37 protein-coding genes are annotated in these 44,252 nt (G+C 68.0%); 16 read left to right on the forward strand and 21 right to left on the reverse strand.

The features are described 5' to 3' along the window. Positions 1–480 precede the first annotated feature (480 nt). The 6 genes from PSEWESI4_RS07665 to PSEWESI4_RS07690 all read right to left on the reverse strand — a co-directional run bounded on the left by PSEWESI4_RS07665 (position 481) and on the right by PSEWESI4_RS07690 (position 8,207). On the reverse strand, positions 481–2,877 hold the full coding sequence (locus PSEWESI4_RS07665) for a TonB-dependent siderophore receptor (protein WP_235978896.1): 2,397 nt from the start codon (positions 2,875–2,877) through the stop codon (positions 481–483). A 146-nt stretch (positions 2,878–3,023) separates the two neighbouring features. Beyond that, positions 3,024–3,959 (reverse strand): FecR family protein, encoded by a 936-nt coding sequence (locus tag PSEWESI4_RS07670; protein WP_187670599.1) that lies wholly within the window; start codon positions 3,957–3,959, stop codon positions 3,024–3,026. Next, positions 3,956–4,465 carry an RNA polymerase sigma factor gene (locus PSEWESI4_RS07675; RefSeq protein ID WP_187670600.1) on the reverse strand — a complete coding sequence of 170 codons (510 nt, stop codon included), beginning with the start codon at positions 4,463–4,465 and terminating at the stop codon, positions 3,956–3,958. The genes PSEWESI4_RS07670 and PSEWESI4_RS07675 overlap by 4 nt, the downstream gene beginning before the upstream one ends. A 152-nt stretch (positions 4,466–4,617) precedes the next feature. Beyond that, complete coding sequence (gene cueR, locus PSEWESI4_RS07680; protein WP_187670601.1) at positions 4,618–5,046, reverse strand: Cu(I)-responsive transcriptional regulator; 429 nt, start codon at positions 5,044–5,046, stop codon at positions 4,618–4,620. A gap of 265 nt (positions 5,047–5,311) precedes the next feature. Beyond that, a complete protein-coding gene (locus tag PSEWESI4_RS07685) occupies positions 5,312–7,690 on the reverse strand; it encodes a heavy metal translocating P-type ATPase (RefSeq protein ID WP_187670602.1) in 2,379 nt (792 codons plus the stop codon). A gap of 130 nt (positions 7,691–7,820) precedes the next feature. Next, entirely contained in the window at positions 7,821–8,207 is a 387-nt protein-coding gene (locus PSEWESI4_RS07690; protein ID WP_187670603.1) for a hypothetical protein, read from the reverse strand. A gap of 130 nt (positions 8,208–8,337) precedes the next feature. Between PSEWESI4_RS07690 and PSEWESI4_RS07695 the strand changes: the two genes are divergently transcribed. Beyond that, entirely contained in the window at positions 8,338–8,535 is a 198-nt protein-coding gene (locus tag PSEWESI4_RS07695) for a heavy-metal-associated domain-containing protein (protein WP_187670604.1), read from the forward strand. A 197-nt stretch (positions 8,536–8,732) separates the two neighbouring features. Here PSEWESI4_RS07695 and PSEWESI4_RS07700 read toward each other — a convergent pair whose 3' ends face one another. Next, positions 8,733–10,088: a 3-oxoacyl-ACP reductase gene (locus PSEWESI4_RS07700; protein ID WP_187670605.1), complete on the reverse strand. Its 1,356-nt coding sequence runs from the start codon at positions 10,086–10,088 to the stop codon at positions 8,733–8,735. A gap of 175 nt (positions 10,089–10,263) precedes the next feature. On the opposite strand from PSEWESI4_RS07700, the gene PSEWESI4_RS07705 reads away from it, so the two are divergent. Next, entirely contained in the window at positions 10,264–11,541 is a 1,278-nt protein-coding gene (locus PSEWESI4_RS07705) for an acetyl-CoA C-acetyltransferase (protein WP_187670606.1), read from the forward strand. 147 nt (positions 11,542–11,688) lie between these two features. Here the strand turns inward: PSEWESI4_RS07705 and PSEWESI4_RS07710 are convergent, their stop codons facing one another. The 7 genes from PSEWESI4_RS07710 to PSEWESI4_RS07740 form a co-directional block, all read right to left on the reverse strand. Further along, positions 11,689–12,849, reverse strand: coding sequence for an iron-containing alcohol dehydrogenase (locus tag PSEWESI4_RS07710; RefSeq protein WP_187670607.1), 1,161 nt, complete (start codon positions 12,847–12,849; stop codon positions 11,689–11,691). Positions 12,850–13,004: 155 nt separating this feature from the next. Next, entirely contained in the window at positions 13,005–14,408 is a 1,404-nt protein-coding gene (locus PSEWESI4_RS07715) for an aldehyde dehydrogenase family protein (protein ID WP_187670608.1), read from the reverse strand. A gap of 245 nt (positions 14,409–14,653) precedes the next feature. Beyond that, positions 14,654–16,021 (reverse strand): glutamine synthetase family protein, encoded by a 1,368-nt coding sequence (locus PSEWESI4_RS07720; RefSeq protein WP_187670609.1) that lies wholly within the window; start codon positions 16,019–16,021, stop codon positions 14,654–14,656. 368 nt (positions 16,022–16,389) lie between these two features. Next, the gene (gene exaC / locus PSEWESI4_RS07725; protein WP_187670610.1) at positions 16,390–17,910 is read right to left on the reverse strand and encodes an acetaldehyde dehydrogenase ExaC; all 1,521 of its coding nucleotides are present in this window, start codon (positions 17,908–17,910) and stop codon (positions 16,390–16,392) included. 261 nt (positions 17,911–18,171) lie between these two features. Continuing rightward, the gene (gene phnX, locus PSEWESI4_RS07730; protein WP_187670611.1) at positions 18,172–18,999 is read right to left on the reverse strand and encodes a phosphonoacetaldehyde hydrolase; all 828 of its coding nucleotides are present in this window, start codon (positions 18,997–18,999) and stop codon (positions 18,172–18,174) included. A 20-nt stretch (positions 19,000–19,019) separates the two neighbouring features. Continuing rightward, on the reverse strand, positions 19,020–20,348 hold the full coding sequence (locus PSEWESI4_RS07735; protein WP_408004284.1) for an MFS transporter: 1,329 nt from the start codon (positions 20,346–20,348) through the stop codon (positions 19,020–19,022). 232 nt (positions 20,349–20,580) lie between these two features. Next, positions 20,581–21,744, reverse strand: coding sequence for a 2-aminoethylphosphonate--pyruvate transaminase (locus tag PSEWESI4_RS07740; protein WP_187670612.1), 1,164 nt, complete (start codon positions 21,742–21,744; stop codon positions 20,581–20,583). A gap of 134 nt (positions 21,745–21,878) precedes the next feature. On the opposite strand from PSEWESI4_RS07740, the gene PSEWESI4_RS07745 reads away from it, so the two are divergent. From PSEWESI4_RS07745 to PSEWESI4_RS07775, 7 genes are all read left to right on the forward strand, one after another. Then, positions 21,879–22,745 carry a LysR substrate-binding domain-containing protein gene (locus tag PSEWESI4_RS07745; RefSeq protein ID WP_187670613.1) on the forward strand — a complete coding sequence of 289 codons (867 nt, stop codon included), beginning with the start codon at positions 21,879–21,881 and terminating at the stop codon, positions 22,743–22,745. Between the two features lie 292 nt (positions 22,746–23,037). Next, positions 23,038–24,387: a UDP-N-acetylmuramate:L-alanyl-gamma-D-glutamyl-meso-diaminopimelate ligase gene (gene mpl / locus PSEWESI4_RS07750; protein ID WP_187670614.1), complete on the forward strand. Its 1,350-nt coding sequence runs from the start codon at positions 23,038–23,040 to the stop codon at positions 24,385–24,387. 258 nt (positions 24,388–24,645) lie between these two features. Continuing rightward, the gene (ubiX, locus tag PSEWESI4_RS07755) at positions 24,646–25,278 is read left to right on the forward strand and encodes a flavin prenyltransferase UbiX (RefSeq protein ID WP_187670615.1); all 633 of its coding nucleotides are present in this window, start codon (positions 24,646–24,648) and stop codon (positions 25,276–25,278) included. A 70-nt stretch (positions 25,279–25,348) separates the two neighbouring features. Continuing rightward, positions 25,349–25,627 (forward strand): YceK/YidQ family lipoprotein, encoded by a 279-nt coding sequence (locus PSEWESI4_RS07760; RefSeq protein ID WP_187670638.1) that lies wholly within the window; start codon positions 25,349–25,351, stop codon positions 25,625–25,627. A gap of 223 nt (positions 25,628–25,850) precedes the next feature. Beyond that, positions 25,851–26,360, forward strand: a complete 510-nt coding sequence (locus PSEWESI4_RS07765) for a TRAP transporter small permease subunit (protein ID WP_187670616.1) — start codon at positions 25,851–25,853, stop codon at positions 26,358–26,360. Further along, positions 26,357–27,685, forward strand: coding sequence for a TRAP transporter large permease (locus tag PSEWESI4_RS07770; protein ID WP_187670617.1), 1,329 nt, complete (start codon positions 26,357–26,359; stop codon positions 27,683–27,685). The genes PSEWESI4_RS07765 and PSEWESI4_RS07770 overlap by 4 nt, the downstream gene beginning before the upstream one ends. A gap of 154 nt (positions 27,686–27,839) precedes the next feature. Beyond that, entirely contained in the window at positions 27,840–28,892 is a 1,053-nt protein-coding gene (locus PSEWESI4_RS07775; RefSeq protein ID WP_187670618.1) for a TRAP transporter substrate-binding protein, read from the forward strand. 666 nt (positions 28,893–29,558) lie between these two features. Here PSEWESI4_RS07775 and PSEWESI4_RS07780 read toward each other — a convergent pair. The 4 genes from PSEWESI4_RS07780 to PSEWESI4_RS07795 form a co-directional block, all read right to left on the reverse strand. Next, positions 29,559–29,867 carry a DUF5629 family protein gene (locus PSEWESI4_RS07780; protein ID WP_187670619.1) on the reverse strand — a complete coding sequence of 103 codons (309 nt, stop codon included), beginning with the start codon at positions 29,865–29,867 and terminating at the stop codon, positions 29,559–29,561. Positions 29,868–29,902: 35 nt separating this feature from the next. After that, complete coding sequence (locus tag PSEWESI4_RS07785) at positions 29,903–30,544, reverse strand: oxidoreductase (protein ID WP_187670620.1); 642 nt, start codon at positions 30,542–30,544, stop codon at positions 29,903–29,905. Positions 30,545–30,721: 177 nt separating this feature from the next. Next, positions 30,722–32,425 carry a C13 family peptidase gene (locus PSEWESI4_RS07790; RefSeq protein ID WP_187670621.1) on the reverse strand — a complete coding sequence of 568 codons (1,704 nt, stop codon included), beginning with the start codon at positions 32,423–32,425 and terminating at the stop codon, positions 30,722–30,724. A 92-nt stretch (positions 32,426–32,517) separates the two neighbouring features. Next, positions 32,518–32,973 carry a MaoC family dehydratase gene (locus tag PSEWESI4_RS07795; RefSeq protein WP_187670622.1) on the reverse strand — a complete coding sequence of 152 codons (456 nt, stop codon included), beginning with the start codon at positions 32,971–32,973 and terminating at the stop codon, positions 32,518–32,520. Between the two features lie 184 nt (positions 32,974–33,157). On the opposite strand from PSEWESI4_RS07795, the gene PSEWESI4_RS07800 reads away from it, so the two are divergent. Genes PSEWESI4_RS07800 through PSEWESI4_RS07810 form a run of 3 tightly spaced genes read left to right on the forward strand, consistent with a single transcriptional unit; the run spans position 33,158 to position 34,873 of the window. Continuing rightward, complete coding sequence (locus tag PSEWESI4_RS07800; RefSeq protein WP_187670623.1) at positions 33,158–33,520, forward strand: CidA/LrgA family protein; 363 nt, start codon at positions 33,158–33,160, stop codon at positions 33,518–33,520. After that, positions 33,517–34,233, forward strand: coding sequence for an LrgB family protein (locus PSEWESI4_RS07805; RefSeq protein ID WP_187670624.1), 717 nt, complete (start codon positions 33,517–33,519; stop codon positions 34,231–34,233). Before PSEWESI4_RS07800 ends, PSEWESI4_RS07805 begins: the two co-directional genes overlap by 4 nt. A 49-nt stretch (positions 34,234–34,282) precedes the next feature. Then, entirely contained in the window at positions 34,283–34,873 is a 591-nt protein-coding gene (locus PSEWESI4_RS07810; RefSeq protein WP_187670625.1) for an LON peptidase substrate-binding domain-containing protein, read from the forward strand. A gap of 7 nt (positions 34,874–34,880) precedes the next feature. Here PSEWESI4_RS07810 and PSEWESI4_RS07815 read toward each other — a convergent pair whose 3' ends face one another. After that, positions 34,881–35,513 (reverse strand): TetR family transcriptional regulator, encoded by a 633-nt coding sequence (locus tag PSEWESI4_RS07815; protein ID WP_187670626.1) that lies wholly within the window; start codon positions 35,511–35,513, stop codon positions 34,881–34,883. 149 nt (positions 35,514–35,662) lie between these two features. Here PSEWESI4_RS07815 and PSEWESI4_RS07820 point away from each other — a divergent pair, with 149 nt between their 5' ends. The 3 genes from PSEWESI4_RS07820 to PSEWESI4_RS07830 all read left to right on the forward strand — a co-directional run bounded on the left by PSEWESI4_RS07820 (position 35,663) and on the right by PSEWESI4_RS07830 (position 41,341). Then, the gene (locus PSEWESI4_RS07820; protein ID WP_187670627.1) at positions 35,663–36,850 is read left to right on the forward strand and encodes an efflux RND transporter periplasmic adaptor subunit; all 1,188 of its coding nucleotides are present in this window, start codon (positions 35,663–35,665) and stop codon (positions 36,848–36,850) included. A gap of 12 nt (positions 36,851–36,862) precedes the next feature. Next, a complete protein-coding gene (locus PSEWESI4_RS07825; protein WP_328821812.1) occupies positions 36,863–40,009 on the forward strand; it encodes an efflux RND transporter permease subunit in 3,147 nt (1,048 codons plus the stop codon). A 147-nt stretch (positions 40,010–40,156) separates the two neighbouring features. Beyond that, positions 40,157–41,341, forward strand: coding sequence for a multidrug effflux MFS transporter (locus PSEWESI4_RS07830; protein ID WP_187670628.1), 1,185 nt, complete (start codon positions 40,157–40,159; stop codon positions 41,339–41,341). On the opposite strand, the gene PSEWESI4_RS07835 is transcribed toward PSEWESI4_RS07830, so the two are convergent. Next, positions 41,326–41,499 carry a hypothetical protein gene (locus tag PSEWESI4_RS07835; protein ID WP_235978897.1) on the reverse strand — a complete coding sequence of 58 codons (174 nt, stop codon included), beginning with the start codon at positions 41,497–41,499 and terminating at the stop codon, positions 41,326–41,328. The genes PSEWESI4_RS07830 and PSEWESI4_RS07835 overlap by 16 nt on opposite strands. Positions 41,500–41,945: 446 nt before the next feature. Beyond that, positions 41,946–42,959: a zinc-binding alcohol dehydrogenase family protein gene (locus tag PSEWESI4_RS07840; protein ID WP_187670629.1), complete on the reverse strand. Its 1,014-nt coding sequence runs from the start codon at positions 42,957–42,959 to the stop codon at positions 41,946–41,948. 194 nt (positions 42,960–43,153) lie between these two features. On the opposite strand from PSEWESI4_RS07840, the gene PSEWESI4_RS07845 reads away from it, so the two are divergent. Then, positions 43,154–44,065 carry a LysR family transcriptional regulator gene (locus PSEWESI4_RS07845; RefSeq protein WP_187670630.1) on the forward strand — a complete coding sequence of 304 codons (912 nt, stop codon included), beginning with the start codon at positions 43,154–43,156 and terminating at the stop codon, positions 44,063–44,065. Positions 44,066–44,252 lie beyond the last annotated feature (187 nt).

The raw sequence follows: 44,252 nt of genomic DNA on the forward strand, positions 1-44,252 counted from the left end.
GCGGCCCATGGCCGCGATATGCTGCCGGCGGCGGCGTGGTTCGATGCGGGGTGCGACGGGCGATGCCCGTGGATCGCGCGCATGGCGCGCTCCTACGGGGTGGGCCCTTGTGTTGCTGGGGGCTGTGCGGTGCACCGGCCTGTCCGTAGGAGCGGCCCATGGCCGCGATATGCTGCCGGCGGCGGCGTGGCTCGATGTAGGTTGCGACGGGCGATGCCCGTGGATCGCGCGCATGGCGCGCTCCTACGGGGTGGGCCCTTGTGTTGCTGGGGGCTGTGCGGTGCATCGGCCTGCCCGTAGGAGCAGCCCATGGCCTCGATATGCTGCCGGCGGCGGCGTGGTTCGATGCGGGTTGCCACGGGCGATGCCCGTGGATCGCGAGCATGGCGCGCTCCCACGGGTTGGGCCCTTGTGTTGCTGGGGACTGTGCGGTGCACCGGCCCGTCCGTAGGAGCGGCCCATGGCCGCGATATGCCGGGCTCAGAAGTCGTACTTCAACCCGAGTGTGGCGTTGCGCGGTGCTCCCTGGTAGCTGGACGAGGTGCTGGTGTAGTACTCCTCGTCGAGCAGGTTGTTGAGGTTGAGGGTGGCGCTGAGCTGGTGGGTGATCGGGTAGCGGGCCATCAGGTCGACCACCGCGTAGTCGTCCTGGGTGAAGCGCACGCGGTTCGGGCCCATGTCGTTGCTGTAGATCTCGCTCTGCCAGTTGACCCCGCCGCCGACGGTCAGGCCGTTGCCGATGCCGCGCAGCTCGTAGGTGGTGAACAGCTTGAAGGTGTTCTGCGGGATGTCGGTGTTGAGCTTGTTGCCGTCGGCGTCCTGCACCAGGTTGCGGCTGAAGCTGGCCATCGCCTGCCAGCCGGGCGCCAGTTCGCCGGACAGTTCCAGTTCGAAGCCACGGGTCTTGGTGCCGGATTCGGCGCGGTAGGCCTGGCTGCCGTCGGGGGCGAACTCGCCCGGGATGGACACCGCCAGATTGTCCTGCTCGATCTGGTAGAGGGCCAGGCCGAGGTTCAACTGGTCGTCGAAGAAGGCCGCCTTGCCGCCCACTTCGTAGCCCTTGCCTTCCAGCGGGTCGAGGTAGCTGCCGGTCACCGTCTGCGCGCTCTGCGGCTTGAAGATGGTGGTGTAGCTGGCGTAGACCGACCAGTGCTCGTCGATGTCGTAGACCACCCCGGCGTAGGGGGTGAACACCCCGGATTCACTGCGCTTGTCGACGGTGTCTTCGAGGCTGGGGTCGAAGTTGTCGTTCTTCCTGGTGTTTTCCCAGTCGCTGACCCGGCCGCCGAGGATCAGCGACAGGTCGTCGGTGGCGCGCAGCCGGGTGCTGGCGTAGGCGCCGCTTTGCTCCTCGTCGAAGTCGAGGCGGCTGACGGCCTTGATGTCCGGCCTGGCGGGGTCCTTGCCGTTCCAGGTGTAGATGTTCGGCACGCTGGAGTCCCAGTCGTCGTGCCACCACAGGTTGTAGCCGGTGGTGCGGTACTGGGTGTGCTGGCGCGAGTAGCCGATCACCGCGTCGTGGCGCTGGCCGAACAGGTCGAAGGCGCCGGTGGTGCTGAGGTCGAGGCCGGTCTGCACCGGCTTGGCTTCCCAGCGCCCGGCCCACAGGCTGACCCCGGCGCCGGTGGCCGGGTCGGGGGCGCCGCCGGCGGCGTAGCCGATCACTTCGTCGTATTCGAAGCGGCCCTGGCTGAGGCTCAGCTTGGCCGACCAGTCGTCGTTCAGGCGCTGTTCCAGGCTGGCGAAGGCGGAGACGAAATGCCGCTCGGAGTAGGCCCAGGCCGCTGCCGCGGAGTCCGAGCGCGACCAGTCGGCCAGCGAGCCGTCCTGGTTGAACAGCGGCCGGCCGCTGCGGGCATGGTCGTCGGCGTCGTGGTACTGGGCGTCCATGCCGACGGTCAGCAGGGTATCGGCGCCCAGGTCGGCCTCGACGATGCCGTAGAGCACCTGTTTGCGCTCGTGCAGGCGGTCGATGTAGGAGTCGTTCTCCTGGTAGGCGCCGACCACCCGGGCGCGCAGGGTGCCTTCGTCGTTGAGCGGCCCGCCGACGTCCAGCTCGCCGCGATAGTGATCCCAGGAGCCGCCCTGGAACATGACGCTGCTGCGCAGGTCGGCGGTGGGGCGCTTGCGGATCAGGTTGATGGTGGCACCCGGCGTGCCGATGCCATTCAGCAGGCCGGTGGCGCCCCGGAGGATCTCGACACGGTCGTAGATGACCATGTCGCTGGTCTGGAAGATGGAGTTGTAGTTGCTGTCGAGGCGCTGTTCGCCATCGACCTGGTAGTTCTCCACGGCGAAGCCGCGCGAGTAGATCGAGCTGGAGTCCGAGCCGGCGTTGCCGCTCTGGTTGATGCTCAGGCCGGGCGTCTGCCTGGCCACGTCCAGCAACTGGGTGAGGCCCTGGTCGTCCATGCGCTGGCGGGTCATCACGCTGATCGACTGCGGGGTCTCGCGGATCGACAGCGGCAGCTTGGTCGCCGTGCTGGTCGAGCCGCTGGTGTAGGAGCCGGTGCCTTCGGTGACGGCGCCGGGGGCGACGCCGTTGATGCTGGTGACGCCGAGCTCCATGGTATCGCCGGACGGGCGGCTGATGACCAGCGTGTTGCCGCTCTGCTGGTAGCTCAGGCCGCTGCCGGAGAGCAACCGGGAGAGGGCTTCCAGCGGCTCCAGCCGGCCACTGACCGCCGGGGCCTGGAGGCCCTGGACCAGGCTGCTGTCGACGGCGATGGTCAGGCCGGCGGCTTCGCCGAGCTGGCGCAGCGAGGCGGCCAGCGGTTGGGCCGGCAGGTCGATGGCGAGCGGCGCTGCCAGGGCATGGCCGGCCAGGCTGAGGGCCACGGCGGCCGCCAGGGCGCGCAGGGTCGGTTGCATCGGCATGGAGAGCATCCTTCTTGGAGGTTGGGCAGATGCATCCCTGACGTGGCGGAGCGGGCTCTCCCTGATGTCGTGTTTGCGAATTGTTCGCGGTTCCGACGAACGGTCGTGGGGCGGCAGCCCGAAGACGGTTGCCTCCACCAAGGTCATCAGCGCGCTTGCAGGACCGTCGTTCCGGACTCGTCATGCAGGCGCACGGGCGCGATGGCCGGCAGGGCCTGGAGGAAGCCCTCGACATCGGCGAGCTGCACCACGGCGCTGATCCGCGGGCCTTCGGCGCCAGTGGCGGCCCGGACCGGCTGCTGCCGGTGGCGCGACAGGCTGGCGGCGATTTCCGCCAGGTCGGCCTGGTCGAACACCAGGCTGCCGCGCTGGAAGGCGAAGGCGTCGCTGGCCGCGCGGGACAGGCGGCGCAGATGGCCGTCGGCGTCCACCTCGGCGACCTGGCCGGCCTCCAGGCGCAGGCTTTCGCCGGGCCTGGCGAGGTTGTCCACCTGCACTAGACCATGATCGACGCTGACTTGCAGCCGATCCGGCAGGCGATTGACCACGAAGAGGGTGCCCAGCACGCGGACCCGCGCCAGGCCGCCATCGATGATGAAGGGGCGCTGCGGGTTGCGCGCCACCGCGAAGATCGCCTCGCCGCGCAGTAGCTCGACCTGGCGCAGGGCGGCGTCGTAGTGCACATGCAGGCGGGTGTCGGCGTTGAGGTGCAGGTGGCTGCCGTCGCGCAGGCGCTCCTGCTGCTGCTCGCCGATCCCGGTGTGCAGGTCCATTTCCAGCGGCGACTGGCGCCAGGCGTGCCAGCCGAAGGCGCCGGTCACCGCCAGCAGCACGGCCAGCACGCCGCCCTGCAGAACCCGGCGGCGCTGCTGGTGGCGGCTGCGCTCCATGGCCTGGGCCAGCGCCTCGGTGCGGCGGGTGGAGGAGAAGTCGCCCCACAGCTCGGCGAACGCCCGGTACTCGGCGGCGTGGTGTGGATCGGCGGCCAGCCAGGCTTCGAATTCCGCGCGTTGCGGGTGGTCGGCGTCGGCGTTCTGCATCCGCGCGAACCACCGCGCGGCCTGCTCGCGGGGGCCGCTCATGGGCACAGCAGCTCGCGGGCGTTGCGCAGGTCGAGCAGGGCGCGGGTCATGTGGCGCTCGACCATGTTCAGGCTGATGCCCAGTTGCTGGGCGATCTCGCTCTGCGCGCAACCTTCGATGCGCGCCAGCCAGAACACCTCGCGGCAGCGCGGCGGCAGGCAGTCGAGGATGCGTTGCAGGGCGACCAGGCGCTGCTGGATGTCCAGCAGGTGCTCGGCGGAGGGGGCGGCGTGGTCTTCGACAAGGCCGTCGACGCCTTCCTCGTGGTGCTCGGGCAGCGGCTGGAAGCGCGCGTCGCGGCGGAAGTGGTCGATCAGCACCGAATGGGCGACCCGCCGCAGGTAGGCGTTGGGCTGGGCCAGCGGCTGCTGGTGCTGGGCCAGGGCGAAACGCAGCAGGGCGTCGTGCAATACGTCGTAGGCGCGCTGCACGCAGCGGGTGCGGCGGCTGAGGCTGAGCAGCAGGTCACCGTAGGCCCAGCGCAGGTCGATGCCCTGCCAGTTCATGCGGCGGCTCCATGGTGGAGCGTGGAGACGATTCGACGGGACGGGGTAGCGAAGGCGATCGACACGGTTGGGCTGCTCTGGCAAACCGACCGGTGCTGGTCGGCGCCGGCAAGCTTAAATATTCGTCAACGAGGCGTAAATAAGAAATATTACTATTTGCGCTCTTTCGCGACGGACGCGCCATGGCAGCAGTTGCCGGACTCCAGGTCCTTGAGGATCGGGCAGTCCGGCCGGTGGTCGCCCTGGCAGTGCGCGACCAGCTCCTGAAGGGTGTCGCGCAGGCCGGCCAGCTCGGCGATCTTGCGGTTCAGTTCGGCGATGTGCTCGATGGCCAGCGCCTTGACGTCGGCGCTGGCGCGCTGGCGGTCCTGCCAGAGTTGCAGCAGCTTGCCGACTTCCTCCAGGGAGAAGCCCAGGTCGCGGGAGCGCTTGATGAACGCCAGGGTGTGCAGGTCCTGGGCGCTGAACTGCCGGTAGCCGCTCTCGCTGCGGCCGGCGCTGGGCAGCAGGCCGATGGATTCGTAGTAGCGGATCATCTTGGCGGTGAGGCCGCTGGCCTTGGCGGCTTGGCCGATGTTCATGGGCGTTTCTCCGGTCCGGTCCATGGACGACTTTATCTGGACTCCCGCGTTCGAGGGAGCGACGGAATGGTGGGGTGACCGTCATCCCCGCGAAGGCGTAGCCCGGATGCAATCCGGGGAATGTCCGGATGTCGTTCCCGGATGCTTGTGTTCATGCCGAGGGTTGGCTGGGAGGAGGGTCCGGGGGAGAGGGTGGTGGGTCGACTCGTCGCCGGATGCCAGTCCGCCCCTCTCCCTAACCCTGGCTGCGCGCCCCGCATCCAGGCTACGGCCTCCACCGCTTGAGCAGCAGCGCGTTGCTCACCACGCTGACGCTGGAGAAGGCCATCGCCGCGCCGGCGAAGATCGGGTCGAGCAGGCCGAAGGCGGCCAGCGGGATGCCGATCAGGTTGTAGATGAAGGCCCAGAACAGGTTCTGGCGGATCTTCGCGTAGGTGCGCCGGCTGATGTCCAGGGCCGCCGGCACCAGGCGCGGGTCGCCGCGCATCAGGGTGATGCCGGCGGCGTGCATGGCCACGTCGGTGCCGCCGCCCATGGCGATGCCGACGTCCGCGGCGGCCAGCGCCGGGGCGTCGTTGATGCCGTCGCCGACCATCGCCACCACGCCGCCGTCGGCCTTGAGCGCGGCGACCTCGGCCGCCTTGTCCGCCGGCAGCACCTCGGCGTGCACGTCGTCGATGCCCAGCACCTTGGCCACCGCGTTGGCGCTGCCGTGGTTGTCGCCGCTGATCAGGTGGGTGCGGATGCCGCGCGCGTGCAGGCGTTCGACCGCCTCGGCGGAGCCCGGCTTGAGCGTGTCGCCGAAGGCGAACAGGCCGAGCACGTGGGGATTCGGCGCCTGCTCGATCAGCCAGGACAGGGTACGCCCCTCGGCTTCCCAGTCGCGGGCGTCGGCGGCCAGGTCGCCGGCTTGCAGGCCGCTTTCCTCCAGCAGGCGGCGGTTGCCGAGGGCCAGCCGGCGACCGTCCAGGTGGCCGGCGATGCCGCGTCCGGCCAGCGCCTGGCTGTCGCTTACTTCCGGAAGATTCAGGCCGCGCTCGCTGCTCGCTTCCAGTACCGCCTTGGCCAGCGGGTGTTCGCTGCCGCGTTGCAGGGCGCCGGCGAGCCGCAGCAGGTCGTCCTCGCCGCCGTCCACCGTGCGCAGGTGGGCGATGCGCGGCGAGCCGGAGGTCAGCGTGCCGGTCTTGTCGAAGGCCACCGAGGTCACCGCGTGGGCGATCTCCAGGGCTTCGGCGTCCTTGATCAGGATGCCGTGGCGCGCCGCCGCGCCGGTGCCGGCCATGATCGCGGTCGGCGTGGCCAGGCCGAGGGCGCATGGGCAGGCGATCACCAGCACCGCCACGGCGTTGAGCAGCGCGGTCTCCAGCCCGGCGCCGAGGCCCAGCCAGGCGAGCAGGGTGAGCAGGGCGATGATCACCACCACCGGCACGAACACCGCGCTGACCTTGTCGACCAGCTTCTGGATCGGCGCCTTGGCGGCCTGGGCGTCCTCCACCAGGCGGATGATCCGCGCCAGCATGGTTTCCCCGCCGAGCGCGTTGGTGCGCACCAGCAGGCGGCCCTCACCGTTGATCGCCCCGGCGGTGACCTGGGCGCCGGGCTGCTTGGGCACCGGCAGGCTTTCGCCGCTGATCAGCGCCTCGTCGGCGTGGCTCTGGCCTTCCAGCACTTCTCCATCGACCGGAAAGCGTTCGCCGGGCTTCACCGCCACCAGGTCGCCGAGGCGCAGGTCGGCGATGGCCACGTTTTCCTCCACACCGTCCCGCACCCGCGTGGCGCGCTCGGGGCGCAGTGCTTCGAGGGCGCGGATGGCGCTGGTGGTCTGCCGCTTGGCGCGGCTTTCCAGGTATTTGCCGAGCAGGATCAGGGCGATCACCACCGCCGCCGTTTCGAAGTACAGGTGCGGCATGGCCCCGGCCGGCGCCTGCCACCACTGGTAGAGGCTCAGGCCGTAGGCGGCGCTGGTGCCCAGGGCGACCAGCAGGTCCATGTTGCCGGTGCGCGCGCGTAGCGCCTTCCAGGCGGCGCTGTAGAAGCGCGCGCCGAGGATGAACTGCACCGGGGTGGCCAGGGCGAACTGTACCCAGGCCGGCAGCATCCAGTGCAGGCCGAACCACTCGGCGACCATCGGCACCACCAGCGGCGTGGCCAGGGCCAGCGCCAGCAGGGTCGCCCAGCGTTCGCGGGCCAGGCGCCGTTCGGCCGGATCGGCCTCCGGTTGCCGTTCGTCGAGCAGGCGCGCCTGGTAGCCGGCGTCCTGCACCGCTTGCAGCAGCGCGGCGGGTTCGACCGATTCCAGCAATTGCAGGTGGGCGCGTTCGCTGGCCAGGTTGACGGTCACCGTGCCGACCCCGGGCACCTTGGCCAGGGCGCGCTCGACGCGGCCGACGCAACTGGCGCAGGTCATGCCGTCGATGGCCAGTTCCAGGCTGTGGCTGGGCACCTGGTAGCCGGCCTCCCGGACCGCCTGGATCAGGCTTTCCAGCGGCGCTCCGGCGACTTCCAGGCGGGCGCGCTCGCTGGCCAGGTTGACGTTGGCGCTGCGCACGCCGGGAACCTTGCCCAGCGCCCGCTCGACGCGCCCGGCGCAACTGGCGCAGGTCATCCCGCTGATTGGCAGATCGAGAGTGGTTGAATCGGTCATGACGGCTTCCTCCTGTGCGTCGAGCACAGGATCAACCTTGCCACGGGGGCAAGGTCAAGCACTGATCTGGATCAGGGTAGGGGCGAGGTCGCCGGCTGTCCCGGATTGCATCCGGGCTACGGGCCGGGGCTCAGCGATCGAGCGGCGCGGGAATCAGTTGGAAGCCCTTGTCGTCCAGGGCAATGCGGAACTTGCGCACCTGGCCGGCCTGGAGGCGGACCGGCTGGTTGTCCGCCTGGACGATTCCCGGCGCGCAGTTGCCGGGGCCGATCAGGGCGAGACGCAGCGGCACGTCGCCGGGCGGCAGGTTGAAGGCCACCGACTGGCCCTGGTACAGGCGTGCGGCCAACTGGTCGTGCAGGTACAGGCCGATGTCGCAGGGGCTGGCCACTTCCAGGCGCTCGCGGGAGACGATCAGCACGCCGTAGCCTTGCGCCGGGGCTGTCGAGGCGCCGTACGGCGCGGCCTGGGCGACCAGGGGCAGGAGCAGCAGGAAGGACAGGATCGGTCGGCGCATGGCAACTCTCCCCGGAGCGGATACCGGCATGGTGGGCGACTTGCCGCGAGGCGGCAAGTCCGGGGGCTTGACCTTGCCACGGTGGCAAGGTGGATGCTGTCGCCAGTGCAATCAACAGGAGAGCTTGGACATGCGTATCTTCAAAGTGCAGGGCATGAGTTGCGGACATTGCGTGCGGGCCATCACCCAGGCGTTGCAGGCCCGCGATCCGCAGGCCAGGGTGCAGGTGGACCTGGGCGCTGGCGAGGTCCGGGTGGAAGGCGGGCTGGCCGACGCGGCGGTGCTGGAGGCGATCCGGGAAGAGGGGTATCAGGCCGAGGTGGCGTAGTCGCTCTTGTAGGGTGTGCTGCGCGCACCGTTTACCGGGGATTTGGCACGGTGCTTCGCCGGAAACCCCGGTGTCGCCGCCTCATCGGTGCGCGCGGCGCACCCTACAAGAGCCAGGGTGGCATCTTGCGGGTTCGAAGCTCCGGCCCTCTCCCGGAGGGAGAGGGGGCTGTCCGTGGTAGGGGGCTGGCTTCGGCGTTACGCCCCCAACAAACTCTGCCCGCAGATGCGCAGCACCTGGCCGCTGATCGCGCCGGAGGTCGGTTGGGAGAGCCAGGCGACGGTTTCGGCGACGTCCTGGGGCAGGCCGCCCTGGCCCATGGAGTTCATGCGCCGGCCGGCTTCGCGGATGGTGAAGGGGATGGCGGCGGTCATCTGCGTTTCGATGAAGCCCGGCGCCACCGCGTTGATGGCGATGCCGCGCTTGCCCAGCGCCGGCGCCCAGGCCTGGGCGAGGCCGATCAGGCCGGCCTTGCTGGCCGCGTAGTTGCTCTGCCCGAGGTTGCCGGCGATGCCGCTGATCGAGGCGAGCAGCACCACGCGGCCGTCGTCGCGCAGGGTGCCGGCGTCGAGCAGTGCCTTGGTGAGCACCTGCGGGGCGCGCAGGTTGACGTCGATCACCGAGTCCCAGAGCGCGTCGCTCATTTTCGCCAGGGTCTTGTCGCGGGTGATGCCGGCGTTGTGGACGAGGATGTCGAGGCCGTCCGGCAGCGCCTCGACCAACCGCGCGGCGGCATTCTCCGCGCAGATGTCGAGGGCCAGGGCGCGTCCGCCGAGGCGCGCGGCCAGGGCGTCCAGCGCGGTGGCGGCGGATGGCACGTCGAGCAGCACCACTTCGGCGCCGTCGCGCGCCAGGGTTTCCGCGATGGCCGCGCCGATGCCACGGCTGGCTCCGGTGACCAGCGCCTTCTTGCCGGCCAGCGGCCGCGTCCAGTCGGCGACCTTCGCCGCGCAGGCCGACAGGCGCAGCACCTGGCCGGAGACGTAGGCGCTCTTCGGCGACAGGAAGAAGCGCAGCGCGCCTTCCAACTGCTCCTCGGCGCCCTTGCCGACGTACAGCAACTGCACCGTGCCGCCCCGGCGGATTTCCTTGGCCAGCGAGCGGCTGAAGCCTTCCAGGGCGCGCTGGGCGCTGGCGGCGAACGGGTCCTTGAGGCTTTCCGGGGCGCGGCCGAGGATCACCACGTGCGGGCAGGTGTCGAGGCCCTTGAGGGCCGGCTGGAAGAACTCGCGCAGGGCGCCGAGCTGTTCGGCCGAGGCGATGTTGCTGGCGTCGAACACCAGCGCCTTGAGTTTCGGGCCGTGCTCGGCGGTCCAGCGCGGCAGGCCGAAGCGCTCGTCCGCGTCGGCGAAGGTGCGGTCGGTGAGACGCTTGTGGAACGCCGCGACCGCCGCCGCCAGCGGGCCGTCGCCGCCGATCAGCAGGGCGCCGTCCACCGGCCGGGTGCGTCCGGCGCGCCAGCGCTCCAGGCGCACGGGGGCCGGCAGGCCGAGGGCGCCGACCAGGCGGCGGCCGGCGTTGGAGTTGGCGAAGGAGAGGTAGCGGTCGGACATGAAAGGGCTCCAGACGGTAGGCAGCGAAAGACTAGCGTGATATCGGCCACTCTACGCAGCGGATCGCCACATGCATTGACCCTGTTGACCCCGCTTGTGGCGGGTCGGCCAATGCAGGGACTCTTGGGCAGGCTAGCCTTGTCGCCAGTATTCCCCTTTCTGCAAGGAGTCATCCATGGCCCAACCGCGCCGGGTCGCCATCGTCGGCGGCAACCGCATCCCCTTCGCCCGCTCCAATACCGTCTACGCCACCGCGAGCAACCAGGAGATGCTGACCTCCGCCCTGGAGGGGCTGGTGGAGCGCTACAACCTGCACGGCGAGCGCATCGGCGAGGTGGTGGCCGGCGCGGTGCTCAAGCATTCGCGCGACTTCAACCTGACCCGCGAATGCGTGCTCGGCTCGCGCCTGGCGCCGGAAACCTCCGCCTACGACATCCAGCAGGCCTGTGGCACCGGGCTTGAGGCGGTGATCCTGACCGCCAACAAGATCGCCCTCGGGCAGATCGACAGCGCCATCGCCGGCGGCGTCGACACCACCTCGGACGCGCCGATCGGCGTCAACGAAGGGCTGCGGCGGATTCTCCTGGAGGCCAATCGCGGCAAGGCCACCGCCGACAAGCTGAAGAGCCTGCTGAAGATCCGCCCGCGCCACCTGGCGCCGCACATCCCGAAGAACGGCGAGCCGCGCACCGGGCTGTCGATGGGCGAGCACTGCGAACTGATGACGCAGACCTGGGCGATCCCCCGCGACGAGCAGGACCAGTTGGCCTACGAGAGCCATATCAAGCTGGCCGCCGCCTACGCCGAGGGTTGGCAGAACGACCTGATGACGCCGTTCCTCGGCCTGACCCGCGACCAGAACCTGCGCGCCGACATCAGCCTGGAGAAGCTTTCCACCCTCAAGCCGGTGTTCGAGAAGGGGCCGCGCGGCACCCTCACCGCCGCCAACTCGACGCCGCTGACCGACGGCGCCTCGCTGGTGCTGCTGGCCAGCGAGGAATGGGCGAAGGCGCGCGGCCTGCCGATCCTGGCCTATTTCAAGGACGGCGAGGCGGCGGCGGTGGATTTCGTGCAGGGCAAGGAGGGGCTGCTGATGGCGCCGGTCTACGCGGTACCGCGCCTGCTGGCGCGCAATGGCCTGACGTTGCAGGACTTCGACTACTACGAGATCCACGAGGCCTTCGCCGCCCAGGTGCTGTGCACCCTCAAGGCCTGGGAGGACGCCGACTACTGCAAGACCCGCCTCGGCCTGGAGGCGCCGCTCGGTTCCATCGACCGCGCCAGGCTCAACGTCAAGGGCAGCTCCCTGGCCGCCGGCCACCCGTTCGCCGCAACCGGCGGGCGCATCGTCGCCAACCTGGCCAAGCTGCTGGCGGCGGCGGAGAAGGGGCGCGGGCTGATCTCCATCTGCGCGGCGGGCGGCCAGGGTGTGACCGCGATCCTGGAAAAGTAATCCAATACCCGTGGCCACAAGTCATCGTGGCCGCGCGATGTAAGCAACTCCGTGAATTTGAGCGGCCCGCCGGTTGGTGGGGCCGCTTTTTTTTATGCGTGGGGTGGGGTTTGTTTGGTGGGCTGAAGCCCACCAATCCAGGGTTCGCTACAGCTTGCCCTGGTAGGCGGCGTCGAAGATGGCGCGGGTTGCCGTTTCGTCCAGGGGGAGCGGGTTGCCACCGGCGGAGGGGTCGACCACCGCCATCTGCGCGATCAGCCCGGCCTGGGCGTCGTCCACGCCCAGCTCGGGCAGGGTGTTCGGCACGCCGATGGCGGCGCGCAGCTCCTGCACGAAGTCGAGGAAGCCGTCGAAACCCGGCCTGGCCAGGCCCAGGTAGGCGGCCAGGCGCACGATGCGCTCCTCGATGGCGCTGCGGTTGAACCTGAGCACATAGGGCATGAATACCGCGTTGGTCATGCCGTGGTGGGTGTCGTACAGCGCGCCGACCGGGTGGGACAGCGCGTGCATGCCGCCCAGGCCCTTCTGGAAGGCGGTGGCGCCCATGGCCGCGGCGGCCAGCATGTCGGCGCGGGCGTCGAGGTCGTCGGGGGTCTTCACCGCGCGTTCCAGGGCGCCGGCCACCAGGCGCATGCCTTCCACGGCGATGCCGTCGGCCAGCGGATGGAAGCCCGGCGCGCAGTAGGCTTCCAGGCAGTGGGCGAAGGCGTCCATGCCGGTGCCGGCGGTGATCTTCGCCGGCATGCCGACGGTCAGCGCCGGGTCGCTGATCACCACCTTCGGCATCATCTTCGGGTGGAAGATGATCCGCTTGGTGTGCGTGCGTTCGTCGGTGAGCACCCCGGCGCGCCCGACTTCCGAGCCGGTGCCGGCGGTGGTCGGCACGGCGATCACCGGGGCGATGCCGTTCGGGTCGGCGCGGGTCCACCAGTCGCCGATGTCTTCGAAGTCCCACACCGGCCGCGATTGTCCGCTCATGAAGGCAATCAGCTTGCCCATGTCCAGCCCGCTGCCGCCGCCGAAGGCGACCACGCCATCGTGGCGCCCGGCGCGGTAGGCGGCCAGCCCGGCCTGGAGGTTGGCTTCCACCGGGTTGGGCTTGAGGTCGCTGAACAGCGCGGCGCCGAGGTTGTCGGCGAGCAGCGAGTCGAGCACCGCGTGGGTCATCGGCACGCCGGCCAGGCCACGGTCGGTGACCAGAAGCGGCCGCCGGATGCCCTGGGCGCGGCACAGTTCGGGCAGCTCGGCGATGCGCCCGACACCGAAGCGCACCGTGGTGGGGTAGTTCCAGTTGGCGGTCTTGGGCATGGCATGACCTCGTCTTCAGTAGCCCGGATGCGATCCGGGAATGGGCGTTGTCGGTTTCCTTCCCCGGATTGCATCCGGGCTACGGGGGGGGACGCCCAGCCCCTTCGCACCGGCGTTGAGCCCGTCCGTAGGAGCGGCCCATGGCCGCGATGGCCTCATGGTTCAGGATCGAGCCCATGACGCAGGTGGAACGATTTCGGCCGGGTCAGGCACTCGTAGCCGACCTTCGACAGGGTGGCGCCGCGTCCGCTGTGCTTGACGCCGGTCCAGGCCAGGGCCGGGTCCAGATAATCGCAGCGGTTCATGAACAATGTACCGGTGGCGGTGGCGTCGCCGATGCGTTCGGCGGCGTCGAGGTCGCGGGTCCAGATCGAGGCGGTGAGGCCGTAGGGGCTGTCGTTCATCAGGTCGATGGCTTCGCCTTCGTCGTCCACCGGCATGATGCCGACCACCGGCCCGAAGCTTTCCTCGCGCATCACCGCCATGCGGTGCGCCACGTCGACCAGCACCTGCGGCGCCAGGTAGGCGCTGCCGGGGGCGTCGGCGGGGAAGTCGCGCACGTCGAGCATCGCCCGCGCGCCCATCGACTGGGCGCTGGCGATCTGTTGGCGCACCGCTTCGGCGGCCTCGGTGCTGACCAGCGGGCCGAGGGTGGTGTCCTGCTCCAGGGGATTGCCCAGCGCGTACTGGCGGGTCAGCGCGGCGAAGGCGTCGATGAAGTCCGGGTAGATCGCCCGGTCCACGTAGATGCGCTCGATGCCGCAGCAGCTCTGCCCGGAGTTGAAGAAGGCGCCGTCCACCAGGTTCTCCACGGCGTGGCCGAGGTCGGCGTCGGCGCGCACGTAGGCCGGGTCCTTGCCGCCCAGCTCCAGGCCGACGCCGATGAACTGCCCGGCGGCGGCCGCCTGCACGGCATATCCGCCGGCCACCGAGCCGGTGAAGTTGACCTGCTGCACGCGGCCGGAGCCGATCAGATCGGCGGCCTGCCGGTGATCGATGACCAGGTTGTGGAATAGCCCGTCCGGCAGGTTGGCGCGGCGGAACGCCTCGGCGAAGCGTTCGCCGACCAGCAGGGTCTGGCTGGCGTGCTTGAGCAGCACGGCGTTGCCGGCCATCAGCGCGGGGATGATCGAGTTCACCGCGGTCAGGTAGGGGTAGTTCCACGGCGCGATGACCAGCACGACGCCCAGCGGTTCGCGGCGGATGTAGCGGCGGAAGCCGTCCCTGGGCTCGGGCTCGATGGGTGCCAGCGCTTGCGGGGCGATGTCGATCATGTGCCGCGCGCGCTCGGCGAAGCCGCGCAGCTCGCCGGCGCCGTAGCGCACCGGGCGGCCCATCTGCCAGGCCAGTTCGGGGACGATCTCCGCCTCCATCGCCAGCATGGCATCGACCGCTGCCGTGCAGAACGCCGCGCGTTCTGCCAGCGGTCTCCGGCGCCAGTCGCGCTGGGCGTGTTCGGCGGCGTCCAGCGCCTGGGCGATGGCGGCGTCGGCGGTGTACGGCCGTTCGGCGTAGAGGCTGCCGTCGACCGGGGAGATCAGGCGGACGGTGCGGGTCATGGCGTGCCTCCTCGTGGGGTGCGTTGGCTAGGGAGCATCATGCTGCTCCTCGTAGGGTGCGCCGTGCGCACCGATGGGGCCGTGCGACGCGCCTACGCTGTTTATTGGGTCCCCGCGTTCGCGGGGATGACGAGGACGAAGCAGCGAGGTCACCCAGGGGGCGTGCGACGCTCCAGGTGGTGCGCACGGCGCACCCTGCGGTGTGTGGGCGTTGGGGGCGGGGCATCGCTCCTCCTCGGGTTGGCTCAGTAGCGTTCGAAGCCCCGGCGCAGTTCCCAGTCGGTGATGCGCCGGTCGTATTCCAGTTGTTCCCAGTTGGCGGTGTGCAGGTAGTGGTCGATCACTTCCTTGCCGAACGCCTGCTTGAGCATTTTCGAGTTCTTCAGCGCGGTGGCGCCGTCGCGCAGGGTCTTGGCCACTTCGGGCAGGCGGGCGTTCTGGTAGGCGTCGCCCTCGAACGGCTTGTCCAGCTCCAGCTCTTCGTCGATGCCGGCCAGTCCGGCGGCGATAAGCGCCGCGTAGGCGAGATAGGGGTTGAGGTCGGCGCCGCCGATGCGGCATTCGATGCGGATCGCCTTGCTGTTCTCACCGCACAGGCGGAAGCCGGCGGTGCGGTTGTCGCGGCTCCACACCGCGCGGGTCGGCGCGAAGGTGCCGACCTGGAAGCGCTTGTAGGAGTTGATGTAGGGCGCCAGGAAATAGGTGATGTCGCGGGCGTACTTGAGCTGCCCGGCGACCCACTGGCGCATCAGTCTGGACATGCCGTACTCGGCCTTGGGGTCGTGGAACAGCGGCTTGTTGCTCTTCAGGCTGCTCAGCGAGTTGTGGATGTGGCAACTGGAGCCGGCCAGGTCGTAGCGCCACTTGGCCATGAAGGTGACCGACTTGCCCTGCAACAGGGCGATCTCCTTGCAGGCGTGCTTGATGATGCTGTGGCGGTCGGCCATGGTCAGCGCGTCGGCGTAGCGCACGTTGATCTCTTCCTGGCCGGGGCCCCATTCGCCCTTGGAGTTCTCCACCGGGATGCCGGCGGCCTGCAGGTTGCGGCGGATGGCGCGCAGCACCGGCTCGTCGCGGATGGTCTGCAGGATGCTGTAGTCCTCGATGTTGTAGTTGGCGGTCCTGGGGTTCTGGTAGTTGCGGTGGTGGATCGCCTCGTAGCTCTCGTCGAACAGGTAGAACTCCAGCTCGGAGGCGAACAGGCCCTGGTAGCCGCGCTCGGTCAGCCGGTCGATCTGCCGCTTGAGGATGCCGCGCGGGCTGTGCGGCAGGTCTTGGCCGTGGTGGTCCTGGACGTCGCAGAGGACCATGGCGGTGCCTTCCAGCCAGGGCACCACGCGCAGGGTGGAGAGGTCCGGCTTGAACACGAAGTCGCCGTAGCCCTTCTTCCAACTGGCGGCGGCGTAGCCGGGCACCGGTTCCATGTCGATGTCGTCGGCCAGCAGGTAGTCGCAGCCGTGGGTTTCCTCGTGGGCGCTGTCGAGGAAGAACTCGACCTGGAAGCGTTTGCCGATCAGCCGGCCCTGCATGTCGACCATGCAGGCGAGCACGGTGTCGATCTTGTCTTGCTCGGCCATGTGGCGCAGGCCGGCCAGGGTCAGGGGGGCGCTCATCCGTTTCTCCTCCGCAGGCGGCAGCCGCGAGCGGCCGGGCCCGTTCTCTTCGTCGGTTGGCAAAGCGGTGCGGCAAACGACCTTCGCGTCGGCGCTTCGCAGGGCGCTGGTCGCGGGGCTGACTCTGAATCTAGTCGAGAATTGCGGAGGCGGCTTTGGTCGGGTGGGTACATCGACACGTAGGATGGGTGCAACCCATCGATTGCCGGCGGCGATGGGTTTCACCCATCCTACGAAGCTCTCCCATGAATGGGAGAGTCCGTAGGGTGGAAAACCGCGAAGCGTTTTCCACCAGAGGGGCGGTGGGTGTGAAAAGCGACATCCACCCTACGAGCTAACCCCTCTCCCGGAGGGAGGGGAATGCCGTTTTAGAAGAACCCCAGCGGATTGATGTCATAACTCACCAGCAGGTTCTTGGTCTGCTGGTAATGGTCGAGCATCATCTTGTGGGTCTCGCGGCCGACGCCGGACTTCTTGTAGCCGCCGAACGCCGCGTGCGCCGGGTAGAGGTGGTAGCAGTTGGTCCACACCCGGCCGGCCTTGATGCCGCGGCCCATGCGCCAGGCGCGGTTGATGTCGCGGGTCCATACGCCGGCGCCGAGGCCGTATTCGGTGTCGTTGGCGATGGCCAGGGCTTCCGCCTCGTCCTTGAAGGTGGTGACGCCGATCACCGGGCCGAAGATTTCCTCCTGGAACACGCGCATCTTGTTGTGGCCCTTGAGCAGGGTCGGCTGGATGTAATAGCCGCCGGCCAGGCTGCCTTCGAGCTTCTCGACTTCACCGCCGGTGAGGAATTCGGCGCCTTCCTGGCGGGCGATTTCCAGGTAGGAGAGGATCTTGTCGAACTGCTGCTGGGAGGCCTGGGCGCCGACCATGGTGTCGGTGTCCAGCGGGTTGCCGCGCTTGATCGCCGCGACCTTCTTCAGCACTTCGCGCATGAACGGCAGGTAGATGGATTCTTGAACCAGCGCGCGCGACGGGCAGGTGCACACCTCTCCCTGGTTGAAGAAGCCGAGTACCAGGCCCTCGGCGGCCTTCTCGATGAACGCTGGCTCGGCCTGCATGATGTCCTCGAAGTAGATGTTCGGGCTCTTGCCTCCCAACTCCACGGTCGAGGGGATGATGTTCTCGGCGGCGCACTTGAGGATGTGCGAGCCGACCGGGGTCGAGCCGGTGAAGGCGATCTTGGCGATGCGCTTGCTGGTCGCCAGCGCTTCGCCGGCCTCCTTGCCGAAGCCCTGCACCACGTTGAGCACGCCAGGCGGCAGCAGGTCGCCGATCAGCTCCATCAGCACGCAGATGCCCAGCGGCGTCTGCTCGGCCGGCTTGAGCACCACGCAGTTGCCGGCGGCCAGCGCCGGGGCGAGTTTCCAGGCGGCCATCAGCAGCGGGAAGTTCCACGGGATGATCTGCCCGACCACGCCGAGCGGTTCGTGGATGTGATAGGCCACGGTGCCGTTGTCGATCTCGGCGGCGCCGCCTTCCTGGGCGCGGATGCAGCCGGCGAAGTAGCGGAAGTGGTCGGCGGCCAGGGGGATGTCGGCGTTGAGGGTTTCGCGCACCGCCTTGCCGTTGTCCCAGGTCTCGGTGACGGCGAGGACTTCGAGGTTCTGCTCGATGCGGTCGGCGATCCTGAGCAGGATGTTGGAACGCTCCTGCGCCGAGGTCTTGCCCCAGGCATCGGCGGCGGCATGGGCGGCGTCCAGCGCCTGGTCGATGTCTTCGGCGGTGGAGCGGGGGAATTCGGCGATAGGCTCGCCGTTCACCGGCGAGGTGTTGGTGAAATACTGGCCCTTCACCGGCGCCACGAACTCGCCGCCGATGTAGTTGCCGTAGCGTGACTTGAAGGAAACGATGGCGCCTTGGGTGCCGGGTTGCGCGTAGATCATCGGGGACCTCTCTTGTTTTGGATGCCGGCCGCGTGGGCCGGAGAAAAAGGGCGGATATCCTTTAAGGATTAGCAGAAGATGCTTGTCTTCAACGTTGTCACCGATGGGTGGCGGGGGGCGGGGGAACTCCGCCCCTCACCCTAGCCCTCTCCCGAAGGGAGAGGGGAGTACGGTGTTGGACTGCCACCTCGTCTGCTCCCCTCTCCCTCCGGGAGAGGGGTTGGGGGGGGGAGGGACGGAGCCAACCAACGCCCCCGGGACTCAACACCCCTGCGGCATCTCCCCCCGCGCCAGGCGGGCGTTGATGTCGTCGATCACCGCCGGCAGGTCGGCGATGGTGTCGATCAGGTAGTGCGGGCGCGAGCCTTCGAACAGTTGGCCGATGCGGGCGCGTTCCTCGGCGCGGCGAGCTTCCGGCAGGGCCTGGAACTGTTCCCAGGTCAGGCCGAGGGCGTTGCCGGACAGGGTCAGCGCCACCGTCCACATCCCCGCGCTGCGGCCTTCGAGGATGCCCGGGGTGGTGTCGTCGACCTTCACGCAGGCGGCCACGTCGCTGATGCCCAGGGCGATCACGTTGGCCAGCGCCTGGGCCGGGTGCGGACGGCCGTTGGGCACTTCGTCGGTGGCCACCACGTGGTCGGCGACGTAGCCGTTGCGCTCGGCCAGGGCCACCACCTTGTCCATCACCACCTTCGGGTAGCCCGAGCAGGAGCCGACCTTCAGGCCCTTGCCGCGCACCGCCGCGATGGCTTCCAGGGCGCCGGGGATCAGCGCCGAGTGTTCGGCGATCTTCTCGATCTGCAGCGGCATGAAGCGCTCATAGATAGCGGTGACGTCATCGTCGGTCGGCGTGCGGCCGAACTTGGCCTCATAGCGTGCGGCGATGTCCGGCACGTCGCAGAGGGTGCGGATGTGGTCCCACTTGCCCATGCCCATCGGGCCGCGGGCTTCTTCCAGGGAGACGGCGACGCCGAATTCGGCGAAGGCCTCGACGAAGATCTGGGTCGGCGCGAAGGAGCCGAAGTCGACCACGGTGCCGGCCCAGTCGAGGATCGCGGCTTGCAGGTGTTTCGGAGATTGGTAGTTCATGGCGGATGCTCCAGTGGGAATCAGGCCAGCGCCTTGCGTGGCTTGGGGTTGGAAAGGGATTGCTCGGCGGTCTGCGGCCGGCTGTTCCAGTGCGGGATCAGCATCGCGGTGGCGACCAGCGCGGTGACGGTGAAGACTAGGAACACGGTCTCGGTGTCGAAGTAGCCGGGCAGCAGGCCGCCGAGGATGGCGCCGATCGAGCCGCAGCCGTTGACGAAGCCCGACGCGGTGCCGGCGGTGCCCTTGCCGAAGTCGATGGCCGCCGAGCTGCTGATCATCGAGTCCGGCCCGTAGAGGGTCAGGCCCATCATGAACAGCAGGCCGACCACCAGCAGCACGCTGCCGCTCTGCATGGTCGGCACGAACAGCGCCAGGCAGACGGTCAGCACCAGCAGGCTGAGCACGCAGGCCGGGAAGCGGCGGGCGCCGAACAGCTTGTCCGAGGCCAGGCCGATGAGGATCGGACCGACCAGCCCGGCGACCTCGAAGGCGGTCGGCACGATGGCCGAGGCGACCTTGCCGATCGACGGCATGCGTTCGTAGACCATGACGGGGCCCCACAGCAGGATCGCGTAGCGAGCCGGCTTGAGCAGGAAGTAGGCGAGGCCGAGGACCAGCACGGTACGGTTCTTCATGATGGTCATCAGGCAGCTACCGAAACTGGCGTGCTTGCCATCGCGACCCTGCGCCGGCTCGGTTTCGGGTTCCACCGGCGGCAGGCCGACATCCTGCGGCCTGTTGCGTTGCAGAATGAAGAACAGCACCGCCACCACGCCGACCACCGCCGCGCTGGAGATGAACGCCGCGCGCCAGTCGCCGTACACCTGGTAGGCCCACCAGCCGGCGAACGGCGAGGCGATCAGCCCGCCGAAGGCGTAGCAGGTGCTCCACAGGCCGAGCACGCGGCCGCGCTCGTGGGTGGCGAAGAAGCTGCCGATGTTCTTGCACAGCCCGGCCCAGCCGGTGGACTGCGCCAGGCCCTGGACCACCATGCAGGTGGCGAAGATCGGCAGGGTGGCGAAGGTGCCCATGATCACGGCGGCGATGGCGGAGACGATGAGCCCGCCGAGCACCACCACGCGCGGCCCGAAGCGGTCGGCGAGGATGCCCCAGGTGAACTGGCCGACGGCGTAGGCGCCCAGGTACAGGGCGTCGAGGTCGGCCATGGCGGCCTTGTCCAGTTCGAAGCCGGCATCGTCGGCGATGCCCAGCTTGGCCACCGAGAACGCCTTGCGGGTGAAGTAGAAGGCGGCGTAGGCCAGCCAGGTGATGGCGAACACCTGCAGGCGCCAGCGCTGGATGTCGTTATTGCCGAGCCGGAGAAGGGACAAACCGGGAATCTTGTTCACTGTTCTGACCTCTTGAGTGGAATGTGCCGGCAGTTCAATGACTTGCGGATTTGTTGTTGTTCTCGGGAGCACTTCCCGTGCCGTCCTGGCGAACGCTCCTGGTCAGAAACCTTCCTTATTGGGCCCCGCGTTCGCGGGGGGACGGTGTATCGGTGCAACTCCTGGATGGCGGACGGCTCGCTGTATCCCCCCCGTCATTCCCGCGAACGCGGGAATCCAGTGACCGAAGCCCTCAGGCCGCCGGCTTGCAGCGGTCCACGCCCATGGCTGCCAGGCTGTCGGCGATGGCGCGCAGCAACTGGGCGACCACGGCTTCGTCTATCTGCCCGATGCAGCCGATGCGGAAGCTCTCGGCGATGGTCAGCTTGCCGGGGTAGATGACGAACTGGCGCTGCTTGAGCTCGGCGTAGAAGCGCTTGAAGTCGAAGTTCGGGTGGTCGGGGCTGAAGAAGGTGGTGATGATCGGCGACAGCCAGCGGTCTTCCAGCAGGGTCTCGAAACCCAGCTCGCGCATGCCGGCCACCAGCCGGTCACGGTTGCGGGTGTAGCGTGCCAGGCGCCCGGCCACGCCGCCCTCGGCCGCGTGCTGCTGGAGCGCCGCGCGGAACGCCACCACGCTGTGGGTCGGCGGGGTGAAGCGCCACTGGCCGGTCTTCTCCATGTAGGCCCACTGCTCGTACAGGTCGAGGCTCAGCGAGTGGGCGCGGCCCTTGGAGGCTTCCAGCACCTCGCGGCGGACGATCACGAAACCGAAGCCGGGGATGCCCTCGATGCACTTGTTGGCCGAGGAAACCATCACGTCGAACGGCACCTGGTCGACGGTCAGCGGCACCGCGCCGAACGAGCTCATGGCGTCGACCACCAGGGTCTTGCCGTGGGCCTTGACCGTCGTGGCGATCTCGGCGAGCGGGTTGAGGATGCCCGAGCTGGTCTCGCAGTGGACCAGGAACACCGTGGTGACGTCCGGGTTGTCGCGCAGCAGTTGGTCGACTTCCTCCGGCTGCGGCGGCAGGTAGTCGCCCTTGTCCAGGTCGATGTGGGTGCGGCCGAGGTAGTCGAGGATCTGCGCGGCGCGCTTGCCGTAGGCGCCGTTCATCAGCACCAGCGCCTTGCCGTCGCGGGGGATGGCGGTGGCCAGGGCGGCCTCGACGGCGAAGGTGCCGCTGCCTTGCAGGGGTACGCAGGCGTAGCTGTCGTCGCTCACGCCGGCCATGGCCAGCAGCTCGCGGCGGATTTCGGCGGTGACCTGGTTGAAGTCGGCGTCCCACGAGCCCCAGTCGCGGAGCATGGCCTCCTTGGTGGCGCGCGAGGTGGTCAGCGGACCGGGGGTGAGCAGGTAGGGCTCGCCGAACACGGGTGCGGCAAGGCGGGCGGTGGGGAATTCGGCTTGGCTCATGGTCGTCTCCAGCGTCTTCGTAGTGGCGGTCGGCGCCGCGTTGGAGTCGATAAAAGCAGTTCCCCATGGATAAGAAAAATCGTTTTATGGTATTTCAATAACAAGTTTTGCTTATTTCAAGTCAAGGACGGGCCATGGCGGTTTCCCACTCCCAGCTCAAGGCGTTCCATGCGGTTGCCGTGCACGGCGGTTTCACCCGTGCTGCCGAGCAGTTGTTCCTCAGCCAGCCGGCGGTTTCCGACCAGGTGCGCAAGCTGGAGGAGTACTTCGGCGTGCTGCTGTTCCACCGCAACAAGCGCTCGGTGCAGCTCACCGAACTGGGCGAGCGGCTGCTCGGCATCACCCAGCGGCTGTTCGCCGTGGAGGCCGAGGCCGAGGAGCTGCTGTCCAGCTCGCGCGCGTTGCAGACCGGCAGCCTGACCCTGGCGGTGGATTCGCCGGTACACCTGCTGGCGCACATCGCACGTTTCCGCGAGCGCTACCCGGGCATCCGCATCAGCATGGTCACCGGCAACACCGACGAGGCGCTGGCCCGGCTGTTCGCCTACAAGGCCGACCTCGCCGTGCTCGGCCGCCCGGTGGACGACGAGCGCCTGCACTGCGTGACCCTGAGCAACGACCCGCTGGTGGCCTTCGTTGGCATCGACCACCCCTGGGCGGCGCGCGAGTCCATCGAGCTGGCCGACCTCGGCGGCGTGCCCATGGTGCTCCGCGAACAGGGCTCGATGACCCGCCAGATGATCGAGGCGGAAATGCGCCGCGTCGGCCTCGAACCGCACCTCGCCCTGGAAGTGGAAGGCCGCGAGGCGGTGCGCGAGATGGTCCTCGCCGGCCTCGGTGTCGGCGTGGTCTCCGCCGCCGAATTCGGCGCCAACCCGCTGCTGCGCGCCTTGCCGATCCACGACTGCCGGCTGCGCATGACCGAGACCCTGGTGTGCCTGCGCGAGCAGAAGACGCGGCGCTTGATCGAGACCTTTCTCGAGATGTTGCGGTCGGAGTGAGACACGGCGGAGTACCGCATGACCGCGAATCGCGGCCATGGGCCGCTCCTACGAGTGCGGAGCTTCAGGCCTAAGTCACCCCTCTCCCATTCATGGGAGAGGGGCCGGGGGAGAGGGCGAAGGCCGGCAATGCGGAGCAGCCGTGTAGGGTGGATGTCGCTTTTCACATCCACCGACGTGGTGGAAACGCTTCGCGGTTTTCCACCCTACGGGGCGGGGACGGAAACCCCGGTCGCTGTGCTAACCTGCGGCAAGATTTTTCGGGCGCTGGAGCCCGTTCCAGAGGACATCCATGCACATCCATATTCTCGGCATCTGCGGCACCTTCATGGGTTCGCTGGCGGTGCTCGCCAAGGAACTCGGCCACCGCGTCACCGGTTCCGACGCCAACGTCTACCCGCCGATGAGCACCCAACTGGAAGCCCAGGGCATCGAGCTGATGCAGGGCTACGAGCCGGCCCACCTGCAACCGGCGCCGGACCTGGTGGTGGTCGGCAACGCGCTGTCGCGCGGCAACCCGGCGGTGGAATATGTGCTCAACCAGGGCCTGCCCTACGTCAGCGGCCCGCAGTGGCTGGCCGACCACGTGCTGCAAGGCCGCTGGGTGCTGGCGGTGGCCGGTACCCACGGCAAGACCACCACCAGCAGCATGCTGGCCTGGGTGCTGGAACACGCCGGGATGAGCCCGGGCTTCCTGATCGGCGGCGTGCCGCAGAACTTCGCGGTGTCGGCGCGGCTGGGCGGCACGCCGTTCTTCGTGGTCGAGGCCGACGAGTACGACAGCGCCTTCTTCGACAAGCGCTCGAAGTTCGTCCACTACCGCCCGCGCACGGCGATCCTCAACAACCTGGAGTTCGACCACGCGGACATCTTCCCCGACCTGGCGGCCATCGAGCGGCAGTTCCACCACCTGGTGCGGACCATTCCCGGCGAGGGGCTGATCATCCATCCGCAGGCCGAGGAGGCCCTGCAGCGGGTCATCCGCATGGGCTGCTGGACCCCGGTGCAGACCACCGGCGAAGGCGGCCAGTGGCAGGCGCGCCTGCTCAGCGAGGACGGCTCGCGCTTCGAGGTGCTGTTCGACGGCGCGGCGCAGGGCACCGTGGACTGGGAGCTGACCGGCCAGCACAACGTCGCCAACGCCCTGGCCTGCCTGGCCGCCGCCCGCCACGTCGGCGTGGTGCCGGAACTGGGCGTCGCCGCGCTCTCCGCCTTCAAGAACGTCAAGCGGCGCATGGAGAAGGTCGCCGAGGTTCAGGGCGTCACCATCTACGATGATTTCGCCCACCACCCGACCGCCATCGCCACCACCCTCGACGGGCTGCGCAAACGCATCGGCGACGCGCCGTTGATCGCCGTCATCGAGCCGCGCTCCAACTCCATGAAGCTCGGCGCCCACCGCGACGGCCTGCCGGATTCGGTGGTCCAGGCCGACCGGGTATTCTGGTACGCGCCGCCGAACCTCGGCTGGGACCTGGCCGCCACCGTGGCCGGCTCGACGGTGCCGACCGAGGTGTGCGATTCGCTGGAGGCGATCATCGCCGGGGTCAAGGCCCATGCCGCGCCGGGCACCCAGGTGGTGATCATGAGCAACGGCGGATTCGGCGGCTTGCACGGCAAGCTGGCCGAGGCGCTGGGGTGACTGGACTCCCGCGTATGCGGGAGTGACGAGGTTGACCGTCGTCCTCGCGAATGCGGGGACCCAATAGCCCGCTGGTGGAAAAGCCTTCGGCGTTTTCCACCCTACGCGATCCCTTGTAGGGTGGATAACCGCGAAGCGTTACCCACCAGCCCGTAGCCCGGATGCAATCCGGGAAAACCGCCGGCTCCATGCCCCGGATCGCATCCGGGCTACGAAAGAAGCGGGGCCATGCCGCCCAGAGGTAATCAAGGAGCACCCATGACTGGACCCGAACGCATCACCCTGGCCATGACCGGCGCCTCGGGCGCGCAGTACGGCCTGCGCCTGCTCGACTGCCTGATCCAGGAGGATCGCGAGGTGCACTTCCTGATCTCCAAGGCGGCGCAACTGGTGATGGCCACCGAGACCGATGTCGCCCTGCCGGGCAAGCCGCAGGCGATGCAGGCTTTCCTGAGCGAGTACACCGGCGCCGCGCCGGGGCAGATCCGCGTCTACGGCAAGGAGGACTGGATGGCCCCGGTGGCCTCCGGCTCCGGCGCGCCGGGTGCCATGGTGGTAGTGCCCTGTTCCACCGGCACGCTGTCGGCGATCGCCACCGGTGCCTGCAACAACCTGATCGAGCGCGCCGCCGACGTGGCGCTGAAGGAGCGCCGCCAGTTGATCCTGGTGCCGCGCGAGGCGCCGTACTCGAGCATCCACCTGGAGAACATGCTCAAGCTTTCCAACCTCGGCGCGGTCATCGTGCCGGCGTCGCCGGGCTTCTATCACCAGCCGCAGACCATCGACGACCTGATCGACTTCGTGGTCGCGCGCATCCTCAACCTGCTGAACATCCCGCAGGACATGCTGCCGCGCTGGGGCGAGCATCATCAGGTCAGTACGGATGACTGACCTCGTAGGAGCGAGCTCTGCTCGCGAACGGTCGTTGCACAGAAGCTTCGTGAGCAGAACTCGTTCCTACATGGGAGTGGCCGTGCTGCTCTGCGCCATGCTTCCCGGCTGCGCCACCGTGCGCACCCTCGACGCCGCCAAGCCCGGTGCGCCGCTGGTCTACGCCGGCACCCGGCTGGACTGGTACAGCCTCAACGGCGGCTGTTGCCCGGTCGACCGCTTCGGGGCCGAGGCGCCGAAATACGCCGCCCTCGACCTGCCGGCCAGCGCCCTGCTGGACACCCTGTTGCTGCCGTTCTCCCTGGCCGCCGTGCTCGGCATCAGCCTCGGCGTGACCGGCGGCAACTGAACCAGCTCCAGATACGCTGCACCGAACCGCCTTGGTAGGGTGCGCCGTGCGCACCACTTGCAGGGGCGTGCACGGTGTGCTGCCGGAAACGATGGAGGAGCTCCCGGATCGGTGCGCGCGGCGCACCCTACGGAAAGCGCCTCACTCCCGGGGCGTCGAGTTGGCATTGTGGAATCATCGACTAGGCTGACGAAAAAACCGCAGCCTTCGTGAGGCCATGGTCATGCCCAAGGTCATCAGGACCTACGTCCGCGTCGTCAACCGGATCAACTGGTACGTCGGTCGCGCCACCATGTTCCTGTTCTTCGTGATGCTCGGCGTGCTGCTCTACTCGTCGATCTCCAAGGGGCTGCGCATGCCGGCGATCTGGACCCTGGAAGTCGCCCAGTTCCTGATGGTCGCCTACTTCCTGCTCGGCGGCGCCTATTCGCTGCAGCTCGACGCCCACGTGCGCATGGACCTGCTCTACAGCCGCTGGAAGCCGCGCACGCGGGCGGTGATGGACGTGTTCACCGGGCTCTTCCTGCTGTTCTACCTGGGCATGCTGCTGTACGGCGGGTTCTCTTCGACGCTCTACGCCCTGGAGTACGACGAGACCAGCTATTCCACCTGGTCGCCGCACATGGCGCCGATCAAGATCATCATGACCATCGGCGTGGCGCTGATGCTGCTGCAGACCATCGCCATCTTCTTCACGGACATCGCCGCGGCCCGGGGGGAGACGCTGGAATGAGCTACGAGTTGATCGCCCTGCTGATGTTTTCCACCATGATGCTGCTGTTGCTGACCGGCAAGCGGGTGTTCGGCGCGATCGGCTTCGTCGGGGTGCTCGCGGCGCTCTTGCTGTGGGGCGATGGCGGCTCGGAAATGGGCTTCAGCGCGGCGATGAAGCTGATGAAGTGGTACCCGCTGCTGACCGTGCCGATGTTCATCTACATGGGCTACATCCTGTCCGAGTCCCATGTGGCCGACGACCTGTACCGCATGTTCCACGTCTGGATGGGCCCGCTGCACGGCGGCCTGGCGCTCGGCACCATCGGCCTGATGGTGGTGATCTCGGCGATGAACGGGCTGAGCGTCGCCGGCCTGGCGATCGGCGCCACCATCGCCTTGCCCGAACTGCTCAGGCGCGGCTACGACAAGATCATGGTCACCGGGGTGATCCAGGCCGGCAGCACGCTGGGCATCCTCCTGCCGCCCAGCGTGGTGCTGGTGCTCTACGGCATGATCGCCCGCCAGCCGGTCGGCCAGTTGTGGCTGGCCGGGGTGTTTCCCGGCCTGCTGATGGCCTTCCTGTTCCTGGTCTACATCGCCATCCGTTGCCGCCTGCAACCGAATCTGGGGCCGCCCCTGTCCGAGGAGGAGCGCCGGCAGATCACCTGGCAGGAGAAGATCCGCCTGCTGCGCGCCGGGCTGGTGCCGCTGTTCGTGTTCTTCGCCATGAGCGGGCTGTTCCTGATGGGCATCACCAGCCTGGTGGAAAGCTCGGCGGTGGGCGCGGTCGCCGCCACCCTGGCGGCTTTCGTCAGGGGCCGGCTGACCCGTGGCGTGATGGAGGAGACCCTGCGCAAGACCCTGGGCATCACCTGCATGTTCATGTGGATCATCCTCGCCGCGCTGTGCTTCGGCGCGGTGTTCGACGGGCTGGGCGCGGTCAGGGCGATTGAGGGGATCTTCGTCGAGGATATGGGCCTGGGGCCGTGGCAGATCATCATCCTGATGCAGTTGTCGTTCCTCGTCATGGGCATGTTCCTCGACGACACCGCCATGCTGGTGATCGTCGCGCCGCTGTACATCCCGCTGGTCGGCGCGCTGGGTTTCGACCTGGTCTGGTACGGCGTGCTCTACACCATCACCTGCCAGATGGCCTACCTGACCCCGCCGTTCGGCTACAACCTGTTCCTGATGCGCGCCATGGCCCCGCCGGAGGTCACCCTGCGCGACATCTACGTATCGGTCATTCCTTTCGTGCTGATCATGGTCCTCGCCCTGGCGCTGATCATGATCTTTCCGCAGATCGCCCTGTGGTTGCCGCAGCGCTACTACGGGATCGGTTGAAGGTTTTTCAGGCGTGCAGTACGCCCGGTTTCCAGCGCCGGGCGAGTCGGACAAGAGAAGGCTTCTTGCCAACCTGAGAGGGGGGCTCCGCGCCGGCGTGGGCGGAGCAGTGCGGTTGTATTGCATCTGAATCGACACTTACCGGAGAAACAGCATGAGTACGAGACGCAAGTTCCTCAAGGATGCCGCCCTGGCATCCGGCGCGGTCGGCACCGCGGCGCTCGGCGCGGCGCACATCTACGCCCAGGAGCCGAAGAAGATCACCTGGCGCCTGCAGACCTACGCCGGGCCGGCACTGGCCGCGCACGTGATCAAGCCTTCCATCGACGCCTTCAACAAGGTGGCCAAGGGAGAGATGGAAATCCAGCTCTACACTGCCGACCAACTGGTACCCACCGGCGAGCTGTTCCGCGCCATGCAGCGCGGCACCATCGACGCGGTGCAGAGCGACGACGACTCCATCGCCGCGCCGGTGGACGTCTCGGTGTTCGGCGGCTACTTCCCGTTCGCCAGCCGCTACAGCCTGGACATCCCGGTGCTGTTCGAACAGTACGGCCTGCGCAAGATCTGGGAAGAGGCCTACGGCGAGGTCAAGGGGGTGACCTGGCTTGGCGCCGGCGCCTGGGACCCGTGCAACTTCGCCACGGTGCAGCCGATCCGCAGCCTGGAGGACTTCAAGGGCAAGCGCATCTTCACCTTCCCCACCGCCGGCAAGTTCCTCACCCGCTTCGGAGTGATCCCGGTGACCCTGCCCTGGGAGGATGTCGAGGTGGCGGTGCAGACCGGCGAGCTGGACGGCATCGCCTGGTGCGGCATCACCGAGTACACCACGGTGGGCTGGGCCAACGTCACCAAGTACTTCCTCACCAACAACATCTCCGGCGCCTGGATCGGCTCCTACTTCGCCAACTCGGAGCGTTGGGCGGAAGTGCCCGAGCACCTCAAGGAGCTGTTCAAGCTGTGCATGGACAACTCCCACTACTACCGCCAGTACTGGTACTGGGGCGGCGAGGCGCAGATCCGCGTCGAGGGCAAGAAGCTGGAGCTGACCACCATCCCCGAGGCCGAGTGGAAGACGGTCGAGGACGAGGCGAAGAAGTTCTGGGAGGAGATCGCCAAGACCAGCCCGCGTTGCCAGCGAGTGGTGGATATCTTCAAGAAATACAACGCGCTGATGGCTGAGGCGGGGCCGCCGTATCGCTATTGAGGAGGGGCAGGGCCGCTGGGTGGGGTGAAGCTCACCTTGCGGTCTTTTTTATTGGATCCCCGCGTTCGCGGGAAACCAATAACCAGCGTCAAAAGCATCGCGGGCATGGCCCGCTCCTACGGGTGAGCCGGCAACTCCAGCCAGTCCCCTCTCCCTCTGGGAGAGGGCTAGGGTGAGGGGCGGAGGTTCAGGTCACCTGCATGACCGGTCGAACTCACAATCCGCCGTCGTTCTCGGCGTCTACCTTGCGGTCTTTTTTTATTGGATCCCCGCGTTCGCGGGAAACCAATAGCCAGCGTCAAAAGCATCGCGGGCATGGCCCGCTCCTACGGGTGAGCCGGCAACTCCAGCCAGTCCTCTCCCTCTGGGAGAGGACTAGGGTGAGGGGCGGAGGTTCAGGTCACCTGCATGACCGGTCGAACTCACAATCCGCCGTCGTTCTCGACGTCTACCTTGCGGTCTTTTTTTATTGGATCCCCGCGTTCGCGGGAAACCAATAGCCAGCGTCAAAAGCATCGCGGGCATGGCCCGCTACGGGTGAGCCGGCAACTCCGACCAGTCCCCTCTCCCTTTGGGAGAGGGCTAGGGTGAGGGGCGGTGGTTCAGGTCACTTGCCTAGCCTGTAGGGTGGATGTCGCTTTTCACATCCACCGGCTTTCCGCAGGCTCACAACCCGCCATCATCCTCGACGTCCACCTCGTCGCTGCTGGCCACCAGCGCATCCAGGCATTTGATCCGGTGGCTGGCATCGCCGACGGTGAGTATCCAGGTGTCGCTGGCGGCTTCGTAGCGCGCGGTCTCGACCGTCGCGCGGGTGAAGCGCCATTCCCGGCGGGTGCTGCCGTCCATGACCTCGATGCTGAGCAGGTGCTCCGGGTGGTCGCCGTGCAGCTCGAAATGCCAGGCGTAGAGCCCGTCGATTTCCAGCATGTCGGTGGAGGTCAGGGCGGTGAGCAGGGTATCGGCTTGGCTCATGGTCGGTTCTTCGGCAATGGGTGACCGGGGCGAGTTTAACGCCCCAGGCGACGCAGCTCATCCGATTCGACCACCCGCACCCCGTCCTGCTCCTCCAGGGCCAGGCGCCAGAGCGCACGGGCCAGGGTGCAGGCCTGGATGCCACGGTACTTGCCGGGGATCAGCCGGGCCAGCGGTGCGGCCAACTGTTCGGCGAGGCGCGTTTCGCTGCGTTCGCCGAGCAGCAGCGAGGGGCGGGCGATGGTCAGTTGCGGCCAGTCCATGGCACGTAGCGAGGCTTCCATCTCGCCCTTGACCCGGTTGTAGAACACCGATGACCTGGGGTCGGCGCCCAGTGCGCTGATCACCAGGAAATGCCGCGCGCCGAGGGCGCGGGCGCGTTGCGCCACGGCCAGCACCAGGTCGTGGTCGATCGCGCGGAAAGCCTCCTGGGAGCCAGCCTGCTTGATGGTGGTGCCGAGGCAGCAGAACGCCGTGTCGAGCGGCCCGCTGAGCAGCGGCAGCAAGGTCATCAGCTCGCCCTGCGGGTTGTCCAGACGCGGATGCTCGGCCAGCGGTCGGCGCGTCGGTGCCAGCACGCGACTGACCGTGGGCTCGTTGAGCAGGCGGTCGAGCAGGTGTTCGCCGGTCAGTCCGGTGGCGCCGGCGAGCAGGATGCGTTGGGGCGTCAGGTACATGGATGCGTCTCGTGGCCGTTACACCCCAAGCTTAGAAGCTCGGGGCGGGGATTGCCGAGGTGAATGCCCGGCGATGCTTTCCGTAGGGTGCGCCGTGCGCACCGACCCAGGCGTGGGGCCATCGTTTCAGGCAAGGCGCCGTGCGGGCTTCCGGGTAAACGCTGCGCACAACGCACCCTACTGGGACTCCAGTGCGCTCATCGCCTTGCGCGCCTGGCTTTCACGCAGGCGCTGCCAATGCTTGAGCACGCCCTGCGGTGCCCAGATCTGCGGTTCGGAAGGCTCGAAGCCATCGGTCTTTTCGCGGTCGGCGACCAGTTCCTTGGCGCGTTCGAAGGCGCGTTCGAGGTCGTCGGTCTCGTTCAGGGCCTCGGCGAACAGTGCCTTGCCGAAATAGGTGAAGTCGTTGTCTTCCGAGCAGCCGAACGACACCCGGTCGGCGCGCGCGGCGGTGATCACCAGGGTGCGCTCGTTCTTCAGTTCGGGGAGGAAGCCCCCGGAGAAGCAGGCCGAGATCACCACCACCTTGTCGCGGTCCTTGAGGGGCTGCAGCAACGAGGCCAGCTCGGCGGCCGGCAGGCTGGCGAGGGCGAGGCGCGGCTGGTCGAGGAGCAGTTCGTGGTTCTGCGAGCCGTGGCTGGTCAGGTAGATGAAGATCAGGTCTTCCGGGCCGCTGCGCTCGGCCAGCGCCTGCAGGGCGCGGGAGAGATTCTCGCGGGTGGCCAGCGGCCGGTCGGCGAGGTGGTCGCGGTGGTTGACCAGGCTGATCTGGCCGAAGGCGCCGAAACGCTGCTGGAGCAGGTCGCTGACGTAGTCGGCTTCGCGCAGGAACACGCTCTGCTTGCCGTCGCCGGCCAGGCTCAGGCTGTACAGTTCCAGCGCCGGGGTGGAGGCGGGGAGCGCGGCGATCGCCTGGTCGAGCAGTTCGCCCTGGCGCAGCAGGCCGAGCTCCAGCGGGTCGGGCAGCAACTGGCCGCGCTCGTTGCGAATGCGCTGGCCGTCCAGCCAGGTGCCGCTGCGCACGCTGCCGTCGGTTCGGGTCAGGGTGCCCTTGCCGCTGTACTGGTCGTCGGCGAAGTGGCCCTGGTAGACGCTGCCGTCGGCCAGGCGCAGGCGGCCTTCGCCATGGAAGCGCCAGTTGCGGAAGCCGCCCTGGTAGTGGCTGCCGTCGGCGCCGAGGAGTTCGCCCATGCCATTCAGCATGCCGTTCTCGAACTCGCCGCTCCACACGTCGCCCTCGGCGCTCTGGTAGCGGCCCTTGCCGGAGAACTGGTCGTTGAGGAAGGCCCCGCTGTAGTGGTCGCCGTCGCGGCTCTGGTAACTGCCCTGGCCGTTCAGCAGGCCGTTGCTGAAGGTGCCGGAGAACTGGCCGCCGTCGCTGTCGATGCGCACCCCGGCGCCGTTCGGCTGGCCGCCGACGAACTGGCCCTGGAAGCTGCTGCCGTCGTTGCGTTCCAGCTTGCCGAGGCCGTTGAACTGGTCGTGCTGGAATTCGCCCTGGTAGCGCACGCCGTCCTGGCGCAGGCTGCCCTGGCCGTGCATTTGGCCGTTCCTGAAGGCGCCCTGGTAGGTGGTGCCGTTGCTGTAGCTGAGCGTGCCGTTGCCGTCGAACAGGCCGCGGCGGAAGTCGCCGACGTAGCGCTCGCCGTTCGGGCCGTGCCATTCGCCCGGACCGTCGAGCAGGCCGTCCTTGAACTGCCCCTCGAACCAACTGCCGTTGGCGTAGTCCAGCCGTCCGGGGCCTTGCAGCAGGCCGTCGACGATCTGGCCACGGTAGCGGCCGCCGTCGGGCAGCAGAGCGTCGGGTGGCGTCAGCGGTTCGCCCTCGCCGCAGGCGGCGAGCAGCAGGACGAGGCCGAGGGGGGCGATCAGGCGGTGCATGGCGGGAAAACGTACCGGTCGTGGGATGCCGGGAGTATGCCCCAGAAACGGGAAGGGGCGCTTGTGGCGCCCCTCATTTTGCCGCGTCGGGTTCAGACGAAGCAGAGCGCCAGGCTTTCGGCGATGAAGGCGGGCTTGGCCTGGCCGTCGATCTCCAGGGTGCAGCGCGACTTGATCAGCCACTGGCCGGGATTCTTCTCGGTGACGTCGAGGATGGTGACCGCCAGGCGGACGCGCGAGTTCACCGGTACCGGCTGGATGAAGCGCACGCTGTCGAGGCCGTAGTTGACGCCCATCTTCAGGCCTTCCGGCATGACCAGCAGGCTCTCGCTGAGTTTCGGGATCAGCGACAGGGAGAGGAAGCCGTGGGCGATGGTGCCGCCGAAAGGCGTCCGCTTGGCCTTTTCCGGGTCGACGTGGATGAACTGGTGGTCTTCGGTGCATTCGGCGAACTGGTCGATGCGCGCCTGGTCGATGGTCAGCCAGTCGGAGTGACCCAGGTCCTTGCCGATGTAGTTCTTCAGTTCTGCGACGGGTACTAACGGCATGCTGCCTCCTCGGAGGGATGGTTTTTGTTGGAGTGAAGCCACGCAGGGCCAAGATCACCACGGGCCGAAAGTCGGGTCAAGCGGGCATGGCCGCGCGAATGGCCCGCTATAGGCGAGCGCCGACTGCCTATAATGGCGCCTGCCCGCCGCCGGGGGATGGCGGGCGACGTTCCGGAGGTATCCCATGCTGCTACGTGGCCTGACCTGGCTGGTGCTGTTCCAACTGCTCGGCACCGCGCTCAACGTATTGTTCCTGCCGATGCTGCCGGGGCCGATCATCGGCCTGGTGCTGCTGCTGGCATTCCTGATGCTGCGCGGCGAGGTCGGCGAGCCGTTGTCCACGGCGGCCTCCAGTCTGTTGCGCTACCTGCCGCTGCTGCTGGTACCGGCGGCGGTCGGGGTGATGGCCTATGCGCGGGATATCGCCGACGACTTCTGGGCGGTGGCCGGTTCGCTGCTGCTGTCGTTGCTGCTCGCCCTGCTGTTCATCGGTTGGCTGATGCAGAAACTGATCGACCGCCAGGCTCGGCACCGGGAGGAGCCATGAGCCTCGACTGGGCGGGAGCCTGGCAGGCGCTGATCCACCACCCGCTGTTCGGCGTCGGCGTCACCCTCGGCGCCTACCAACTGGCCCTGGCCGGCTACGAGAAGACCCGCTGGGTGTTCCTCCAGCCGGTGCTGGTGTCGATGCTGCTGGTGATCGGCGTGCTGCTCGCCTGCGGAATCGGCTATGCCGAGTACCGCAAGAGCGCCGAGGTGCTCACGGTGTTCCTCGGCCCGGCCACGGTGGCCCTGGCGGTGCCGCTGTTCCTCAACCTCAAGCGCATCCGCCAGTTGTTCGTGCCGACCTTGCTGACCCTGCTGGTCGGCGGGGTGGTGGCCACCGTGCTCGGTGTGCTGCTGGCCTGGCTGTTCGGCGCCGAGCGGCTGATGCTGATGAGTCTGCTGCCGAAGTCGGTGACCTCGCCGATCGCCATGCTGGTGGCCGACCAGATCGGTGGCATCGCCGCGCTGGCGGCGGTGTTCGTGCTGGTGACCGGGGTGATCGGCGCGATCTGCGGGCCGGAGCTGCTGCGCCGGATCGGCGTGCGCCATCCGGCCGCGCAGGGCATGGCGCTGGGCATGACCGCCCACGCGGTGGGCACTTCGCGGGCGATCCAGGAGGGCGACGAGTGCGGTGCCTTCGCGGCGCTGGGCATGAGCCTGATGGGTGTCGGCACCGCGGTGTTGCTGCCGCTGGTGGTCGCCCTCATCGTTTGACACAGCAGGACCTAAGCTTGGTGAAGGATGCCCCATGCAGGAATCGCCCATGACATTACCGTTGTTCCCCCTCAACACCGTGCTGTTTCCCGGTTGCACCCTCGACCTGCAGATATTCGAGGCGCGCTACCTGGACATGATCGGCCGCTGCATGAAGCAAGGCAGCGGTTTCGGCGTGGTCGGCATCATCGAGGGGCAGGAGGTCGGCAAGGCTGCCGGCCGCTTCGCGGGAATCGGCTGCGAAGCGCTGATCCGTGACTGGAAGCAGCGTCCCAATGGCCTGCTCGGTATTCGCGTCGAGGGAGGGCGGCGCTTCCGCGTGCGCAACGCCGAGGTGCAGCGCGACCAGCTCGCCGTTGCCGAAGTCGACTGGCTGGAGGAGCCCGAAGAGCAGCCCCTGCTGGCCGAACAGGCCGACCTGGCGGCGTTGCTGGCGGCCCTGGCCGAGCATCCGATGGTCGCCGAGCTGGGCATGGGCGGGGTGGTCGGTACCCAGCAGGCGCTGGCCAACCAGTTGGCCTATCTGCTGCCGTTCCCCCTGGAGCAGAAGCTCGAACTGCTGATGCTCGACATGCCCCGTGACCGGCTGCTGCTCGTCCAGCAGCTCCTGGACAAGCTGCAGGACGAGATGCTCGCCTGAGTCACGATCACTCGTCGCAGGCCCCCCAGCCACTCAACACGCTGCGGAACAGTCCGTCGATCAGCGCGGGAGTATCGCGCAGCGGGTCGAACAGTTCGGGGTCGCGCAACCAGTCGGTGAACAGGCCGATCATCAGCGCGTGCAGGGCGCGGGCGGCGAGCGCCGGGCTGATTCCCGGACGCAGGCGGTCGATCTCCTGCGCGTGCTTGAAGATGTTCTCGCAGAGGGCGATGAACTGCTTGATGAAGGCGTTGTGGCGCTCTTCGGCCTCGCGCAACTCGTCGGTGAATTCGCAGCGGTGCAGGAGGATGGTGAAGATGCGCCGCTTCTGTTCGTCGCGCGCCAGGTCTTCGAGGGTCTCGATGCACAGGTCGCGCAGCGCCAGCAGCGAGGCACAGGCGTTCTCGCCACCGAGCCGGGCGGCCAGGAGCTCCGGCGGCAGACGTACCTGGTTGAGCATTTCGTTGAACAGGTGGGCCTTGTTCTGGAAGTGCCAGTAGACCGCCCCGCGAGTCACCCCGGCATAGCGCGCGATGGTTTCCAGGCTGGTGTGCGCCACGCCTTTCTCCAGAAACAGCAACTCCGCAGCCTGCAGGATGGCGTGACGGGTCTTCTCGGCATCTTCTTTGGTACGGCGCATGGCGGCTCGCGGTTTACTGGCTAGTCTTTTTGGGAACGGAGTTTACAGGCTTTACATCCTCCGGTTGCTTCGCCGGCTCTTGCAAGTGTGGCAGGTCGGAGGGGCGGCGCTCGCGTTCACCTGGTTTCGAGCTTGTCATGGAGACACCTATGCCCTTAGATGCGCGCTTTCCCCGGACCCTTCCCGCACTCGTCCTGAGCGGCCTGCTGGCCGTCCATGCCCTGGCGGAGGACGCGCCGGCCGGTGGCGCGGCACACCCGGCCCCCGAAGTGGTGGTGGAGGCGATCGTCGCCGAGTCGCTGCCGCTGTCGCTGGAATACGCCGGACGCACCGCCGGCTACCGCGAGGTGGAAGTACGTGCCCAGGTCAGCGGCATCCTCCAGCAGCGCACCTACCAGGAGGGCGCGACCGTGGAGAAGGACCAGGTGCTGTTCCGCATCGACCCGCGCACCTACCAGGCGGCGCTGAGCCAGGCCCAGGGCGCGCTGGCCCAGGAACAGGCGCGCTACCGCCAGGCCGACCGCGACCTCAAGCGCATCCGCGAGTTGCAGAAGAAGGGCTACGCCAGCGAAAGCGAACTGGACCGCTACATTTCCGCCTACGAGCAGGCCAAGGCCAACATCGAGGCCGCCAAGGCCAACGTGCAGGCCAAGCAGATCGACCTCGACTACACCACGGTGAAGGCGCCGATCGGCGGCATCACCAGCCGGGAAAGCGTTTCCGAAGGCAGCCTGATGGTGGCCAGCGACCCCAACGCCAGCCTGCTCACCCGCATCACCCAGCTCGACCCGCTGTACGTCAACTTCGCCTACCCGGACACCGAGGCCGAGCGCCTGCGCAGCGGCGTGCAGAGCGGCCGGCTGGTGCTGCCCGAGGACGGCAAGCTGAGCGCGGTGATCATGTTCGGCGATGGTTCGGCCTACCCGCTGGAGGGCAAGGTCGATTTCACCGACAGCTTCGTCAACACCGGCACCGGCACGATCAGCGCCCGCGCGGTGGTGCCCAACCCCGACCAGAAGCTGCTGCCCGGCCAGTTCGTCCGGGTGGTGGTCAAGGGCCTCACCCAGCCGCAGGCCTACACCGTGCCCGAGCAGGCGCTGGCCCAGGGGCCGCGCGGCACTTACGTGTTCGTGGTCGACGAGCAGGGCATCGCGCGGCGCAAGCAGGTGGTCACCGGGGACACCAAGGGCGGTCGCTGGGTGATTGAGTCGGGTATCACCGCCGGCGACCGGGTGATCGTCGAGGGGCTGCCCAGGGTGCGCCCCGACCAGCCGGTGAAGGTGGTGGAGGCCGCGCCCAAGGGCGAAGCCGAAAGCCAATCCGCGCAGCAGTCGTAGAGGAGCGTCGCCGTGATCTCACGCTTCTTCATCGACCGGCCGATCTTCGCCACCGTCATTTCCATCGTCATCATCCTCGCCGGCCTGGCCGCGATGCGCGCGCTGCCCATCGCCCAGTACCCGGAGATCCTGCCGCCGCAGGTCTCGGTGAGCGCCGCCTATCCGGGCGCCAGCGCCCAAGTGATCGCCGAAACCGTGGCCGCGCCGCTGGAGCAGGAGATCAACGGCGTCGAGGGGATGATCTACCAGCGCTCCAACTCCGACAGCAATGGTGCGATGAGCCTGACCGTGTACTTCGAGGTCGGCACCGACCCGGACCAGGCCACCATCGACGTCAACAACAAGGTCCAGGCGGCGACCGCCAAGCTGCCCGAGGAAGTGCGCCGGCAGGGCGTCAAGGTGGAGAAGAAGTCCTCCGACATCCTCCAGGTGGTCGTTCTGTTCTCGCCGGACAACTCCCGTGACCCGATCTTCATCAGCAACTACGCGCTGATCAACGTGATCGACGAGCTCAAGCGCATCCCCGGCGTCGGCGACGCCAGCCAGTTCGGCTCCAAGGACTACTCGATGCGCATCTGGCTGCGCCCGGACAAGCTGGCCCAGTACGACCTGACGCCGAGCGACGTGGTCAAGGCGATCCAGGAGCAGAACTCGCAGTTCGCCGCCGGCAGCTTCGGCCGCGAGCCGCTGAGCGAGCCGCAGGCCTTTACCTACACGGTGAGCACCAAGGGGCGCTTCACCGAGGCGCATGAGTTCGAGAGCGTCATCCTGCGCACCGACCCCACCGGTGCCAGCCTGCTGCTCAAGGACGTCGCACGGGTCGAGCTGGGTGCCCAGGACTATTCCCTGGTGACCAGCCTGAACGGCCAGCAGAACGCCGCCTTCGGCATCTACCTGCAGCCCGGCGCCAACGCCCTGGACACCGCCGAGGCGGTGAAGGCGACCATGGAGCGCCTGTCCCAGCGCTTTCCGGAGGGCATCGCCTACAAGATTCCCTACGACACCACCAAGTTCGTCGAGGTGTCCATCGAGGAGGTGATCCACACCTTCTTCGAGGCCCTGGTGCTGGTGATGCTGGTGGTGTTCATCTTCCTGCAGAACTGGCGCGCCACGCTGATCCCGGTGCTGGCGATCCCGGTGTCGCTGATCGGCACCTTCGCCGGCATGTACCTGCTCGGCTTCTCCATCAACATGCTGACCCTGTTCGGCATGGTGCTGGCCATCGGCATCGTGGTGGACGACGCCATCGTGGTGCTGGAGAACGTCGAGCGGGTGATGCGCACCGAGAAGCTCAGCCCGCGCGACGCGGCGATCAAGGCCATGGAGGAGGTGACCGGGCCGATCGTCGCCATCGTCCTGGTGCTCTGCGCGGTGTTCATCCCGGTGGGCTTCCTGGGCGGGTTGGCCGGGCAGATGTACAAGCAGTTCGCGATCACCATCGCGGTGTCGGTGATCATTTCCGGCATCGTCGCGCTGACCCTGTCGCCGGCGCTCTGCGCGCTGCTGCTCAAGCCGGAGCACAAGGAGCCGGCCGCGCCGTTCCGCTGGTTCAACAGGGTCTTCGACCGCCTCACCGACGGCTACGCGGCCGGCGTGCACTTCTTCCTCAAGCGCACGCTGATCGGCCTGCTGGTGTTCGGCGGGATGATCGCCATCATGCTCCTGCTGTTCAACCGGGTGCCCGGCGCGCTGGTTCCCGACGAGGACCAGGGCTACGTGCTCAGCGCCTACGTCCTGCCGCCGGCGGCCGCGCTCAGCCGCACCGACCAGGTCACCAGCGAGGTCACCCGGGAACTGATGGAGCATCCGGCGGTGGAGGACGTGGTCACCTTCGCCGGCTTCGACATCCTCACCTACGGCTCCCGCAGCAACGCCGGGGTGTCCTTCATCACCCTCAAGGACTGGAAGGAGCGCACCAGCGCGGAGATGGACGCACGCAACCTGCCGCCACAGTTCATGGCCATGGGCGCCAAGCAGAAGGATGCGGTGGTGATGACCTTCAACCCGCCACCGATCACCGGCATGAGCACCACCGGCGGTTTCGAGGGCTACCTCCAGGACCGCAGCGGCGGCAGCGTCGCCGACCTCGACGCGATGGTGCAGAAATTCATCGCCGCCGCTTCCCAGCGTCCGGAGCTGGCGGGCGTCAACACCACCTTCAGCGCCGAGGTGCCGCAGTACTACATCGACCTCGACCGCACCAAGGCGCGCGCCCTGGGCGTGGCGATCAACGATGTGTTCACCGCCATGCAGTCCACCTTCGGCAGCTACTACGTCAACGACTTCAACCTCTACGGGCGTACCTGGCAGGTCAGCCTGCAATCCGAGGCGGACTTCCGCCGCAAGCCGGAGGACCTCAGCCAGGTCTACGTGCGTTCCGCCACCCATGACCTGATCCCGCTGTCCTCGCTGGTGCGGGTGACGCGCATCCTCGGCCCGGACTCCTATGCGCGCTTCAACGTCTACCCGGCGGCCAAGGTGCTCGGCGGGCCGGCGCCGGGCTACAGTTCCGGCCAGGCCCTGAAGGCCATGCAGGAGGTGGCCGACGAGGTTCTCGGCGAGAACTACTCCCTGGGCTGGACCGGCTCGGCCTACCAGGAGCTGGCCACCCAGGGTTCGGGCAGCACGGCGTTCATCTTCGGCCTGATCCTGGTGTTCCTGATCCTCGCCGCCCAGTACGAGCGCTGGACCCTGCCGGTGGCGGTGGTCACCGCGGTGCCCTTCGCGGTGTTCGGCGCGATCCTGGCGATCTGGCTGCGCGGGCTGAACAACGACGTGTACTTCCAGGTCGGCCTGGTGACCCTGATCGGCCTGGCGGCGAAGAACGCCATCCTGATCATCGAGTTCGCCGTGCTGTGCCGCGAGGAGCGCGGCATGGGCATCTTCGAGGCGGCGCTGGAGGCGTCCAAGCTACGCTTCCGGCCGATCGTCATGACCTCGCTGGCCTTCATCCTCGGCGTGGTGCCGCTGGCCATCAGCTCCGGCGCCGGTTCGGCGAGCCGCCACTCGATCGGCACCGGGGTGATCGGCGGGATGCTCGCCGCGACCGTGCTGGCTACCTTCCTGATCCCGATGTTCTACCTGCTGGTGGAATCGCTGGCTGAGAAGCTTGGCGGCAAGGGCAAGAAGGCGGAAGAGGCGAAGACCCCGGCCGAATAGCCCTGTAGGAGCCAGCTTGCTGGCGATCCGTGCGCTCCCGATACGCCGTGATCGCCAGCAAGCTGGCTCCTACGGGGTCACGCATCGAAACTTGGGCCGGGCCGTCACTCCGGCTATCCTGTCGGACCGGTTTCCTGCGAATGCCCAATGACCCTACGTATCCTGCTGATCCTTGGCGCGCTCAGCGCCTTCGGCCCCCTGGCCGTCGACTTCTACCTGCCGAGCTTCCCGACCCTCGCCAAGGCCTTCTCCACCGATGTCGAGCACGTGCAGCTCAGCCTGGCGGTGTACTTCGCCGGCCTGGCGATCGGCCAACTGCTCTATGGCCCGCTGGCCGACCGGCTGGGCCGCCGCGTGCCGCTGCTCGCCGGGGTGGCGCTGTTCACCCTGGCCTCGCTGGCCTGCGCGTTGGCGCCGAGCCTGGAATGGCTGATCGCCGCGCGCTTCGTCCAGGCCCTCGGCGGCTGCGCGGGGATGGTGGTGACGCGGGCGGTGGTGCGCGACCTGTGCGACCCGATCGCCTCGGCCAGGGTGTTCTCGCAGATGATGCTGGTGATGGGCCTGGCGCCGATGCTCGCGCCGTTGCTCGGCGGCTGGCTGCTGACGCTCTCCGGCTGGCAGTCGATCTTCTACGCCCTGACCCTGTTCAGCGCCCTGTGCGGCCTGGCGGTGGCGCTCTGGCTGCCGGAGTCGATGCCGGCGGACATGCCCCGTGCGCCCCTGAGCGGAGCCCTGGGGAGCTATCGACGGCTGTTCGGCGACGGGGTGTTCATCGGCCATGCGCTGACCGGCGGCCTGGTGATGGGCGGGATGTTCGCCTACATCTCCGGCTCGCCCTTCGTGTTCATCGAGCTCTACGGCGTGCCGCCCGAACACTACGGCTGGCTGTTCGGCACCAATGCGCTGGGCTTCATCCTGGTCGGCCAGGTCAATGCGCGGATGCTGCACTGGCGCGGCCCGGACTTCTGGCTGCGCCGCGCGGTGTGGGTCTATCTGTTCAGTGCGCTGACCATGCTCGGGCTGGCGGCTTTCCGTCCGGCCGAGCTATGGCCGCTGCTGATCCCTCTGTTCCTGTGCATCGCCAGCCTCGGCGCCATCCTGCCCAACACGGCGGCCTGCGCCATGGCCGGCCAGGGGCAGAACGCCGGGGTCGCCTCCGGGCTGCTGGGTTCGCTGCAGTTCTGCATCGCCGCTGGCGCCTCGGCGCTGGTCGGCGTGCTGCACGACGGCACCGCGATGCCGATGGGCGAGGCCATCGCCCTGTGCGGCCTGGCCGCCGTCACGGTGGCACTGCTGACCCGGCGGCTGGAGTTGCGTCAGGCGCTGCGCTGAACGAGTTCGGGTAGCGTGTGCGGGGCGCGCAATCGGGCTTCCAGGGTGGCTACGAATTGCCGCGCTTCGACCTCGCTGCGAAAGCGCACGCTGTGCTGGTCCAGGCAGACCTGCCAGGTGGCAGGAGTCGAGCTGTTCGGGGCTTGACGCACGATGATCTTCACGACGGGCAGCCTCCCAGGCCGGGGTGAGAGACCTCAGTCTAGTCGGGGTTTATTGGCAAAATGTGACTTGGATCAATTGACGGACTGATGGTCGTCACACCGCCGCCGAAGGGCGATGAACGGCATTGGGGGAGGTGGGTTCTTCCCCCGTAGGGTGCGCCGTGCGCACCGGGGGACGGTTATCTCGAAGCTCGTACCTGTTCCGTAGTCCGCCCCTCACCCCAGCCCTCTCCCGGAGGGAGAGGGAGTCAACCCGAGTTTCCGGTGGACACAGTGCATGATTCCAACTCCGAACAGCCCCCTCTCCCCTTGGGAGAGGGTTGGGGGAGGGCCGGAGTGTCCCGCTGCAAGACATGCCTCGGGTGTCACCTATGTCTCCCGACACCCGTTACCCATGTCCCCCGGCTGAACGCACGACGCACCCTACAGCCTCTCGCGGCTCAGAACCCCTCCAGCACGATCTTGCCCTTGGCCTTGCCGCTCTCCAGCAGGGCATGGGCGCGGCGCAGGTTGGCGGCGTCGATGCGCCCGAAATGCTCGCCGAGGGTGGTCTTCAGCACGCCCTGGTCGATCAGTTGGCCGACCCGTTGCAGCAGCTTGTGCTGCTCGATCATGTCGGCGGTCTGGAACAGCGAGCGGGTGTACATGAACTCCCAGTGCAGCGACAGGCTCTTGCGCTTGAGCTTGCGCACGTCCAGCTCCAGCGGGTCGTCGATCAGGCCCAGCCGGCCTTGCGGCAGCAGTGCCTCGACGAGCTGGTCGAGATGCTGGTCGGTGTTGGTCAGGCTGGCGACGTGGGTCACCTGGCCGACGCCGATGCGCTTCAGTTCCTCGGCCAGCGGCTGGCGGTGGTCGACCACGTGGTGGGCACCCAGCTCGCGCACCCAGGCCTGGGTCTCCGGGCGCGAGGCGCTGCCGATCACGCTCAGGCCGGTGAGCTGGCGGGCCAGTTGGGTGAGGATCGAGCCGACCCCGCCGGCGGCGCCGACGATCAGCAGGCTCTGTCCGGCACTGGCCTGGCCTTCGGCGATGCCCAGGCGCTCGAACAGCAGCTCCCAGGCGGTGATCGCGGTCAGCGGCAGGGCGGCGGCCTGGGCGAAGTCGAGGCTCTGCGGCATGGCGCCGACGATGCGCTCGTCGACCACGTGCAGCTCGCTGTTGGCGCCGGCGCGGTCCAGGGCGCCGGCGTAGAACACCTTGTCGCCCGGCCGGAACAGGCTGACCTCGGCGCCGACCGCCTTGACCACGCCGGCCACGTCCCAGCCGAGCACCTTGGCCTGGCCGTTTTCCGGTGCGACGTTGCGGCGGATCTTGGTGTCCACCGGGTTGACCGAAATGGCCTTGACCTCGACCAGCAGGTCGCGCGGGCCGGGCACCGGTTCGGGCAGCTCGACGTCCTGCAACGCCTCGGGGTCGTCGATGGGCAGGGACTGGTAGTAGGCGATGGCTTTCATGGGCGGCCTCGTGGTGGGAGTGATTGCTGTAGGAGCCAGCTTGCTGGCGATCTGCACCGGTGCACAGAAGCATCGCCAGCAAGCTGGCTCCTACAGGGGGCTGTGTGTTGGAAACATCCTCGTCTCTTTGTCTGGCATGAAAAAGCCGCCGGTAATAGAGTCTCTTTCAAGGAAACTTTGAAAATGGGTCCGCCATGCTGCGCCTCGACGACCTGCAACTCTTCGTCCGTACCGCCGACGCCGGCAGCCTGTCCGCCGCCGCGCGGGCCCTCGACGTGTCGCCGGCGGTGGCCAGCGCCGCGCTCAAGCGCCTGGAGCATGAGCTGGAGGTACGCCTGCTGGTGCGCTCGACCCGCAGCCTGCGCCTGACCGCCGAGGGCGAACAGTTCCTCGCCCATGCCCGCGCCGCCCTGCGCAGCCTGGCCGAGGGGCGCGAGCAACTGGCCGGCGGCAAGGCGGCGATCAGCGGCGAACTGCGCCTTTCCGCACCCTCGGACTTCGGCCGCAACGTGTTGCTGCCCTGGCTCGACGCTTTCCAGCAGGAGCACCCGCAACTGGCCGTGCGCCTGCTGCTCGGCGACCGGGTCAGCGACCTGTTCCGTCATCCGGTGGACATCGCCCTGCGCTATGGCATCCCCGAGGACTCCAGCCTGGTGGCGCTGCCGCTGGCCGCCGGCAACCGCCGCGTGCTGTGCGCCGCGCCGGGGTATTTCGCCCGCCACGGCATGCCGCGCCAGCCGGAGGAGCTGCGCGGACACAACTGCCTGCTGTACATGCTCGGCGAGCGGGTCCACGACCGCTGGCGCTTCACCCTGGGCCGGCGCGAGACGAGCGTGATGGTGCGCGGCAACCGGGTCAGCGACGATGCCGACGTGGTGCGCCGCTGGGCGGTGGCGGGGCAGGGGCTGGTCTACAAGTCCTGGCTGGACGTGGCCGACGACGTGCGGGACGGACGCCTGCAACTGGCGATGGGCGAATACCTGGGAGAGCCGACGCCGCTCAACCTGATCTGCACCCACCGCGCCCAACTGACCCGGCCGGTGCGGTTGTTGCGTGAGTATCTCCAGGTGCGTTGTGCCGAGGTGTTGGCCAAGGCGCCGTGGTAGTGGTCTTGGGGTGGGCTATTGGATGGCTGGGGCCTTGGAGTGGGACGTATGGCGCGCTCCCTCACCCCAGCCCTGGCTGCGCGCCCCGCTCCTGAGGGAGAGGGAGTTGGTCCGTGTGGCGGTCGTGGCACGTGGTTGCAGGCAGGGCACGTATTTACTCCCTCTCCCTCCGGGAGAGGGTTGGGGT

Origin of the sequence: Zestomonas carbonaria (assembly GCF_904061905.1) — a bacterium.
Taxonomy (GTDB): Bacteria; Pseudomonadota; Gammaproteobacteria; order Pseudomonadales; family Pseudomonadaceae; genus Aquipseudomonas; species Aquipseudomonas carbonaria.

What these genes read in the sequence shown, in the direction of transcription:
- ubiX (WP_187670615.1), top strand. Translation starts at nt 24,646, where the DNA reads ATGACTGGACCCGAACGCATCACCCTGGCCATGACCGGCGCCTCGGGC.
- PSEWESI4_RS07745 (WP_187670613.1), top strand. Translation starts at nt 21,879, where the DNA reads ATGGCGGTTTCCCACTCCCAGCTCAAGGCGTTCCATGCGGTTGCCGTG.
- PSEWESI4_RS07840 (WP_187670629.1), bottom strand. Translation starts at nt 42,959, where the DNA reads ATGAAAGCCATCGCCTACTACCAGTCCCTGCCCATCGACGACCCCGAG.
- PSEWESI4_RS07775 (WP_187670618.1), top strand. Translation starts at nt 27,840, where the DNA reads ATGAGTACGAGACGCAAGTTCCTCAAGGATGCCGCCCTGGCATCCGGC.
- PSEWESI4_RS07815 (WP_187670626.1), bottom strand. Translation starts at nt 35,513, where the DNA reads ATGCGCCGTACCAAAGAAGATGCCGAGAAGACCCGTCACGCCATCCTG.
- PSEWESI4_RS07795 (WP_187670622.1), bottom strand. Translation starts at nt 32,973, where the DNA reads ATGCCGTTAGTACCCGTCGCAGAACTGAAGAACTACATCGGCAAGGAC.
- PSEWESI4_RS07715 (WP_187670608.1), bottom strand. Translation starts at nt 14,408, where the DNA reads ATGACCCGCACCGTCCGCCTGATCTCCCCGGTCGACGGCAGCCTCTAC.
- PSEWESI4_RS07690 (WP_187670603.1), bottom strand. Translation starts at nt 8,207, where the DNA reads ATGCGCCGACCGATCCTGTCCTTCCTGCTGCTCCTGCCCCTGGTCGCC.
- PSEWESI4_RS07675 (WP_187670600.1), bottom strand. Translation starts at nt 4,465, where the DNA reads ATGAACTGGCAGGGCATCGACCTGCGCTGGGCCTACGGTGACCTGCTG.
- PSEWESI4_RS07785 (WP_187670620.1), bottom strand. Translation starts at nt 30,544, where the DNA reads ATGTACCTGACGCCCCAACGCATCCTGCTCGCCGGCGCCACCGGACTG.
- exaC (WP_187670610.1), bottom strand. Translation starts at nt 17,910, where the DNA reads ATGATCTACGCGCAACCCGGCACCCAAGGCGCCATCGTTTCCTTCAAG.
- PSEWESI4_RS07700 (WP_187670605.1), bottom strand. Translation starts at nt 10,088, where the DNA reads ATGTCCGACCGCTACCTCTCCTTCGCCAACTCCAACGCCGGCCGCCGC.
- PSEWESI4_RS07830 (WP_187670628.1), top strand. Translation starts at nt 40,157, where the DNA reads ATGACCCTACGTATCCTGCTGATCCTTGGCGCGCTCAGCGCCTTCGGC.
- PSEWESI4_RS07740 (WP_187670612.1), bottom strand. Translation starts at nt 21,744, where the DNA reads ATGAGCCAAGCCGAATTCCCCACCGCCCGCCTTGCCGCACCCGTGTTC.
- PSEWESI4_RS07665 (WP_235978896.1), bottom strand. Translation starts at nt 2,877, where the DNA reads ATGCCGATGCAACCGACCCTGCGCGCCCTGGCGGCCGCCGTGGCCCTC.
- PSEWESI4_RS07765 (WP_187670616.1), top strand. Translation starts at nt 25,851, where the DNA reads ATGCCCAAGGTCATCAGGACCTACGTCCGCGTCGTCAACCGGATCAAC.
- mpl (WP_187670614.1), top strand. Translation starts at nt 23,038, where the DNA reads ATGCACATCCATATTCTCGGCATCTGCGGCACCTTCATGGGTTCGCTG.
- PSEWESI4_RS07695 (WP_187670604.1), top strand. Translation starts at nt 8,338, where the DNA reads ATGCGTATCTTCAAAGTGCAGGGCATGAGTTGCGGACATTGCGTGCGG.
- PSEWESI4_RS07720 (WP_187670609.1), bottom strand. Translation starts at nt 16,021, where the DNA reads ATGAGCGCCCCCCTGACCCTGGCCGGCCTGCGCCACATGGCCGAGCAA.
- PSEWESI4_RS07760 (WP_187670638.1), top strand. Translation starts at nt 25,349, where the DNA reads ATGGGAGTGGCCGTGCTGCTCTGCGCCATGCTTCCCGGCTGCGCCACC.
- PSEWESI4_RS07770 (WP_187670617.1), top strand. Translation starts at nt 26,357, where the DNA reads ATGAGCTACGAGTTGATCGCCCTGCTGATGTTTTCCACCATGATGCTG.
- PSEWESI4_RS07805 (WP_187670624.1), top strand. Translation starts at nt 33,517, where the DNA reads ATGAGCCTCGACTGGGCGGGAGCCTGGCAGGCGCTGATCCACCACCCG.
- phnX (WP_187670611.1), bottom strand. Translation starts at nt 18,999, where the DNA reads ATGAACTACCAATCTCCGAAACACCTGCAAGCCGCGATCCTCGACTGG.
- PSEWESI4_RS07810 (WP_187670625.1), top strand. Translation starts at nt 34,283, where the DNA reads ATGACATTACCGTTGTTCCCCCTCAACACCGTGCTGTTTCCCGGTTGC.
- PSEWESI4_RS07845 (WP_187670630.1), top strand. Translation starts at nt 43,154, where the DNA reads ATGCTGCGCCTCGACGACCTGCAACTCTTCGTCCGTACCGCCGACGCC.
- PSEWESI4_RS07705 (WP_187670606.1), top strand. Translation starts at nt 10,264, where the DNA reads ATGGCCCAACCGCGCCGGGTCGCCATCGTCGGCGGCAACCGCATCCCC.
- PSEWESI4_RS07780 (WP_187670619.1), bottom strand. Translation starts at nt 29,867, where the DNA reads ATGAGCCAAGCCGATACCCTGCTCACCGCCCTGACCTCCACCGACATG.
- PSEWESI4_RS07790 (WP_187670621.1), bottom strand. Translation starts at nt 32,425, where the DNA reads ATGCACCGCCTGATCGCCCCCCTCGGCCTCGTCCTGCTGCTCGCCGCC.
- PSEWESI4_RS07685 (WP_187670602.1), bottom strand. Translation starts at nt 7,690, where the DNA reads ATGACCGATTCAACCACTCTCGATCTGCCAATCAGCGGGATGACCTGC.
- PSEWESI4_RS07670 (WP_187670599.1), bottom strand. Translation starts at nt 3,959, where the DNA reads ATGAGCGGCCCCCGCGAGCAGGCCGCGCGGTGGTTCGCGCGGATGCAG.
- cueR (WP_187670601.1), bottom strand. Translation starts at nt 5,046, where the DNA reads ATGAACATCGGCCAAGCCGCCAAGGCCAGCGGCCTCACCGCCAAGATG.
- PSEWESI4_RS07710 (WP_187670607.1), bottom strand. Translation starts at nt 12,849, where the DNA reads ATGCCCAAGACCGCCAACTGGAACTACCCCACCACGGTGCGCTTCGGT.
- PSEWESI4_RS07820 (WP_187670627.1), top strand. Translation starts at nt 35,663, where the DNA reads ATGCCCTTAGATGCGCGCTTTCCCCGGACCCTTCCCGCACTCGTCCTG.
- PSEWESI4_RS07800 (WP_187670623.1), top strand. Translation starts at nt 33,158, where the DNA reads ATGCTGCTACGTGGCCTGACCTGGCTGGTGCTGTTCCAACTGCTCGGC.